This is a genomic window from Ensifer sp. BR816 (assembly GCF_000378985.1).
GTDB lineage: Bacteria > Pseudomonadota > Alphaproteobacteria > Rhizobiales > Rhizobiaceae > Sinorhizobium.
In genome coordinates this window covers 5,564,395-5,620,297 of the sequence record NZ_KB905370.1, presented here as the reverse complement: position 1 = coordinate 5,620,297, position 55,903 = coordinate 5,564,395, and the positions used below count along the sequence as shown (strand labels likewise).

At 62.4% G+C, this 55,903-nt stretch carries 48 protein-coding genes, 7 tRNA genes and 2 pseudogenes (2 of these 57 running past the window's edge); 22 read left to right on the top strand and 35 right to left on the bottom strand.

Annotation, left to right across the window (positions count from 1 at the left end; translation table 11 throughout):
* Both RHIBR816_RS0127085 and RHIBR816_RS0127080 read left to right on the top strand, forming a co-directional pair.
* On the top strand, positions 1-1,578 hold the 3' portion of the coding sequence (locus RHIBR816_RS0127085) for an extracellular solute-binding protein (RefSeq protein ID WP_018239719.1). It extends 210 nt beyond the left edge of the window; only the last 1,578 of its 1,788 coding nucleotides appear in the window; its start codon lies beyond the left edge, outside the window; its stop codon occupies positions 1,576-1,578.
* An 87-nt stretch (positions 1,579-1,665) separates the two neighbouring features.
* Positions 1,666-2,331 carry a DsbA family oxidoreductase gene (locus RHIBR816_RS0127080; RefSeq protein ID WP_026187473.1) on the top strand — a complete coding sequence of 222 codons (666 nt, stop codon included), beginning with the start codon at positions 1,666-1,668 and terminating at the stop codon, positions 2,329-2,331.
* Positions 2,332-2,370: 39 nt separating this feature from the next.
* Here the strand turns inward: RHIBR816_RS0127080 and mfd are convergent, their stop codons facing one another.
* Positions 2,371-5,898, bottom strand: coding sequence for a transcription-repair coupling factor (gene mfd, locus RHIBR816_RS0127075; RefSeq protein WP_018239717.1), 3,528 nt, complete (start codon positions 5,896-5,898; stop codon positions 2,371-2,373).
* The gene (locus RHIBR816_RS0127070; protein ID WP_018239716.1) at positions 5,895-6,200 is read right to left on the bottom strand and encodes a succinate dehydrogenase assembly factor 2; all 306 of its coding nucleotides are present in this window, start codon (positions 6,198-6,200) and stop codon (positions 5,895-5,897) included. Before RHIBR816_RS0127070 ends, mfd begins: the two co-directional genes overlap by 4 nt.
* A gap of 117 nt (positions 6,201-6,317) precedes the next feature.
* Between RHIBR816_RS0127070 and recG the strand changes: the two genes are divergently transcribed.
* Positions 6,318-8,423, top strand: coding sequence for an ATP-dependent DNA helicase RecG (recG, locus tag RHIBR816_RS0127065; protein ID WP_026187471.1), 2,106 nt, complete (start codon positions 6,318-6,320; stop codon positions 8,421-8,423).
* A 31-nt stretch (positions 8,424-8,454) separates the two neighbouring features.
* Here the strand turns inward: recG and RHIBR816_RS0127060 are convergent, their stop codons facing one another.
* The 5 genes from RHIBR816_RS0127060 to RHIBR816_RS0127040 all read right to left on the bottom strand — a co-directional run bounded on the left by RHIBR816_RS0127060 (position 8,455) and on the right by RHIBR816_RS0127040 (position 14,847).
* Entirely contained in the window at positions 8,455-9,144 is a 690-nt protein-coding gene (locus tag RHIBR816_RS0127060; protein ID WP_018239714.1) for a DUF502 domain-containing protein, read from the bottom strand.
* Between the two features lie 17 nt (positions 9,145-9,161).
* Positions 9,162-9,662 carry a GNAT family N-acetyltransferase gene (locus RHIBR816_RS0127055; RefSeq protein ID WP_018239713.1) on the bottom strand — a complete coding sequence of 167 codons (501 nt, stop codon included), beginning with the start codon at positions 9,660-9,662 and terminating at the stop codon, positions 9,162-9,164.
* Positions 9,659-11,485 (bottom strand): glutamine--fructose-6-phosphate transaminase (isomerizing), encoded by a 1,827-nt coding sequence (gene glmS, locus RHIBR816_RS0127050; protein WP_018239712.1) that lies wholly within the window; start codon positions 11,483-11,485, stop codon positions 9,659-9,661. Before glmS ends, RHIBR816_RS0127055 begins: the two co-directional genes overlap by 4 nt.
* 149 nt (positions 11,486-11,634) lie before the next feature.
* Complete coding sequence (gene glmU / locus RHIBR816_RS0127045) at positions 11,635-13,005, bottom strand: bifunctional UDP-N-acetylglucosamine diphosphorylase/glucosamine-1-phosphate N-acetyltransferase GlmU (RefSeq protein ID WP_018239711.1); 1,371 nt, start codon at positions 13,003-13,005, stop codon at positions 11,635-11,637.
* Between the two features lie 195 nt (positions 13,006-13,200).
* On the bottom strand, positions 13,201-14,847 hold the full coding sequence (locus RHIBR816_RS0127040) for a Na/Pi cotransporter family protein (protein WP_026187470.1): 1,647 nt from the start codon (positions 14,845-14,847) through the stop codon (positions 13,201-13,203).
* A gap of 370 nt (positions 14,848-15,217) precedes the next feature.
* On the opposite strand from RHIBR816_RS0127040, the gene RHIBR816_RS0127035 reads away from it, so the two are divergent.
* The 6 genes and pseudogenes from RHIBR816_RS0127035 to RHIBR816_RS34620 all read left to right on the top strand — a co-directional run bounded on the left by RHIBR816_RS0127035 (position 15,218) and on the right by RHIBR816_RS34620 (position 21,157).
* The gene (locus RHIBR816_RS0127035; protein ID WP_018239709.1) at positions 15,218-17,110 is read left to right on the top strand and encodes a peptidylprolyl isomerase; all 1,893 of its coding nucleotides are present in this window, start codon (positions 15,218-15,220) and stop codon (positions 17,108-17,110) included.
* A gap of 17 nt (positions 17,111-17,127) precedes the next feature.
* Positions 17,128-18,141, top strand: coding sequence for an anthranilate phosphoribosyltransferase (gene trpD, locus RHIBR816_RS0127030; RefSeq protein WP_018239708.1), 1,014 nt, complete (start codon positions 17,128-17,130; stop codon positions 18,139-18,141).
* A gap of 9 nt (positions 18,142-18,150) precedes the next feature.
* The gene (gene trpC / locus RHIBR816_RS0127025) at positions 18,151-18,966 is read left to right on the top strand and encodes an indole-3-glycerol phosphate synthase TrpC (protein ID WP_018239707.1); all 816 of its coding nucleotides are present in this window, start codon (positions 18,151-18,153) and stop codon (positions 18,964-18,966) included.
* Complete coding sequence (moaC, locus tag RHIBR816_RS0127020; protein WP_018239706.1) at positions 18,966-19,454, top strand: cyclic pyranopterin monophosphate synthase MoaC; 489 nt, start codon at positions 18,966-18,968, stop codon at positions 19,452-19,454. The genes trpC and moaC overlap by 1 nt, the downstream gene beginning before the upstream one ends.
* 5 nt (positions 19,455-19,459) lie before the next feature.
* Positions 19,460-20,680, top strand: coding sequence for a gephyrin-like molybdotransferase Glp (glp, locus tag RHIBR816_RS0127015; protein WP_018239705.1), 1,221 nt, complete (start codon positions 19,460-19,462; stop codon positions 20,678-20,680).
* A 14-nt stretch (positions 20,681-20,694) separates the two neighbouring features.
* Positions 20,695-21,157 (top strand): annotated as a pseudogene (locus RHIBR816_RS34620) (NUDIX pyrophosphatase).
* A gap of 84 nt (positions 21,158-21,241) precedes the next feature.
* Here the strand turns inward: RHIBR816_RS34620 and RHIBR816_RS0127005 are convergent.
* The 8 genes from RHIBR816_RS0127005 to pcsA form a co-directional block, all read right to left on the bottom strand.
* A complete protein-coding gene (locus tag RHIBR816_RS0127005; RefSeq protein ID WP_018239704.1) occupies positions 21,242-22,537 on the bottom strand; it encodes a hemolysin family protein in 1,296 nt (431 codons plus the stop codon).
* Positions 22,538-22,682: 145 nt separating this feature from the next.
* Positions 22,683-23,438, bottom strand: coding sequence for a FadR/GntR family transcriptional regulator (locus RHIBR816_RS0126995; protein WP_018239702.1), 756 nt, complete (start codon positions 23,436-23,438; stop codon positions 22,683-22,685).
* 254 nt (positions 23,439-23,692) lie between these two features.
* The gene (locus RHIBR816_RS0126990; protein WP_026187469.1) at positions 23,693-24,763 is read right to left on the bottom strand and encodes a BMP family ABC transporter substrate-binding protein; all 1,071 of its coding nucleotides are present in this window, start codon (positions 24,761-24,763) and stop codon (positions 23,693-23,695) included.
* A 41-nt stretch (positions 24,764-24,804) separates the two neighbouring features.
* Positions 24,805-25,725 carry an ABC transporter permease gene (locus RHIBR816_RS0126985; RefSeq protein ID WP_018239700.1) on the bottom strand — a complete coding sequence of 307 codons (921 nt, stop codon included), beginning with the start codon at positions 25,723-25,725 and terminating at the stop codon, positions 24,805-24,807.
* Positions 25,725-26,819 (bottom strand): ABC transporter permease, encoded by a 1,095-nt coding sequence (locus RHIBR816_RS0126980; protein ID WP_018239699.1) that lies wholly within the window; start codon positions 26,817-26,819, stop codon positions 25,725-25,727. The genes RHIBR816_RS0126985 and RHIBR816_RS0126980 overlap by 1 nt, the downstream gene beginning before the upstream one ends.
* Positions 26,809-28,383, bottom strand: a complete 1,575-nt coding sequence (locus RHIBR816_RS0126975; RefSeq protein WP_026187468.1) for an ABC transporter ATP-binding protein — start codon at positions 28,381-28,383, stop codon at positions 26,809-26,811. The genes RHIBR816_RS0126980 and RHIBR816_RS0126975 overlap by 11 nt, the downstream gene beginning before the upstream one ends.
* A gap of 50 nt (positions 28,384-28,433) precedes the next feature.
* On the bottom strand, positions 28,434-29,411 hold the full coding sequence (locus RHIBR816_RS0126970) for a quinone oxidoreductase (RefSeq protein ID WP_018239697.1): 978 nt from the start codon (positions 29,409-29,411) through the stop codon (positions 28,434-28,436).
* An 8-nt stretch (positions 29,412-29,419) separates the two neighbouring features.
* Entirely contained in the window at positions 29,420-30,145 is a 726-nt protein-coding gene (gene pcsA, locus RHIBR816_RS0126965; RefSeq protein WP_018239696.1) for a phosphatidylcholine synthase, read from the bottom strand.
* Between the two features lie 278 nt (positions 30,146-30,423).
* Here pcsA and RHIBR816_RS0126960 point away from each other — a divergent pair, with 278 nt between their 5' ends.
* On the top strand, positions 30,424-31,635 hold the full coding sequence (locus tag RHIBR816_RS0126960) for a UbiH/UbiF family hydroxylase (RefSeq protein WP_018239695.1): 1,212 nt from the start codon (positions 30,424-30,426) through the stop codon (positions 31,633-31,635).
* Here RHIBR816_RS0126960 and RHIBR816_RS0126955 read toward each other — a convergent pair.
* Positions 31,603-32,565: an AEC family transporter gene (locus tag RHIBR816_RS0126955; protein WP_018239694.1), complete on the bottom strand. Its 963-nt coding sequence runs from the start codon at positions 32,563-32,565 to the stop codon at positions 31,603-31,605. The two genes, RHIBR816_RS0126960 and RHIBR816_RS0126955, sit on opposite strands and share 33 nt — an antisense overlap.
* A 30-nt stretch (positions 32,566-32,595) precedes the next feature.
* Positions 32,596-33,342, bottom strand: coding sequence for a cytochrome c biogenesis CcdA family protein (locus RHIBR816_RS0126950; protein WP_018239693.1), 747 nt, complete (start codon positions 33,340-33,342; stop codon positions 32,596-32,598).
* A gap of 217 nt (positions 33,343-33,559) precedes the next feature.
* On the opposite strand from RHIBR816_RS0126950, the gene RHIBR816_RS0126940 reads away from it, so the two are divergent.
* Positions 33,560-33,635: transfer RNA gene (locus tag RHIBR816_RS0126940), tRNA-Lys, on the top strand.
* 44 nt (positions 33,636-33,679) lie between these two features.
* Here RHIBR816_RS0126940 and RHIBR816_RS39075 read toward each other — a convergent pair.
* Positions 33,680-33,841: pseudogene (locus RHIBR816_RS39075) on the bottom strand (IS481 family transposase); the annotation flags it as partial.
* A gap of 148 nt (positions 33,842-33,989) precedes the next feature.
* Here RHIBR816_RS39075 and RHIBR816_RS0126930 point away from each other — a divergent pair.
* Positions 33,990-34,313, top strand: coding sequence for a hypothetical protein (locus tag RHIBR816_RS0126930; RefSeq protein WP_018239690.1), 324 nt, complete (start codon positions 33,990-33,992; stop codon positions 34,311-34,313).
* A 578-nt stretch (positions 34,314-34,891) separates the two neighbouring features.
* Here RHIBR816_RS0126930 and RHIBR816_RS0126925 read toward each other — a convergent pair.
* Complete coding sequence (locus RHIBR816_RS0126925) at positions 34,892-35,110, bottom strand: hypothetical protein (protein ID WP_018239689.1); 219 nt, start codon at positions 35,108-35,110, stop codon at positions 34,892-34,894.
* 677 nt (positions 35,111-35,787) lie between these two features.
* Between RHIBR816_RS0126925 and RHIBR816_RS0126920 the strand changes: the two genes are divergently transcribed.
* Both RHIBR816_RS0126920 and RHIBR816_RS0126915 read left to right on the top strand, forming a co-directional pair.
* On the top strand, positions 35,788-36,195 hold the full coding sequence (locus tag RHIBR816_RS0126920; protein WP_018239688.1) for a DUF1236 domain-containing protein: 408 nt from the start codon (positions 35,788-35,790) through the stop codon (positions 36,193-36,195).
* A 229-nt stretch (positions 36,196-36,424) separates the two neighbouring features.
* The gene (locus RHIBR816_RS0126915; protein WP_018239687.1) at positions 36,425-36,730 is read left to right on the top strand and encodes a hypothetical protein; all 306 of its coding nucleotides are present in this window, start codon (positions 36,425-36,427) and stop codon (positions 36,728-36,730) included.
* Positions 36,731-36,734: 4 nt separating this feature from the next.
* On the opposite strand, the gene RHIBR816_RS0126910 is transcribed toward RHIBR816_RS0126915, so the two are convergent.
* Entirely contained in the window at positions 36,735-37,751 is a 1,017-nt protein-coding gene (locus tag RHIBR816_RS0126910; RefSeq protein WP_026187467.1) for a GlxA family transcriptional regulator, read from the bottom strand.
* Positions 37,752-38,002: 251 nt separating this feature from the next.
* Between RHIBR816_RS0126910 and RHIBR816_RS0126905 the strand changes: the two genes are divergently transcribed.
* From RHIBR816_RS0126905 to RHIBR816_RS35335, 3 genes are all read left to right on the top strand, one after another.
* Positions 38,003-38,653, top strand: coding sequence for an outer membrane protein (locus tag RHIBR816_RS0126905; RefSeq protein WP_018239685.1), 651 nt, complete (start codon positions 38,003-38,005; stop codon positions 38,651-38,653).
* Between the two features lie 232 nt (positions 38,654-38,885).
* Positions 38,886-39,161: a hypothetical protein gene (locus tag RHIBR816_RS0126900; RefSeq protein WP_018239684.1), complete on the top strand. Its 276-nt coding sequence runs from the start codon at positions 38,886-38,888 to the stop codon at positions 39,159-39,161.
* Between the two features lie 88 nt (positions 39,162-39,249).
* Positions 39,250-39,894, top strand: a complete 645-nt coding sequence (locus RHIBR816_RS35335; protein ID WP_157628233.1) for a bifunctional 2-polyprenyl-6-hydroxyphenol methylase/3-demethylubiquinol 3-O-methyltransferase UbiG — start codon at positions 39,250-39,252, stop codon at positions 39,892-39,894.
* A gap of 122 nt (positions 39,895-40,016) precedes the next feature.
* Here RHIBR816_RS35335 and RHIBR816_RS0126890 read toward each other — a convergent pair.
* The 5 genes from RHIBR816_RS0126890 to RHIBR816_RS0126870 form a co-directional block, all read right to left on the bottom strand.
* Positions 40,017-40,093 (bottom strand) — tRNA-Arg (locus RHIBR816_RS0126890).
* Positions 40,094-40,120: 27 nt separating this feature from the next.
* Entirely contained in the window at positions 40,121-40,426 is a 306-nt protein-coding gene (locus RHIBR816_RS0126885) for an ETC complex I subunit (RefSeq protein ID WP_018239682.1), read from the bottom strand.
* A gap of 314 nt (positions 40,427-40,740) precedes the next feature.
* Positions 40,741-40,817, bottom strand: a tRNA-Pro gene (locus RHIBR816_RS0126880).
* A gap of 77 nt (positions 40,818-40,894) precedes the next feature.
* Positions 40,895-41,380: a DUF192 domain-containing protein gene (locus RHIBR816_RS0126875; protein WP_018239681.1), complete on the bottom strand. Its 486-nt coding sequence runs from the start codon at positions 41,378-41,380 to the stop codon at positions 40,895-40,897.
* Positions 41,380-41,958 (bottom strand): cold-shock protein, encoded by a 579-nt coding sequence (locus tag RHIBR816_RS0126870; RefSeq protein ID WP_014328282.1) that lies wholly within the window; start codon positions 41,956-41,958, stop codon positions 41,380-41,382. The genes RHIBR816_RS0126875 and RHIBR816_RS0126870 overlap by 1 nt, the downstream gene beginning before the upstream one ends.
* A 193-nt stretch (positions 41,959-42,151) precedes the next feature.
* Between RHIBR816_RS0126870 and RHIBR816_RS0126865 the strand changes: the two genes are divergently transcribed.
* The 4 genes from RHIBR816_RS0126865 (at position 42,152) to RHIBR816_RS0126850 (ending at position 44,877) form a co-directional block, all read left to right on the top strand.
* Positions 42,152-42,592, top strand: coding sequence for a VOC family protein (locus RHIBR816_RS0126865; RefSeq protein WP_018239680.1), 441 nt, complete (start codon positions 42,152-42,154; stop codon positions 42,590-42,592).
* 406 nt (positions 42,593-42,998) lie between these two features.
* Complete coding sequence (locus RHIBR816_RS0126860; protein ID WP_018239679.1) at positions 42,999-44,315, top strand: D-Ala-D-Ala carboxypeptidase family metallohydrolase; 1,317 nt, start codon at positions 42,999-43,001, stop codon at positions 44,313-44,315.
* Between the two features lie 168 nt (positions 44,316-44,483).
* Positions 44,484-44,559: transfer RNA gene (locus RHIBR816_RS0126855), tRNA-Glu, on the top strand.
* 242 nt (positions 44,560-44,801) lie between these two features.
* Positions 44,802-44,877, top strand: a tRNA-Glu gene (locus RHIBR816_RS0126850).
* Between the two features lie 172 nt (positions 44,878-45,049).
* Here the strand turns inward: RHIBR816_RS0126850 and RHIBR816_RS0126845 are convergent.
* The 10 genes from RHIBR816_RS0126845 to RHIBR816_RS0126800 all read right to left on the bottom strand — a co-directional run bounded on the left by RHIBR816_RS0126845 (position 45,050) and on the right by RHIBR816_RS0126800 (position 54,117).
* The gene (locus RHIBR816_RS0126845; protein ID WP_018239678.1) at positions 45,050-45,409 is read right to left on the bottom strand and encodes a hypothetical protein; all 360 of its coding nucleotides are present in this window, start codon (positions 45,407-45,409) and stop codon (positions 45,050-45,052) included.
* Between the two features lie 327 nt (positions 45,410-45,736).
* Complete coding sequence (locus RHIBR816_RS0126840) at positions 45,737-46,435, bottom strand: hypothetical protein (RefSeq protein WP_018239677.1); 699 nt, start codon at positions 46,433-46,435, stop codon at positions 45,737-45,739.
* Positions 46,436-46,472: 37 nt separating this feature from the next.
* Complete coding sequence (locus RHIBR816_RS0126835) at positions 46,473-47,960, bottom strand: hypothetical protein (RefSeq protein WP_018239676.1); 1,488 nt, start codon at positions 47,958-47,960, stop codon at positions 46,473-46,475.
* Positions 47,961-48,151: 191 nt separating this feature from the next.
* Positions 48,152-48,421, bottom strand: coding sequence for a hypothetical protein (locus tag RHIBR816_RS0126830; protein ID WP_018239675.1), 270 nt, complete (start codon positions 48,419-48,421; stop codon positions 48,152-48,154).
* Between the two features lie 248 nt (positions 48,422-48,669).
* A tRNA-Glu gene (locus tag RHIBR816_RS0126825) sits at positions 48,670-48,745 on the bottom strand.
* A gap of 183 nt (positions 48,746-48,928) precedes the next feature.
* Positions 48,929-49,003, bottom strand: a tRNA-Glu gene (locus tag RHIBR816_RS0126820).
* Between the two features lie 147 nt (positions 49,004-49,150).
* On the bottom strand, positions 49,151-50,953 hold the full coding sequence (gene recJ / locus RHIBR816_RS0126815; RefSeq protein WP_018239674.1) for a single-stranded-DNA-specific exonuclease RecJ: 1,803 nt from the start codon (positions 50,951-50,953) through the stop codon (positions 49,151-49,153).
* Positions 50,954-51,075: 122 nt separating this feature from the next.
* Positions 51,076-52,398, bottom strand: coding sequence for a homoserine dehydrogenase (locus tag RHIBR816_RS0126810; protein ID WP_018239673.1), 1,323 nt, complete (start codon positions 52,396-52,398; stop codon positions 51,076-51,078).
* Between the two features lie 73 nt (positions 52,399-52,471).
* Positions 52,472-53,689 (bottom strand): LL-diaminopimelate aminotransferase, encoded by a 1,218-nt coding sequence (locus RHIBR816_RS0126805; RefSeq protein WP_012707954.1) that lies wholly within the window; start codon positions 53,687-53,689, stop codon positions 52,472-52,474.
* 122 nt (positions 53,690-53,811) lie between these two features.
* Complete coding sequence (locus RHIBR816_RS0126800) at positions 53,812-54,117, bottom strand: hypothetical protein (RefSeq protein WP_018239672.1); 306 nt, start codon at positions 54,115-54,117, stop codon at positions 53,812-53,814.
* Positions 54,118-54,226: 109 nt separating this feature from the next.
* Between RHIBR816_RS0126800 and phaC the strand changes: the two genes are divergently transcribed.
* Positions 54,227-55,903 carry the 5' portion of a poly(3-hydroxyalkanoate) polymerase subunit PhaC gene (gene phaC / locus RHIBR816_RS0126795; protein ID WP_018239671.1) on the top strand. Its footprint extends 168 nt past the window's final position, so the window shows 1,677 of its 1,845 coding nt (coding positions 1-1,677); it begins with the start codon at positions 54,227-54,229; its stop codon lies beyond the right edge, outside the window.

Here is a 55,903-nt window from a genome sequence, read left to right as displayed (position 1 = left end):
GCACGGGGGATGTGGGATCCAGGATTCGGAAACCTGGTCTACGAGTCGCTGATGCAGCGCTCCCAGGACGAGCCTTTCACCATGTACGGGCTGCTTGCGGAATCGGTCGAATGGGACGACGATCGCACCTTCATCCAGTTCAACCTCAATCCCAAGGCGCGCTGGGCCGACGGCCAGCCGGTGACCGTCGAGGACGTGATCTTCACCTTCGAATTGCTGCGCGACAAGGGACGCGCGCCCTTCAGTAACCGGCTGTCGAAGGTCGAGAAGATGGAGAAGGTCGGCGACCGCAGCGTGCGCTTCACCCTGAAGGAAGATGCCGACCGCGAGTTCCCGCTGCTGCTGGCGCTTTCGCCCGTGCTGCCGAAACACGCCATCAATGTCGACGGGTTCGACAGGACGACGCTCGAGCCGCCGCTCGGTTCCGGCCCCTACCGCGTCGCCGAGGTGAAGCCTGGCGAGCGGATCGTCTATCGCCGCAATCCCGATTATTGGGGCAAAGACCTGCCTTCGAAGATCGGCGTCGACAATTATGATGAGATCTCGGTCGAATATTTTCTCCAGGACAACACGCTGTTCGAAGCCTTCAAGAAGGGCGAGATCGACCTGTATCCCGAAGGCAGCGCGACCAAATGGGCCCGCGCCTACGATTTCCCGGCCGTCCGCAGTGGCGACGTCGTCAAGGAGAGCTTCAAGCCGAAAACGCCCTCCGGCATGCTCGGCTTCGTGTTCAACACTCGCAGGCCGATGTTCAACAACGTCAAGCTCCGGCAGGGCCTGGCCCTCGTCTTCGACTTCGAATGGGTCAACAAGAACCTGTTCGACGGCGCCTACACGCGGACCCAGAGCTACTGGCAGAATTCGTCGCTCTCCTTCCTGGGCGCTGGGGCCGACGACCGCGAGCTCGGTTTGCTGGGCGACGTCAGGGAGAAGATCAACCCGGCCATTCTCGACGGTACCTATCGCCTGCCGGTCACCGACGGTTCCGGCCGCGACCGCAATGTCTTGCGCGAAGCGGTGACGCTGCTTCGGGAGGCCGGCTATTCGATCAAGGACGGCAAGATGGTCGATGCCAAGGGCGCGCCGCTTGCTTTCGAGATCATGAGCCAGAATGCCGGCCAGGAGAAGATCGCGCTGGCCTATCAGCGCTTCCTTGCACCGCTCGGCATCGTGGCAACCGTCCGCACGGTCGACGATTCCCAATACCAGCTGCGCAGCCAATCCTTCGACTACGACGTGATCATCAAATCCTATCCCTCGTCTCTGTCTCCCGGATCTGAACAGATATCCTATTGGGGATCGGTCTCGCGAGAACGCCAAGGGAGTTCCAACTTCGCAGGGGTTGCCGACAAGGACGTCGACAAGATGATCAACAACATCCTGCAGGCCCGCACACCGGAGGATTTCACCGCCGCCGTCCGCGCGCATGACCGGCTGCTGGTCAACAATGCTTATCTCGTGCCGCTATACCATCTGGATGAACAATGGATTGCCCGCTGGAAGCACATCGGTCGCCCCTCGGCGCTGCCGCTTTATGGCTATCAACTGCCGACCTGGTGGGACGAGCGGGTGCAGTAGGTAGCCTGGTTCCCTTTTGGTAACGCATTGAAATAAGGGGGCGGTCGGCCTATGTCGCTGTTTCAGCGAAACAGAAAGGCCGCCGCCATGGAAATCGTCAATATCGATATCGTCTCGGACGTCGTCTGCCCGTGGTGCTATCTCGGCAAGAACCGCCTCGACCAGGCGATCGCCAACGTCGCAGGCGAAATCGATGTCGCGATCCAGTGGCGCCCCTATCAGCTCAACCCGGACCTGCCGCCGGAAGGCGTCGATCACAAGCGCCATCTTGCGGCAAAGCTCGGCGGTCAGGACGCCGTCGACCGGGCGCATCAGATGCTCGATGGTTTGGGGCGGGAAGCCGGAATCGCCTTTGACTTCGATGCCGTGAAGATCAGCCCCAACACGCTCGACGCCCATCGCCTCATCCGCTGGGCGTCCACCAGCGGCACCGTTGCCCAGACCGAGACCGTGCGGCTGCTTTTCAAGGCGAATTTCGAGGAAGGCAAGAATGTCGGCGATCACGCCGTTCTGCTCGACATCGCCGAACAGGCAGGCCTGGACCGGGCTGTCATTGCCGCACTTTTCGCCTCCGATGCCGACAAGGATGCGGTCAAGCAAGAGATCGACATGGCCCGGGAGATCGGCGTGACCGGTGTTCCGTGCTTCATCATCGAGCAGCAATATGCGGTGATGGGGGCACAATCCGTCGAAGTGCTGACGAATGCGCTCCGCGAAATCGCCCAGATGAAGGCGGCCAACCCGGCCAACTGATCCTCAATAGCGGCGCCGGCATCCGGCGCCAATTTCGTTTCACGCTGGCTTGGCGAGCGTCGCGAGCTGGGTCATCACCATGGCCGCGCCTGAGAGGCGCTTTTCCGGCGTGACGAGTTCGCGCTGGAAGAAGATACTCTGGTCGGGCCTGATCTTGGCGAGCGTTCCCTGCTTGGCGATATGCCCGACGAGGGCGGCCGGGTTGGGGAACTCCTTGTTGCGGAACTGGACGACGACGCCCTTCGGCCCCGCGTCGAGCTTTTCGACATTCGCCGTGCGGCAGAGCGCCTTGATATAGACGATCTTCAGGAGATGCTGAACCTCGATCGGCAGCGGTCCGAAGCGGTCGATCAGTTCGGCGCCGAAGCCGTCGATTTCCTTGAGGTCGGTCAGTTCGCCGAGGCGACGATAGAGCCCGAGCCTCAGATTGAGATCGGGCACGTACACTTCCGGAATCATTACCGGCGTACCGACCGATATCTGCGGCGACCAGCCGGAATCGTGGATTTCCTCCTCGCCCTTGAGCTCGGCGACCGCTTCTTCCAGCATTTGTTGGTAGAGCTCGAAACCGACCTCCTTGATGTGGCCGGATTGCTCCTCGCCGAGCAGGTTGCCGGCGCCGCGAATGTCGAGGTCGTGGCTGGCGAGCTGGAAGCCGGCGCCGAGCGTGTCGAGCGACTGCAGCACCTTGAGCCGCCGTTCCGCCGGGCCGGTCAGCGTCTTGTTGACCGGAAGCGTGAAGAGCGCGAAGGCACGCACCTTGGAGCGCCCGACACGCCCGCGGAGCTGGTAGAGCTGCGCAAGGCCGAACATATCGGCACGGTGCACGATCAGCGTGTTGGCCGTCGGCACGTCGAGCCCCGACTCGACGATCGTCGTCGACAGAAGCACGTCAAAGCGGCCTTCGTAGAAGGCGTTCATGATGTCTTCGAGTTCGGTTGCCGGCATCTGGCCGTGCGCGATCGCCACTTTCAATTCCGGCACGTCGGATTTCAAGAAGTCGTGAATCTCGGACAGATCGCTCAATCGCGGGCAGACATAGAAGCTCTGGCCGCCACGATAGTGCTCGCGCATCAGCGTCTCGCGGATCACCAGCGCATCGAAGGGCGAGATGAAGGTGCGCACCGCCATGCGGTCGACCGGCGGCGTTGTAATCAGAGACAATTCGCGAACACCGGTGAGCGCCAGCTGCAGCGTGCGCGGAATGGGCGTCGCCGAGAGCGTCAGGACATGGACGTCGCTCTTCAGCTCCTTCAAGCGTTCCTTGTGCTTGACGCCGAAGTGCTGCTCCTCGTCGATGATGAGTAGGCCAAGATTGGCAAACGTGATCGAGGACCCGAGGAGCGCGTGGGTGCCGACGACGATGTCCGTCTTGCCGTCGGCGACTTCCTTTTTCGTCAGCGCCAGATCCTTCGAGCCGACGAGGCGCGAGGCCTGCTGGATGCGGATCGGCAGTCCGCGGAAGCGATCGGAAAAGGTCTTGAAATGCTGCCGCGCCAGCAATGTCGTCGGCACGACGACGGCAACCTGCACGCCGTTCATCGCCGCTATGAAAGCGGCACGCAGCGCCACCTCGGTCTTTCCAAAGCCGACGTCGCCGCAGACGAGACGGTCCATGGGCCTGCCGCCGCCGAGATCGTCGCGCACCGCATCGATCGAGTTCAACTGGTCTTCGGTCTCGTCATAGGGGAAACGCGCGGCAAACTCGTCATAGACGCCATCCTGTGCAACGAGGACCGGCGCATGCCGCGTGTACCGTTCGGCGGCAATGCGGATCAGACCACCCGCCATGTCGAGCAGGCGCTTCTTGAGCTTCGCCTTGCGCGCCTGCCAGGCGACGCCGCCGAGCTTGTCGAGGATCGCATCGGTCCCCTCCGAGCCGTAGCGCGACAGGAGCTCGATGTTTTCCACCGGCAGGAACAGCTTCGCATCGTCGGCGTAGACGAGCTCCAGGCAATCATGCGGCGCGCCAGCAGCCTCGATCGTGCGCAAGCCGACGAAGCGGCCGATGCCGTGTTCGGCATGGACGACGTAGCTGCCCTCGTCGAGGCCCGTGACTTCGGCGATGAAATCGGCGCCGCGCTTGCGGCGCTTGGAGCGGCGCACCATCCGGTCGCCGAGAATGTCCTGCTCTCCGATCACCACGAGATCGCCGGTCTCGAAGCCGGATTCGAGACTCAAGACCGCGGATGCCGCCTCGCCCGGCTTCAGGGCGCGCAGATCGGCGAGCGCCTTCACCGGACGGATATTGGCCAGGCCGTGCTCGCCGAGCACCTGAAGCAGGCGGTCGAGCGAGCCCTCCGTCCACCCGGAAATGACGACCTTCGCGCCTTTCGCCCGCCGCTCGGCAATGTGTTTCACCGCCTGGTCGAAGACATTGGCGCGTGAGCCGTCGTTTTCACTGTCGGCCTCGCCGGCGGCCTTCGCCCAGCGCACCCCCTGTCGAGCCTCGACGGCGACGACATGACGGGCCTCGCCCTCATGTTCGGAAAACGGCGACAGGCGCACGGCATTGCGTTCGGCTAGCCCGTCGCTGAAGGCTTTCGCACCCAGATAAAGCAGATCCGGCGGCACGGGCTTGTAGGGTGTGCCCTGGGATATCTGGGACTTGCCGGGAGATGCGGAGGCGAGACGGGCGTCGTAGTAGTCGAGGATGAGCTTCGAACGCTCCGCCGCCGCTTCGCGCGCCAGATGATCGGTGACGATGCGAAAACCTTCGAGATAATCGAAGATCGTTTCCAGCCCATCGTAGAAGAGCGGCAGCCAATGCTCCATGCCGGCATAGCGGCGCCCTTCGGAGACCGCCTGATAAAGCGCGTCGTCGCGGGTCGCAGCCCCGAAGCGCGAAAGATATTGCCTGCGGAAATGGCTGATCGTCTCCGGCGTCAGCGACACTTCGCTCATCGGATTGAGATCGAGGGAACGCACCTGCCCGGTGGTGCGCTGGCTCGCCGGATCGAAGGAGCGGATCGTCTCAAGCGTATCACCGAAGAAATCGAGCCGCAGCGGCTCGCTGCTGCCCGGCACATAGACGTCGAGAATACCGCCGCGCACGGCAAACTCGCCGACTTCGCGCACGGTCGGCACGCGCTCGAAACCGTTTTGCTCCAGGCGCGCGGCGAGATCGTCCATGCGCACCTGGTTGCCGGGTCGCGCAGAGAAGGCGAGGCTCTCGATCACGTCCTGAGGCGAGATCTTCTGCAGCGCTGCATTGACGGTTACCAGAACGATCGCCGCGTGCGGCTTCTGCCGATGCGCGATCAAGGCGCTCAGCGTGGCCAGTCGTCGCGCCGACGTGTCGGCGCTTGGCGAAACGCGGTCGTAGGGCAGACAGTCCCAGCCGGGCAATGTCAAAACCGGAATGTCGGGCGCCACGAAACCAAGCACCTGCTCGAGATCGGCAATGCGCTGGCCGTCGGAAAGCATATAGGCGACCGGCGCTCCGGCGCGTGCAAGATCGGCGAGAATCAGCGCCTCGACGCCGGAGGGTACCGGCCCGATCGTCAGCTCTCGCGCGGCCGCAAGAATTCTCTTCGCGTCTAGACCAGGGATCATCGTCGAATTCATTCCGCCTCTTGCTGAACGGGGTCGAAATCCGGCCGATAGGCGGCTATGCGCGCAAACAGCTCCGTTGCGAAGCGCTCGGGCAGCGGCTGTTCCCCGGTGATCCAGCGAACGAGGTCGTTGTCTTCCTCGCGCATGATCGTCTCGAGCTCATCCAGTTCCTGTTCGGAAAGCGTGGCGAGCTCCGCCTCTGCGAACTGCCCGAGAATCAAGTCCATCTCGCGAATGCCGCGGTGCCAGGCGCGGAAGAGGATCCTGCGACGACGCGGATCAAGATCGGCGCTCGTGCGCGAAATTCCGGTCATGAAACGTCCTTCCTGCCACCCGCCGCAACGGCGGATCGCGTTCACGCGCTCTATAAACGCTGGAAAGCGGCTTGTCAGCCTTGCCAATGCCGGATTTCTTGTCGCAATTTCATGACCATGCGCCCTGCCCTGCTCGATCCGCTGTTTTCGCCGCTCGATAGCCTGCCCGGTATCGGCCCCAGGACCGGCGAGCTTTACGCCCGCCTGCTCGGACGCGAGTCGATCGACGACTGCCGCGTCATCGATCTCCTGTTTCACGCCCCCCATTCGCTCATCGACCGACGCCGGCAGCCCGGCATCGCCTATGCGCCGCAGGGATCGATCGTCACCATTACCGGCCGCGTCGACCGGCACCAGCCATCCCCGCGCGGCCGGCCAAACGTGCCCTATCGCGTCTTCCTGCACGACGACACCGGCGAACTGGCTCTCACCTTCTTCCGGGTCAAGGGGAATTGGCTGGAAAAAGCCCTGCCGATCGACGAGACCGTGATCGTCAGCGGCAAGGTGGACTGGTTCAACGGACGCGCTTCGATGGTGCACCCGGACTACATGGTCCGCGCCGCCGAAGCCGAAAGCTTGCCGCTCGTCGAACCGGTTTACGGATTGACCGCCGGCCTCACGCCGCGGCCGTTGCGAAAATCGATCGAAGCGGCGCTGGCGCGCGTTCCCGATCTTCCGGAATGGCTGGACGACACCTTGCTGCGCCAGCAAGGCTTTGCGAGCGCAAGGGATTGCTTCCATCGCCTGCACGAGCCGCGCGACGAAACCGACATCGCCCCGCAGGCACCGGCCCGCCGGAGGCTCGCCTATGACGAGTTTCTCGCCGGACAGCTGTCGCTCTCCTTGGTGCGCCAACGCTTACGCAAGGTTGCCGGAACACCGGTCCATGCGACAGGCAAACTGAGCGGACCGGTCATCGCCGCCCTGCCTTTCTCCTTGACGGCCAGCCAGTCGGCCGCCGTCGGCGACATCCTTGCCGACATGTCCGGAGCCGAGCGCATGCTGCGTCTGCTGCAGGGCGATGTCGGCTCCGGCAAGACCGCCGTCGCGCTGATGGCGATGCTCGCCGCTGTCGAGTCCGGCGGCCAGGCGGTGCTGATGGCCCCGACGGAAATCCTCGCCCGCCAGCACCATGCGACGCTCCAGAAGATGGCGGCGCCGGCGGGCATCACGATCGATGTCCTGACCGGCAGGACGAAGGGCAAGGAGCGTGACGCGATCCTCGAGCGCATCGCCTCCGGAGAGACGCAGATGGTTATCGGCACGCACGCGCTCTTCCAGGATGCCGTCAATTACCGACAGCTCGTGCTGGCCGTGGTCGACGAGCAACATCGCTTCGGCGTCCACCAGCGGCTGCGGCTCACCGCCAAGGGCATCTCCCCGCATATGCTGGTCATGACTGCGACTCCGATCCCGCGCACACTGGTGCTGGCGGCCTTCGGCGACATGGACGTCTCGAAGCTGACGGAGAAGCCGGCGGGACGAAAGCCGATCCAGACCGTCACCATTCCGACCGAACGCACCGACGAAATCGTCGAGCGGCTCGATTCGGCGCTTCGCCAGGGCAAGAAGGCCTACTGGATCTGCCCGCTGGTCGAGGAATCCGAAGAAACCGATACCATGTCCGCCGACGAGCGGTACCAAAGCCTTGTGCAGCGCTTCGGCAAGGACGTCGGCCTCGTCCATGGCCGCATGGCCGGGGCGGACAAGGACGCCGTCATGCTCGCCTTCAAGAACGGCGAGATTCGCGTGCTGGTAGCCACGACGGTGGTTGAGGTCGGCGTCGATGTTCCCGACGCGACGATCATGGTGATCGAACATGCGGAGCGCTTCGGGCTTGCGCAGCTGCACCAATTGCGCGGCCGCGTCGGGCGCGGCGACGAGGCTTCGACCTGCATTCTGCTTTACAAGGGACCGCTGAGCGAAGCGGGCCACGCCCGCCTGTCGATCCTGCGCGAGACCGAAGACGGGTTCGTGATCGCCGAAGAGGACCTGAAGCTGCGCGGCGAAGGGGAGTTGCTCGGAACACGGCAATCCGGCACGCCGGGATTTCGCATCGCCAGCCTCGAGGCGCATGCGGATCTTCTGGAGATTGCCCGGAAAGACGCCGCCTACCTCATTGAGCGCGACCCGGAACTGACGACGGAACGCGGTCAGGCGTTGAGGACGCTGCTCTACCTTCATCGCCGCGACGAAGCGATCCGGTTCCTGCGCGCGGGTTGACGCCTGGCCCTCGCTAAGACAGCGGCCGACGTTACGCCCTTTTCTGCTGCGTGATCGCGCGGGGTGCGTTGGCGAGCGGCTTGTGATCCGGTGTGACAAGGCCGCCGGAGATCAGCAGCTTGGCCGCATCCTCGGCACTCATCTGCAGCGGGACGATCTTGTCGCGCGGCACGAACAGGAGGAAGCCGGCGGTCGGCAGCGGCGTCGGCGGCAGGAACACCGCAACCATGTCCATGCCGCGCTCGTCGAACTTCGAGGCGATCTCGCCCTTCACGTCCGTTGCGATGAAGACCAGTGACCAAAGCCCCGGGCTCGGATATTCGATCAGCCCGGCCTTCTTGAAGGAGGTGGACTGATCCTGCAGCACCGTCTGGAAAATCTGCTTCAGCGACTTGTAGATCGTCCTGACGAGCGGCGTGCGGTCGAGCAGCGACTCACCGAAATTGATGATCGAGCGGCCCACGATACTCGCCGTCAGGAAACCCACGAAGGTGATGACGATTATCGCGACGAGAAGGCCGAAGCCCGGTATCGCGACCGGCGAATAGGTGTCCGGATTATAGAAGTTCGGCAGGTAAGGCTTTACCCAGCTATCCGCCCATTCGATGAAAGAGCGAACCAGCCAAACCGTGATAGCCACGGGTGCGCAGATGATCAGGCCCGTGAGAAAGTAATTGCGCAGCCGGGCTGCGATGATGCCGCTTTTGGAACCGTCCGTCATCGAAGTGCCATGGATCGTTACACCGGCCCGAAAAACGCCGGATGATAGGCGACCGTGCCGGAAACCCGCGCCTCCGACAAGGCCAGAACCAAGAAATATTGCGGCGCACAACCGGGAAAGACAAGAGCGGGATCGTTGCGAAAACCGAATCTTTGGTAGAAGGCCGGATTTCCGGCGAGGACACAGCCGGCGGCGCCGAGTGCGCGCAACTTATCAAGGCCCTCGCGGACGAGTGTGCTGCCGATGCCTTGACCCTGTTTGTCCGGACGCACGGACACGGGACCGAGGCCGTACCAACCCGTCGCCGGGGGCGTGATCGTCACAGGCGAGAAGGCGATGTGGCCCAGCACCTCGTCGCCTTCTGCGGCGACGAGAGAGAGCGTCAGGGCATCGGCGGCGCGCAGGCGATCGATGATCAGCGGCTCGCTCTGGTCGCTATAGGGCTGCCCCGCAAAGGCGGCCGCCGTTACCTCGTGGATAACGGCGCGATCGCGATCGCTTTCCGGCCGGATGATCATTCGACGGTGACCGATTTGGCAAGGTTGCGCGGCTGGTCGACATCGGTGCCCATGAAGACCGCCGTGTGATAGGCGAGCAGTTGGACCGGCAGCGAGAAGATCATCGGCGCGATGATCTCGTCGACATTCGGAAGCACGATCGTATGCATCGTGTCGAGCTTCGAAGCGGCAGCACCCCGGTCGTCGGTGATCAGGATGATCCTTCCGCCACGCGCCGCCACTTCCTGCATGTTGGAGACGGTCTTGTCGAAGAAGCGGTCGTGCGGCGCAATCACGATGACCGGCATGTTCTCGTCGATCAGTGCGATCGGACCGTGTTTCAGTTCGCCGGCGGCGTAGCCTTCCGCGTGGATGTAGGATATTTCCTTGAGCTTAAGGGCACCCTCCATGGCGAGCGGGAAGCTGGTGCCGCGGCCGAGATAAAGCACGTCACGGCACTTCGACAATTCGCGCGACAGGAACTCAATCTTCGGCTGGATGCTGTTGAGCACCTGCCCCATGAGGCGCGGCATCTCGGCAAGGTTCCTGACCAGCGCCTGTTCTTCCTCTTCACTGACGGTGCCGCGCGCTCTGCCCGCAGCGACCGCGAGGGCGGCGAGAACGGCAAGCTGGCAGGTGAAGGCCTTGGTCGACGCGACACCGATCTCAGGACCGGCGAGAATGGGGAAGACGGCATCGGACTCGCGCGCAATGGTCGATTCGCGCGTGTTGACGACCGCGCCGATCTTCAGGCCGTGCTCCTTGCAGTAACGCAGCGAGGCAAGCGTGTCGGCAGTCTCGCCCGATTGCGAGATGAAGAGGGCGGCCGATTGCGGCGACAGAGGGATCTCGCGATAACGGAATTCGGAGGCGACATCGATCTCGACCGGCAGGCGGGCATAGCGCTCGAACCAGTACTTGCCGATCAACCCGGCCAGATAGGCGGTGCCGCAGGCGGAGATCGCCAGGCTTGGCACCTTGGCGAAGTCGATGTTGTCCGAAACCGGCAGCACCCGATGGTCGATGAAGTTGATATAGTGGCTGAGCGCGTGGGAGATGACCTCCGGCTGCTCGTAGATTTCCTTCTCCATGAAATGACGATGGTTGCCCTTGTCGACCATATAGGCCGCGGCTGTGGACAGCTGTCGCGGCCGTGTGACGGGATTGCCGTCCAGGTCGAAGATATGGACGCCGGTCTTGCCGAGCACCGCCCAGTCGCCATCGATCAGATAGGTGATTTCATTGGTGAAAGGCGCGAGCGCGATGGCGTCGGAGCCAAGGAACATCTCGCCGTTACCATGGCCGATCGCCAGCGGCGGGCCGTTGCGGGCCGCCATGATCGTCGAAGGGTCGTCTTGGAAAAGAACGGCAAGGGCATAGGCTCCCCGCACCCGCTTCAGCATCGCGTGCATCGCCTCGCGGCGTCCCATGCCGTCGCGGCGAAGTCTTGCCAGCAGCTGCGCGACGACTTCCGTGTCGGTCTCGGTCTGGAATTCGGCACCCGTCTCGGACAGTTCGTCCTTCAACTCGGCAAAATTCTCGATGATGCCGTTGTGAACGACCGCAACGCCGTCGGTGAAATGCGGATGGGCGTTGCGTTCGGTCGGCGCGCCATGAGTTGCCCAGCGCGTATGGGCGATGCCGATGGTGCCGGCCAGAGGCTCCCCTTTCAGCCTTTCCTCGAGATTGACGAGCTTGCCCTCGGCCCGCCGCCGATCAAGCGCTCCACCGTCGATTGTGGCGACGCCGGCCGAATCGTAGCCGCGGTATTCCAGGCGTTTCAACGCATCGACCAGCCGCTCCGAGACCGGCTGATGCCCGACGATACCCACAATCCCGCACATATTACTCTCCGCGTTTCTTCGCACGCCGATCGTGGCGTGTCAGCTCAAATGCCGGCGACCCCGTCGCCAAATGCCGAAGCCTTGGTAGCGAATTTATCGCGCCAAACAATCCGCTTCGATTTCACTTTCAGTTTCAATGATTAACGCGCCTATTCAGCAGCCTTGACCTTTTTCCTGGCAGCTTTTTCCGCCTCGTAGCGCTCCCGCAATACCGGTGCCCGGCCAGGCTTGACCTCCTGCCGCGCCCGGCCGAAGGCAACCGCATCGGCCGGCACGTCCTCGGTAATCACGCTGCCGGAAGCGACGAGCGCTCCGTCGCCGACCGCCACAGGCGCGACGAGCGACGAATTCGAGCCGATGAAGGCATTTTCGCCGATCCGCGTGAGGTGCTTGTTCACGCCGTCATAGTTGCATGTGATGGTGCCCGCGCCGATGTTCGATCCGGCGCCGACGAAAGCATCGCCGATATAGGTCAGGTGGTTGACCTTGGCACCGGCACCGATCTCCGCCTTCTTCACTTCGCAGAAATTGCCGACTTTCGATTTCGGACCGAGATCGGCGCCCGGGCGAAGACGGGCGAAAGGGCCGACCGTCGCGCCCGCACGGACATGGGCGCCTTCGACGTGCGAGAAAGCGTGGATGACAGCGCCGCTCTCGACACACACTCCCGGCCCAAAGACCACGTTCGGCTCGACCAGGACATCCTGGGCGAGATCGGTGTCCCAGGCGAGGAACACCGTCTCCGGCGCGATCATCGACACGCCGGCAAGCATCAGTTCCTGGCGGCGGCGTTGCTGCCAAAGACGTTCGATATAGGCGAGTTCAGCCCGCGTATTGCACCCGGTAAGTTCTTCCTCCGGCGCCCTGACGGCGATTGCCCGGCCGCCGAGCGCTCGGACAATCTCGACGAGATCGGTCAGATAGTACTCGCCTTTGACGTTGGCATTGCCGATGCGGCCGAGGAAATCGAGCGCCTTGCGGCCGTTGATCGCCATCAGGCCGCCATTGCAATAGGTGATCCGACGCTCCTCTTCGGAGGCGTCCTTGTGCTCCCGGATCGCCAGCAGTTCGCCATCCTCGACGATCAGGCGGCCGTAGCCGGTCGGATCAGCCGTCTCGAAGCCGATGACGACCACGTCGTTGCCTTCGGCCAGCCGCTCGCGCGCCGCCCTGAGCGGTGCGGCGGTGATCAGCGGCGTATCGCCGAAGACGACCAGGAGGTCGTCAAAGCCCTTTTCGATCGCGTCACGCGCTGCGAGGACGGCATGCGCCGTCCCCAGCCGTTCCTTTTGCAAATAGGAGGACACCTTGACGGAATCCGTGCTCGCGGCAGCCGCAACAGCTTCCGCGTCACGGCCCACGACCAGGGCCGCGTCGGAAATGGAGGCACTTGCCAGAGCGTCGACGACATGGGCGATCATCGGCCTGCCTGCGACCGGATGCAGCACCTTCGACATGGCCGATTTCATCCGCGTGCTTTCGCCCGCCGCCAGGATGATCGCCAGGCAAGTCCGTTCCATACCTGATCTCCTTGGTATTTCTTCGGGTATTCGTATGCCGCCCGTCGCCCGATTCGACGGTGCTGTCAGCAAAATATTGCGAAAAGCATTTATCGCACAATCACGTACGGTTAACCCGGTTAAAAGGCAATGGTGGCGCGCCTATCTCGTGAAGGTCCGTCGCGCCTTCCGCCTGGCGTCCAGTAAAGGCCGACATCACGCCTGCGGACGTAGCCGGCTCTCCGTCAAAAGGCCGCTCTCTTCGACGATCGGGTAAGCGACCGACGCGACGTGAGCATTGATGCGCTTCAGGTCCCGCAACATGTCGAGGTGCAGCGAACTCGTCTGCAAGCTTTCAAGCAGGCCGTCGCGAAGACGCTCCAGATGCCTTTCGGCCGAGCGTTTCTCCATGTGGCGTACGTCGACTTTCACCTCGATGAGGTGTCTGGCGAGGTCGGCATTGCGAGACACGAAAATCGTCTGGGCGATACGCAAGTTGTCAAGGGTCAGGTCGAACAGGTTCTTCAGTTCCTGATAGCCTTCGTCGGAGAATTTCAGGCCGTTCGTCACCTTCTTGCGGATCTGCTCGCACAGGCCCTTCTCGATGATGTCGCCCATGTGCTCGAGATTGATCGCATAGTCGATGATCACGATCGAGCGACGCCCGTCTTCCTCGTTCACCCCGTCTCGGCCCAACCGCGACAGGAAGATCTTCACCTCCTGCTGCAAGAGATCGACCTGTTTTTCCATTTTTCCGATGTCGTGGAGTTCGCCGAGATCATTCCTGTTAAACGCCGCCGACGTGCGCATCAGCATGGCCTCAATCAGGTCTCCCACGCGCAGCACCTCGCGCGTTGCCCCGGAAAGCGCCATCACAGGCGTATCGAGCGCCGCTGAGTCGAGATAACGCGGCCCCGTATCGCTTACCTCTTCGTCCGGAACCAGACGGCTCATCATCCGCGACAGCAACCCCGCGAAGGGCCAGGCGACTAGCGCAACGACCAGATTGAAGAGAAGATGGACATCGACTGGCAGGTTCTGTCGTGGCAGCGGCAGGTTCTGCAGCATGTCCGCGTTGATACCGGCCAGCGGAAGCGCGATCAGGCAACCGACACCGCGCACGACGAGGTTGCCGATCGTCACCCGACGGGCGCCGGGCGCAGCACCGAGCGTGGCGATCACAGGCGGGATCGCCCCGCCCAGATTTGCGCCGAGCACCAGCGCGACGGTCAGCCCGGTCGAGAGCACGCCCGCGGACGACAAGGACAGCACCAGCATGACGATCGCAAGGCTCGACGACGAGGCGAAGGCGAGCCCCGCCGCAATGAGCATGGCGACCGGCCAGGCATTGTCGAGCATGCCCAGGAAGGCTGCCAAGGCCTCGGACTCGCGCATCGGCTCCGTCGCCGCGCCGAGCAGTTCGAGCGACAGAAGCATCAGGCCGATGCCGACCAGGGCAAAGCCGCCGCCTTGACGGGCGCTCGAATGGCTCAAGCGGTGCATCATGACGCCGGCGAGAATGAACAACGGCGCCAGCCAGCCGACGCCCAGCGCAACGATCCAGGCCGTCATGGCCGTGCCTATGTTGGCACCCAACAGGACGATCTGCGCCATCCGAGACTTCACCAAGCCCTTCTCCACGAAAGATGCCGTCATGAGGGCCGTGGCCGTGGAGCTCTGCAGCGCGAGCGTCGCGACCAGGCCAGTCGCGAAGGCGCTGAGCGGGCCGCTCGTCCCCCGCGCGAGACCGGCGCGCAGCCTCGACCCGAAAGCGCGCGTCACTCCTTCCTTCACCAGCGAAAGACCAAACAGGAGCAGTGCGACCGCGCCGAAGAGATTGACCATTACGATGGTGGATTGCATGGCATGGATATTTCCGTAACGGCCGCTGAGGGCTTCAGGTTGCTGACATATCGAAGACACGAATCGTTCTCGTTGGCCATAGAGAGGCCGGCCCGAAACGGACAATTTCGCAGATCAAATTCAATTGCCGGCTAACGAATCCGACATCCACTTTCTCGTTCGCGTCGATCCCGGATTTGTCGTTAGAGGGGTCAGTCTTAGAAGGTGCGCGACAGCACCGCGAAATGCGGTCGAGCGCACGTCTCCCGGCCCTGCCTTCCGCGGTGTCGCGATTTACGACGGATCGGCCTTCTATTCCCATTTGGTTTGTTCTAAGGAACGAAATCATTTCGGCGTAAGGCCGCTGCACTGCTACGAGGTTTCTGCCCCCATGCTCGACTCCCTGAGAAACGCCGCCCAGACGCGGATCGTCAAAGGCCTCCTGGCCATTCTCATCCTCTCCTTCATGGTGTGGGGCGGTCAGACCCTGATGGTTGCCGGCACCCCCGACGCTGTGGTGACGGTCGGCGAGGTGAAAGTGTCCAGCAGCGACTATCGCCTTGCCTATGAGCGTCAGATGAGCCTGCTTTCGCGGCAGCTCGGAACGCAGCTGACACGGCAGCAGGCCCGCGCTTTCGGCGTCGAGGCGCAGGTTTACTCGCAGCTCGTTGCGGGCGCCGCACTCGATCAGCTCGCTGAGGACATGAATCTGGGCCTCTCTGAAGACCGGCTCGCAAGACTGATCGGCGAAGATCCCGCCTTTCACGGTGCAAACGGCCAATTCGATCGGATGACCTTCTCGAGCGTGCTTCGCAACGCCGGGTTGACCGAGCAGGACTACATCAAGAACCGCAGCCAGGTGGCGGTTCGCTCGCAGATCGTCGATGCGCTCTCGGATGGATTTGTAGCTCCTTCCGTTCTTGTCGATGCGGTCGGCAAATACCGGCATGAGACTCGCACCGTCGACTACCTGCTGCTCTCGAACGCGAATATCGATCCGGTCAAGGCACCGGGCGACGACGTGCTTGCTCCCTGGTTCGACAGCCACAAGGCGAACTATCGCGCTCCGGAATACCGGAAGTTCAGTTACATCAAGCTGCAACCCGAGGATCTGATGGCGGCCGATACGGTCACCGAGGAAGAACTGCGCGCCGACTACGAGAAACGCAAGGAGAGCTTCCGTACGCCGGCGACGAGGACGATCGAGCAGCTCGCTTTCCCGTCTCGCGAAACGGCCGACGCTGCAGCCGCAAAGCTGACAGCCGGAACTTCCTTCGACGACCTCGTCAAGGCCGAAGGCAAGAGTGCTGCAGATGTTCTTCTCGGTGACTTCACCAAGGAGCGGATGCCCGACGCGAAGGTAGCGGATGCGGCCTTCGCCGTCGCCAACGACGGCGGCGTGACGCCGGTCGTCGACGGCGCCTTCGGCCCGGTGATCGTGCGCGTCAGCAATATTCGCCAGGAGGCGGTTCGCAGCTTCGATGACGTGAAAGAGGAATTGCGCACGGAGATCGCCCTTTCGGTGGCACGCGATCAACTCGTCGGCCTGCATGACAAGATCGAGGATGAAAGGGCTGCCGGTGCGACCGTGAAGGAGGTCGCCGACCAATTGAAGCTCAAGCTCGTCACCGTCGACGCGATCGACGCCACGGGCAAGGACCGGAATGGCGACGACGTGACCGGGCTGCCGGAGCAACGCACGCTCCTTCAGGAGGTGTTCAAGGCTGAGGTCGGGCTGGAAACGCTCTCCGTCAATATCGGCCGCGACGGCTCCGCCTGGTTCGACCTTGAAGAGGTGATCCCTGCCCGCGATCGCACGCTCGACGAGGTTCGCGATGAGGTGGCCGCCGATTGGACCGCCGACCAGCAGCGGGTGGCGCTGGCCGCCAAGGCGGCCGAATTGAAGGATCGGGTCAAGAAGGGCACGAAGCTCGCTGACATCGCGAGCGAGCTCGGTCTTGTCGTCGAAACGAAGACCGGTTTGAGCCGCTCCACCCAGGACGCCGCCCTGAGCCAGGCCGCCACGGCGGCCGCCTTCGGCGGGCCGAACGGACATGTCGCCAATGCGGCAGGCATGGGCGGTGAAGGCCAGATCCTCATGCAGGTGACGGCGGTCGACGACAGCGCCCCCGCCAACGCTCTCGACAACGACAGTCGCCAGATCGAGGCCATCGCCCGCGCCAGCGGCGACGACATACTCGATCAGATGGTCGCAACGCTGCAGTCAGTCTATGGCGTATCGATCAACCAGACGCTCGCCGAGCAGGCATTGGCACAGCGCTAACGAACGGGGAACAAAGCATGAGTGATTTGAAGCCGTTCGTCGCAAAAGTCGCAGCGCGCGAGGCCCTGAGCCGCGAAGACGCGCGGGCGGCCTTCGAGATCATCATGTCCGGAGCGGCCACCCCGTCACAGATCGGCGGCTTCCTCATGGCGCTCCGCGTGCGTGGCGAAACCGTCGACGAGATCGTCGGAGCTGTCGGCGCGATGCGGGCGCGCATGCTGACGGTCGAGGCGCCTGAGGACGCGATCGACATCGTCGGAACCGGCGGCGACGGGGCCGGCACCTACAATATCTCGACGCTGGCATCGCTGATCGTCGCCGGGGCCGGCGTGCCGGTCGCCAAGCACGGAAATCGAGCCCTGAGTTCAAAATCCGGGACGGCCGACGCGCTGTCATGCCTCGGCGTCAAGCTCGATATCGGACCGGACGCCATCGCCCGCTGCATCCGTGAGGCTGGCGTCGGCTTCATGTTCGCCCAGCAGCACCATTCGGCGATGCGCCATGTGGGCCCGACCCGCGTCGAGCTCGGCACGAGAACGATCTTCAATCTGCTCGGCCCCCTCTCCAATCCGGCCGGGGTCAAACGCCAGCTCGTCGGCGTCTACGCGCCACAGTGGATCGATCCGCTCGCGGAAGTCCTGCGCGACCTCGGCTCCGAAAGCGTCTGGGTCGTGCACGGCGAGGGGCTGGACGAAATCACCACGACGGGGATCACCAAGGTTGCCGAGCTGAAGGATGGCAAGATTCGCAGCTTCGAGCTGACGCCGAACGACTTCGGTCTCGCACGCACCACCCTCGACGCCTTGAAGGGCGGTGACGGAGCGCACAATGCGGCGGCCCTGCAGGCGGTGCTCGATGGCGAAGAGAATGCCTATCGGGACATTTCCCTTGCGAACGCCGCCGCTTCGTTGATGATAGCCGGGCGCGCCAAGGATCTCGCCGAAGGCATGGCGATCGCACGCCAAGCGCTTTCGAGCGGTGCGGCCAAGACCGCCCTGCAGCGGCTGATCACCGTCTCCAGCGCCGCTTGAGGAGAGGACATGACGGATATTCTGCGCAAGATCGAGGTCTACAAGCGCGAAGAGATCGCCGCCGCGAAATCGCGGGTGCCGCTCGACGAGCTGAGGGCGCGGATCGCCGACCAGTCGTCGCCGCGCGGCTTTCACGCCGCGCTTGCAGCGCGCCGCCAGAAAAGCGAATTCGGACTAATCGCCGAAATCAAGAAGGCCAGTCCGTCCAAGGGACTGATTCGTCCGGACTTCGATCCGCCGGCTCTGGCGAAAGCCTATGCTGCGGGCGGCGCTGCCTGCCTCTCGGTCCTGACGGATACGCCGAGTTTTCAGGGCGCCCCGGAATTTCTGACGGCGTCGCGGGCTGCCTGTTCGCTGCCGGCGCTGCGCAAGGACTTCATGTTCGACACCTACCAGGTCTTCGAGGCGCGCGCCTGGGGGGCGGACTGCATCCTCTTGATCATGGCATCGCTCACTGACGAGGACGCCCATCGTCTCGAAGACGCCGCAGCGGCGCTCGGCATGGACGTGCTCGTCGAAGTGCACGATGCCGAGGAAATGGAACGAGCGCTGCGTCTCTCGTCTCCCCTCATCGGCATCAACAATCGCAACTTGAGGACGTTCGAAGTCGATCTTGCCGTTTCCGAGCAGCTCGCACCGATGGTGCCTGCCGATCGGCTGCTGGTCGGCGAAAGCGGCATCTTCACGCATGAGGACTGCAAGCGCCTCGAAAAGAGCGGCATCACCACCTTCCTCGTCGGCGAAAGCCTGATGCGAAAAGAAGACGTGGGGGCAGCTACGCGCGGCCTGTTGACCGGCTCCGATCGCGCATTGGCCGCAGAGTGATGAGCGGCCCCCGCCTCACCCATATCGACAGCGCCGGCGAAGCCCATATGGTTGATGTCGGCGACAAGGCGGAGACGCTGCGTGTCGCCGTCGCCGAAGGCTTCGTCCGGATGCAAGCCGAGACGCTGGCGCTGATCCTCGAAGGCAACGCCAAGAAGGGCGACGTCATCGGCACGGCCCGGCTCGCCGGCATCATGGCCGCCAAGCAAACGTCCAACCTCATTCCGCTCTGCCACCCGCTGATGCTGACCAAGGTCTCCGTGGATATCGCGCCCGACGACGCCCTGCCCGGCTTGCGCATCGAGGCGATGGCGAAGCTCAAGGGGCGGACGGGCGTCGAGATGGAGGCGTTGACCGCAGTCAGCATTGCCTGCCTGACGATCTACGACATGGCAAAGGCTGCGGACCGCGAAATGGAGATCGGCGGCATTCGCCTCGTCAGCAAATCGGGCGGACGATCCGGCGACTATCGCCGAGCTGGAGACTAGGGCTGATGTCGCTCCTCCCGGTCGAAGAGGCGCTCAGAAGGGTTCTCGCCCAGGCCCAACCCCGGCCGGAGACCGAGCGGCTTGCGCTGCACGATTGCCTCGGCCGCGTGCTTGCCGAGGACACGGGCGCGCTGCTCACCCATCCCCCCTTCGACAATTCCGCCATGGACGGCTATGCCGTCCGCCACGAGGACATCGCCGAAGTCGGCGCCGAACTGACAATTATAGGGCAATCGGCGGCGGGACACCGGTTTCAGGGCCGGCTTGGGCGAGGCGAGGCAGTACGCATCTTCACCGGTGCGCCGCTCGCGGCCGGCGCCGATACCGTCATCTTGCAGGAGGATACCGAGAGACTCGAGGGCAATCGTATCCGCACCCTGTTCGCGCCGGCCAAGGGCCGCCATATCCGATTGGCGGGCCAGGACTTCGATAAGGGTGAAATCACACTCTTTGCCGGAAACGTGCTCGATGCCGGCCGGCTGACGCTCGCCGCGAGCATGAATCACGCAAGCCTGCTGGTCTTCCTGCGTCCGAAGATCGCAATTCTCGCCACGGGCGACGAATTGCTGCCGCCCGGCAGTTCGCCAGGCGCCGACCAGATCATCGCCTCGAACAGCTTTGGCGTCGCGGCGATCGCTCGCGAAAATGGCGCGGATATACTGGATCTCGGCATCGCCCGCGACGACCGGGCGGCGCTAGCCGCTGCCGTTGCGCAAGCGCAGGCGGCGCGAGCCGACGTACTCGTCACGCTCGGTGGCGCTTCGGTCGGCGATCATGATCTCGTCCAGTCGACGCTCCTATCCTGTGGCATGACGCTCGATTTTTGGCGCATCGCCATGCGGCCGGGAAAACCGCTGATGGTCGGAGACCTCGCCGGCATGCCGGTGCTCGGCCTGCCCGGCAATCCGGTCTCGAGCCTTGTCTGCGCCCTGCTCTTCCTGGAACCCCTGACGCGCAAGCTCGCCCATCTTCCCGACCGCTCACGGCTCATCTCGGCGAAACTCGGCGCACCGCTGCCCGCCAACGATCGCCGCCAGGACTACGTTCGGGCGCGTCTCTCCCGCGAGCTGGATGGGGCGCTGATCGCCCACCCCTTCGGACTCCAGGACTCGTCGATGACCAAGGTCTTTGCTCAGTCGGACGGGCTCGTCGTTCGCCCGCCACAAACGCCCGCCGCAGCACCAGGTGACTCCTGCATCGTTCTCAAGCTGCGGGATCCCGCCTGAAAACCCAAACACACATGGTTGACATTCCGATCCGCTGCTTTGCCGTATCCGTTGTCCTTTTGCGTGTTCTCGACGGTGAAGCCCAGGTTTTGCTGCTTCGCCGAAATCACACGCTGGTCGGAGAATGGTGCCAGATTGCCGGCGGCATCGAAGAAGGTGAAAAGGCCTGGGAAGCTGCGCTGCGCGAAGTGAAAGAGGAAACCGGCTTGACATGCGACCGCCTTTACTCGGCGGATATTTGTGAACAATTCTATGAGGCGGACCGAGACGCGATCAGCATGCTGCCGGTCTTCGTCGGCTTCGTGGACCACGGCGCGAATGTGGTCATCAATGACGAGCACAGCGAATATTGCTGGGTATCATTCGAAGCTGCGGTCAACATGGTGCCATTTGCCGGCCAGCGCCACGTCTTGAGGCATGTCGAAGCCGAATTTGCTCAACGGGAGGCCGGTTCGGCATTTATTGATAAAGGCGTGATTCCATCGTGCGAAACACGATCAAGCCTATGGCAGTAAGCCTTGCACTCTGTGGTCGTTGATCACCTCGCTCTTCGCCTGCCCATTACGTGGAATGTTCCTCGGCTTGACGGCTGACAAGGATCTTGTCGATGCGGCGGCCGTCCATGTCGAGCACCTCGAAGCGATAGCCGTGCGCCACTGCGATATCGCCTTCGTCCGGCGTCTTGCGCAATTGCTGCACCAGGAAGCCCGCTATGGTTTCGAAATCGCCGTCGCTGTCTATGCCTTCGATGCCGATCTGCAGGTGGATCTCGTCGATCGGCGTCCGCCCGTCGACAAGATAGCTGCCATCCTCGCGGGCCCGAATGTGGGCGTGCTCGATATCGTCGTAGTTGGACGGGATGACGCCGACGATCGCCTCCAGAATGTCGGCGGTCGTGATGATGCCTTCCGTGCTGCCGTATTCGTCAACAATCATCGCCATGTTGACGCTCGACGCCTTGAAGGCTTCGAGGGCTTTCAGGCACGAGGCTGTCTCCGGAAGCGTCAGAATCTCGCGAACGTAATTGCGGATATCGAACGGCGCAGCAACCGTGGCATTCAGTATCTCCTTTGCCAGCACTGCCCCGATCACGTCGCCCGCCGGACCATCGATCACGGGATAACGAGAATGACCAAACTGCCGAATCTTGCGGCCGATCGTCTCCATGCTGTCATTGACGTCGATGAAGCTCACCTCGGTGCGATGCGTCATGATCGATTTGACGTTCCTGTCGCCGAGCCGGATGATGCGCCGCAGCATCTCGTGTTCGCTCTTCTCGATCGCGCCGCTCTCCACGCCTTCGGCCATGATCGCATGCACTTCCTCTTCGGTGACGTGATCGGGATCCTCGGCCTTCATGCCCATCAGGCGCATCGCCAGGCGAGCGGCCGTTTCGAAGAGATAGACGACCGGGGCGGCTATCCGCGAAAGCAGGGTCATCGGCCGTGCGACGAAAATCGCCAGGCCTTCCGAATTCCTGAGTGCTAGCTGCTTCGGGATCAGTTCGCCGATCACCACCGACAGGAAGGTGATGAGCGTGACGACGAGGGCGACGGCAACGGTGTTGCCATAGGGGTGGATCCAGGCAATCTCGTCCAGAGTCGGTGCGAGCTTCGCCGCGATGGTCGCGCCGCCATAGGCGCCGGCCAGGATGCCGACGAGGGTAATCCCGACCTGGACGGTGGACAGAAACTTTCCGGGATCCTCGGCCAGCCGCAGGGCGGCCTCAGCGCCATGGTTTCCCTGCTTCACCATCTGCCGCAGCAAGGGCTTGCTTGCCGAAACGATTGCCATTTCCGAGAGCGCAAAGAAGGCATTGATCAGAAGCAGAAGAAGGATCACAAAAAGCTCGGACATAGGCTCCGTTCACCGCATAGGGTAGGTCGTCGGATTGAAGACGATTGTTCTCAGATAGGCCACGGCGACTGTGGGGGCAAGGTCAGTCTGGCCCTCCGCAGCGTCCGCGGACGCGCGGCCCTTGTGCAGCGGCGCACCGGTCATCTCAGATCTTGCCGCTCTCGTCCGGGTTGAAGGCCTTATGGATTCGATCGCGCCCGTATCTGATGACGTGTTCCATCGCCTGCCGGGCGCCAAGCTCGTCCCTTCGGCCGATTTCCTCGACGATGCGGATGTGGTTGCGAGCAACCTCGTCTATGCCGCCCTTCTCGTCCGTAGGCGAACTCAACTTGAACAAGCCGACAAGGGCCGCTTCGATCAGACCGCCGACCGTTCGCAGAAATGGATTTCCGGATGCTTCGAGAACGGAGAGGTGAAACTTCAAATCGGCCACGGCAAGGGTTTCCGCCGTGTGATTGGCCTCACCCATGGCAACCGCAAGCCGCATCATCGTCGCGATTTCAGCGTCTGACGCGTTCCGCGCAGCCAGGGCAGCGGCATGCGTCTCGAAAGCGAGTCGCACCTCGCTCAGGTGGTAAAGGAAATCCTCGTCCACCCCACAGGCAAAGTGCCAGGTGAGGATATCGGCGTCGAAAAGGTTCCACTCCTTCCTGGGCGTGACGCGCGTTCCAATGCGCGCACGGGGCACAACCATGCCCTTTGCCGCAAGCGTTTTCATCGCCTCGCGCAACACCGTGCGCGACACGCGGAAGCGGACGGCCAGTTCGGGGTCGCCGGGCAGAATGCTGCCAACCGGAAATTCTCCCGAGACAATCGCCTTGCCAAGTTGATCCACGACCTGCGCATGGCTCGTTCGCTTCGGTGTCCTCGAAATCACCGTATCAAGAAGGCTCTTGTTCAACCCGTCCCCCTCCAAGAGTGGCCCTCCTTGCCGCGGGCAGGCGCCATCTGCTCGTGCGGTCGTTGCTCCCCGCTACAAAAGCAGTTCGTACAACAGTAGATCGAATATACGATTCCCGGAAGTCCGACGAAGAGCCGCAGTCAGTCATCGGCGCCATCAAAATCAGATGCGGCAGATTCGATACCACGAAAAACAAACCCCACGCCTCCGCGTGGGGTTTGCAGGTGGCCGCAAGAAAGTTGGCCTGCCCGCGCTTATTGCGGCAGCTTGTCGTCGACGCCCTCGACATAGAAATTCATGCCGAGGAGCGTGGCGTCATCGGAACTTTCGCCGTCCTTGAGCCAGGCCGTACCGTCCTGCTTGTTGAGCGGACCGGTAAACGGCTTCAACTCGCCCGACTTGATCTTGGCCTCCGTTGCTTCCGCCATCGCCTTCACGTCATCGGGCATGTTCGTGTAGGGCGCCATCGTCAGGATGCCGTCCTTCAGGCCGTCCCAGCTTGAGGTCGTTTCCCACTTGCCGTCGAGGAAGGCCTGCGTGCGCTTGACGTAATAGGCGCCCCAGGTGTCGACGATCGCCGTCAACTGCGTCTGCGGGCCGGCGGCGATCATGTCGGAGGCCTGGCCGAAGGCCTTGATGCCGCGCTCGGCTGCAACCTGCATCGGAGCCGTGGTGTCGGTGTGCTGGGTCAGAATGTCGACGCCCTGGTCGATGAGCGCCTTGGCCGCATCGGCTTCCTTGCCCGGGTCGAACCAGGTGTTCGCCCACACGACCTTGATCTTGAAGTCCGGATTGACCGAGCGAGCGCCGATGACGAAGGCGTTGATGCCCATCACCACTTCCGGAATCGGGAAGGAGGCGATGTAGCCGGCAACGCCCTTCTGCGACATCTTGGCCGCGATCTGGCCCTGGATGTAGCGGCCTTCATAGAAACGGCTGTTGTAGGTCGCGACATTCGGCGCGGTCTTGTAGCCGGTCGCGTGCTCGAACTTCACGTCCGGGAACTTCTGGGCAATCTTGATCGTCGCGTCCATGAAGCCGAATGACGTGGTGTAGATCAGCCCGCAGCCGGACCGCGCCAGGCGCTCGATGGCGCGTTCCGCATCCGGACCTTCCGGCACGTTTTCGAGGAACTGCGTCTCGACCTTGTCTGCCAGTTCTTTTTCGACCTGCTGGCGGCCGATGTCATGCGCCTGCGTCCAGCCGCCATCGGTCTTCGAGCCCACGTAGACGAAGCAGATCTTGGCCTTTTCCTGGGCGCCTGCGGCTGAAGCGAAGCCGAGCACCGCAGTCGTGGTTGCGAGGGCGAGGAGTAGTTTTTTCATTTTTGACCTCTGTCGGTTTGAGAATTCCGTCTGGTTATTGTTCACCGGTCCGGCACAAACGGCTTGCCGAGCGATGCCGGCGTATTGATCAGGGTCATGCGCCGGTTGTGCGATATCAGGATGAGTACGACAATTGTCGCCACATAGGGAAGCGAGGAAAGAAACTGCGAGGGAATGCCGATCCCGAAGGCCTGGGCATGCAACTGGCTGATCGACACGGCGCCGAACAGATAGCCACCGGCAACCACCCGCCAGGGGCGCCAGGACGCGAAGACCACTAGCGCAAGCGCGATCCAGCCGCGACCCGCCGACATGTTCTCCACCCATTGCGGCGTATAGACCAGCGACAACTGTGCGCCGGCAAGCCCGGCGCAGGCGCCGCCGAAAAGCACCGCCAGATAGCGGGTCCGGATGACGTCGACTCCCAAGGCATGTGCCGAGGCATGACTATCGCCAACCGCCCGCAGCTTCAGCCCTGAACGGGTTCTGAAGAGAAACCAATGGATCCCCGCAACGATTGCGATCGACAGATAGAAGATCGCGTCCTGCCGGAAAAGGAGCGGCCCGATGAACGGCACCTGCGAAAGCAGCGGAACGGCGATCGGTTGCAGCTTGATGCCCTGCGTGCCGAGGAAACTCTCGCCCAGCATGCCGGAAACGCCAAGACCGAGCAGCGTCAAGGCGAGGCCGGTCGCCACCTGGTTGGCGACGAGCGTCAGCGTCAGGAAACCGAACAGCAAGGAGAACAACGCGCCAGCACCGACACCGGCGAGCACGCCGACATAGGGCGAACCGCTGAGCTGCGTCGCGGCAAAGGCGCAGACCGCGCCCATGATCATCATGCCCTCGACGCCGAGATTGAGCACGCCGGACCGCTCGGCAACGAGTTCGCCGGCCGCGGCAAGCACGAGCGGCGTCGCCGCGGTAATGACACTCAAGAGGATTGCTTCGACGATACCCATCAGTGCGCCTCATCCGTCTTGAGCGCCGCGAACCTCTCCCTGACGAGCCGGATGCGATAGTGAATGAGCGTGTCACAGGACAGCACGAAGAACAGTAACAGACCCTGGAAAACGCGCGTCACCTTGTCGGACACGCCGATTGATAGCTGTGCTGCCTCGCCACCGAGATAGGTCAGTGCCAGGACGAGGCCGGCGGCAATGATGCCGAGCGGATTGAGCCTTCCCAGGAAAGCGACGATGATCGCCGTGAAGCCGTAGCCGGGCGAAATCACCGGCCTGAGCTGCTGGATCGCGCCGCTTACTTCCGAAATGCCGGCGAGCCCGGCAAGGGCGCCGGAAAAGAGCATCGAGAACCAGATCATCCTGCGCGACGAAAACCCGGCGAAGCGCCCTGCCCGCTCGGACTGGCCGAGGACAGTGATCTCGAATCCACGCAGCGTGTAGCGCATCATGAACCAGACCGCGAGCGCCGCAATGATCGCGAAGGCAAAGCCCCAATGCGTACGGCCGGAAGCGAGCATTTCGGGAAGGATGGCCTCCGCCCCGAAGCTTCGGGTTTCCGGAAAGTTCATGCCCTGCGGGTTGCGCCAGGGCCCGCGCACCAGCCAGTCGAGGAAGAGCTGGGCGACATAGACCAGCATCAGGCTCGTCAGGATCTCGTTGGTGTTCATATGGGCCTTCAGAAAGGCCGGTATCGCCGCGAAAAGAGCGCCGCCGATCATACCGAGGACGAGCATCAGCGGCAGCACGAGGGGCGACTGCCAGTCGTAGAAGACAACCGGCAGGATCGAGCCGGCAACCGCGCCCATGATGAACTGGCCTTCCGCACCGATATTCCAGTTGTTGGAGCGGAAACAGACCGAGAGGCCGACGCCGATCAGGATCAATGGTGCCGCCTTGATCGCCAGTTCATGCAGCGACCAGACCTCGCTCAGCGGTTCAACGAAGAAGCTGTAGAGCGCAGCCACCGGGTTCTTGCCGAGCAGCGCGAACATGATGCCGCCGAAGACGATGGTCAGCGCAAAGGCGATGAAGGGCGACAGGACGGAGAACAGCGCCGAGACCTTGGGCCGCTTTTCGAGCTCAATGCGCATGTGCCGCTCCCGCGCCTTCCGTCTTGCCATGCATGCCGCCCATCAGGAGGCCGATCTTCTCGCGCGAGAGTTCGCGGGCCGGATAGGGGTCGGAAAGCCGTCCCTCGCTGATCACGGCGATCTCGGTTGCCACCTCGAATATCTCGTCGAGGTCCTGGCTGATCACGAGCACGGCGGAGCCCGCCTTGGCGAGGTCGACAAGCGCCTGGCGGATCCGGCTCGCCGCCCCCGCGTCGACGCCCCAAGTGGGCTGGTTGACGATGAGCACGGCCGGCTGCCGGTCGAGTTCGCGGCCGACGATGAATTTTTGCAGGTTGCCGCCCGAAAGCGAACCGGCCGTCGGGTCCTCGCCGCTCTTGCGCACGTCCATCGCCTCGGAAATGCGCTTGGCGGCGGCCTTGACCGCGCCCTGGCGGATGATCTTCAAGAAGCCGCCGCCTAGAAAAGCCCGTTTGTCCGATTGGCTGCGTGCCAGGACCAGATTGTCGGAAAGGGAGAGCGACGAGACAGCCGCATGCCCATGCCGCTCCTCCGGCACGAAGCCGGCGCCCATCAGGCGGCGCGCATTGATGTTCTTCGTTCCGACGGGTCTCTTGCGAATTTGCACGGCATTGTCGTCGGCCACCGGATACTCGCCCGAAAGCGCATCGAAAAGCTCGCTCTGACCATTGCCGGCAACGCCCGCAATCGCCAGAACCTCGCCAGACCGCACCTTGAGGCAGATATTCTTCAGCGAAACCGCGAAGGGCGTGCGCGCCGCGACGGAAAGATGGCGCGCCTCCAATTGCACGTCACCCTTGGTGTTCGTGCCCTCGGGCGTCACCACGGCCACATCGTTCCCGACCATCATGCGCGCCAGCGAGGCCGGCGTCTCGGCGCGCGGATCGCAGGCGCCCGTGACCTTGCCATGCCTCAGGACGGTGGCGCGGTCGCAAAGGCGCTGCACCTCCTCGAGGCGATGGCTGATATAGAGGACGGAGCGACCTTCCGCCTTCAGCTTCAACAGCGTTTCGAACAACCGGTCGGCCTCCTGAGGGGTCAGCACCGAGGTCGGCTCGTCGAGGATGATCAACTGCGGATTCTGCAGCAGCGCGCGCACGATCTCGATGCGCTGCCGTTCACCGACGGAAAGATCGGCGACATGTGCCTTCGGATCGAGCGGCAGCCCGTAAGCGTGCGATAGCCGCGAAGCTTCTTCGGCAACACGGGCAAGCGAAATGCTGCGATCCATCGACAGCGCAATGTTTTCGGCGACGGTCAGCGCCTCGAAGAGAGAGAAATGCTGGAACACCATGCCGATGCCGAGCTTGCGCGCGTCTCCGGGGCTCGCGATCCGGACATTGTCGCCCATCCACGAAATCTCACCGGCAGTCGGCGCAAGGACACCGAACAGCATCTTCACCAGGGTCGATTTCCCCGCCCCGTTCTCGCCGAGGAGCGCGTGAATTTCTCCGGGCTCTATGTGCAGATTGATCGCATTGCAGGCTGCGAAGGAGCCAAACAATTTCGTCAGGTCGCGCACGGCCAGCAACGGACCGCTCGCAATTTGTCCCTTTACAGGCACGCTGCCCTCTTTTCCCCTCTTTCGAGTCCCCTGCCGCCTGTTGGCGACGGTCAGGGAATCAACAACGTCGTTCCACTCGTTTTTCTTGTTTCGAGGTCCGTATGCGCCCGGCCGGCCTCGGCAAGCGGATACGTCTGATTGATATTGATACGCACTTTGTTGCTTCGCACAACATCAAACAGGGAATTTGCACACGCCTCCAGCGCCGGCCTCGTCGCGACATAGGTGAAAAGCGTCGGGCGGGTCGCGTAGAGCGCGCCCTTCTGCGCCAGGATGCCGATATTGAACGCATCCACCGGTCCGGAAGAATTGCCGAAACTGACCCACAGGCCGCGTGGCTTCAGGCAGTCGAGCGATGCGGGATAGGTGTCGCGGCCGACCGAATCATAAACGACATCGACGCCTCGCCCGCCCGTCAATTCTCTCACGCGCGAGACGAAATTCTCCGTTCCGTAGTTGATGACATGGTCATAGCCATGGGCGAGCGCCAGATCGATCTTCTCCTGCGATCCGGCCGTGCCGATCACGGTCGCGCCAAGCGCCTTCGCCCATTGTCCGGCAATCAGCCCGACGCCGCCCGCCGCCGCATGAAAGAGCAAGGTCGTCTCGGGCCCAACCTTGAAGGTCTGATTGAGCAGATATTGCGCGGTCATCCCTTTCAGCATCATCGCCGCCGCCGTCTCGAGGCTGATCCCGTCCGGAACCTTGACGAGCTGCGAGGCGTCGGCATTGCGCTCGCTTGCATACGCGCCGTCGGCGGAAGCATAGGCGACGCGGTCCCCGACGGAAAACATGCTCACCCCGTCACCGACCGCCGTCACGATGCCGGCACCTTCCTTGCCCGGAATGAAGGGCAGACCGGTTGCCGACTTGTAGAGACCGGTCCGGAAATAGACATCGATGAAATTGAGGCCGATGGCGACCTGCCGGATCTGCACTTCGCCCGGTCCGGGTGGCGCGAGCGTCACGCCCTCCATCTTCAGAACTTCCGGTCCGCCGAGTTCGCGAACGACGATCGCCTGTGGCATGGCAACTCCTAAGCGTGTCCGAGTTTGGGAAAAATCTGCAGCACGAAGCCGACGACGTAGAGGTAGATCCCGGTCGCCACCACGCCGAGAACCACCCAGGGCGGCGTCTCGAAATGCAGAAGCAAGGCGTACATGCCGAGCGCCGACCAGGCCAGGAAGACGCCGAGATTGAGGGCCCTCAACCGTTTCACGCGCACCGGATGCAGGAAGTTGATGGGCAGGAACGTCAACACGACAGAAAGGAAAACCACAATGGATGCAGTGATTTCGCTCGCCTGGATGACAAACAGCGTGAAGACGACCATGTTCCAGACGACCGGGAATCCGGAAAAGAAATACTCGTCCGTCTTCATGCCCATATCGGCGTAGTAGATGGCGCTAGACACCACGATGGCGCCAGCCGCCACGAAGGACCATGGTTCGCCGATCATGCCGCTCTGGTAAAGCGCGAAAGCAGGCAAGAGCACGTAGGTCACATAATCGATGACATTATCAAGGGTGTCGCCCGACCAGTTCGGCAGCACTTCCTTGACCTGTACCTTGCGCGCGATCGGGCCATCGATACCGTCGACGAGCAAAGCCAGTCCGAGCCACCAGAACATGTCGACGAAACGATGCTCGGCCGCCGCCACCACGCCGAGAAAGGCCAGAAACGAGCCGGACGCCGTGAGGATGTGCACGGAAAAGGCGCGGATTTCGGCGTAGGGAACCCGTCTGTAGTTGAAGAATTTCATCTGCGAATGCCGCCCTGTCCCTACGTTTCGTCTTTTTCGCGCCATCGCCAGACCGCCGCTGGCCCGCGATTGACGGCACTTCGGCGGCTAATATGCACCGTTTACGAGGCATCGCCAGCAAAATTCACCGTCTTGGACCTTCAAGCGGAATTGTCCTGTGGACACGCAGCAAACACGTCTGCGCCGATTCAACCCATTTATTTCAATGGGCTAAGCGGGTACAACAAACTAAAAGATTGACTTGGCGGCGGACAACCCGCCCGGGAAAGGCGGCGGCCATGCAACACTACGACATCGCCATCATCGGCGCGGGACTTGCCGGCTCGCTGGCGGCGATCGCGCTTGCCCGCGACGGCCATCGCGTCGCACTCATCGGGCCGAGGCCGCTCATCGCCGATGGACGGACCACGGCCCTCATGGACCAATCGATCGAGTACCTTAAGGCACTGTCCCTCTGGGACGAGGTCGAGCCGTTGACGGCGCCGCTCGTCGCCATTCACATCATCGATGGGACCAAGCGGCTTTTGCGCGCTCCGCCCGTCAACTTCCGCGCCGCAGAGGTCGGCCTCGACGCCTTCGGCTATAACATTCCGAATGCGCCTTTCCTCGAAATCCTGGACAAGCACGAAGCAGCGCTTACAACGTTCGAGCGTATAGCCGCCCCGGCGCTAACCTTCGACTTCGGCGACGCGGAGGTGCGGATCGGCCTGGAAGACGGGCGGACAATCTCGGCGGATTTTGTCGTCGGCGCCGACGGCCGACGCTCCGCCGTCCGCGAGGCGGCCGGGATCGACACCTTTACCTGGTCCTATCCGCAAACGGCGGTCGTGCTCAACTTCGGCCACGAACTTCCGCACCGGGAGGTCTCGACGGAGTTCCACACGGAGAGTGGACCGTTCACCCAAGTGCCACTGCCGGGCAACCGTTCGAGCCTCGTCTGGGTCCAAAAGCCGCGCGACGCGGAAGAGACGCTGAACCTTCCGACGGACGTCCTGTCGCGTACGATCGAGGACCGAATGCAATCGATTCTTGGGAAGGTTACGGCCGAGGGAACGCCGCAATCCTTCCCCCTCTCCGGCATGACCGCCCGTCGCTTCGGCAAGGGACGTGCCGCGCTCGTCGGCGAAGCGGCGCATGCTTTCCCGCCGATCGGCGCGCAAGGGCTCAATCTCAGCCTCCGCGATGTGATGACTCTCGTCGAACTCGTCGGCCGGCCAACCGGCGGGCAACTGGCTGCAGATATCGGCGATCGATTCGACAGCCGCCGCCGAATGGACATCGTCAGCCGAACCGCAAGCGTCGACCTGCTCAACAGGTCGCTGCTCTCTGATTTTTTGCCCGTCCAGGCGCTGCGGGCCCTGGGCCTGCAATTCATCTCTTCCGCCGGTCCGCTCCGCGGCCTCCTGATGCGTGAAGGCATCCATCCGGGTAGCGCGCTGCGGTCGCTCAAGGAAAGCCTACGGGAACAGATCGGCCGGAAGCGCGCCTGACCGCATGAGATAGAGCAATCCGGTCACCGTCGCGACAGAGAACAGCGTGGTGATCAGGATCGTCGCGGAGGCCCGTTCCTGCCAGACCTCGTATTGATGGCCGATCACGAAAACGTTCGTCGCCGTCGGCAAGGCGGCGAGCAGCACCGCCGTCTGCATCCAGACCGGATCGTAGGCGCCGGTGACGCTCAGCGCCAGATACATGAGCACCGGATGCAGCACCAGCTTTGCCGGAACGATATAGCCGATCTCCACCGGAATGCGTTTCAGCGGTCGAAGCGCCAGGGTCACGCCCATCGCAAACAGCGCGCAGGGAGCGGCCGCCTGAGCAAGGTAATCGATCAATCGCTGCAGCGGCGCCGGCGGCTCGAGCGCCAGGAAAGCGGCCGCCACCCCGGCGAAGGTCGACAGGATGAACGGGTGAAGCGCGATTCGACGGACAATGCCGAATACAAGGGATAGAGGCTTCTGCTTGCCTCCGCGGGCAACCGCCATCATCGCCGGGGCAACGGTGAAATGCGCGGCGTTCTCGAAGCAGAAGACCAGTGCCACCGGGACGGCGGCGGCTTCTCCGAAAGCGAGCAACGCCAGGCCCGGCCCCATATAGCCGATATTGCCATAGGCGCCGGCAAAACCCTGGATCGTCGCCTCGGCGATCGTGCTCCGGCGAAAGAACCGGCCGATCAAGAAGATCAGGGAAAAGACGATGTAGGTCGTCCCGACGCTGGTGAGAATGAAGTCGGCGCGCGTGAGCTCTTCGACAGGCGTGCGCGACACCAGTTTGAAAAAGAGGGCCGGCAGCGCCAGATAGATGATGAAAGTGTTGAGCCAACCCATCGCCTCGCCGGGGTGCTCGACGAAACGCGCCGTCAGATAGCCGAGAAAGATGAGCCCGAAGAACGGCAGCACCAGGCCGGCAATGTCCGTCATTCTTCCCCTCCGATCAGGCTCCGGGCTTGCTTAACCGATTTGCGACAGGATCGGGAAGGTCTGCTGGAACCAGATTGCCACCGAACTGATGAAGCCGAAGAGGAAGGCAAGGCCGGCGACGACGAGAAGCGCGCCCATCAGCTTTTCGACGAGGCCGAGATGACGGCGGAAGCGCAGCAGGAAGCGCATGAAGGCGCCGGAAAAGCCGGCGGCGATCCAGAAGGGCACGGCAAGGCCGAGCGAATAGATCGCAAGCAGCAGCGCCCCGTCGCCGACCGTTTCGCGCGCGGCGGCGACTCCGAGAATGGTGCCTAGCACCGGACCGATGCAAGGGGTCCAGCCGAAGGCGAAGGCAAGGCCCATGATATAGGCGCCCGAGAGCGTCGCCGGCTTGCCGCCGCCGTGAAACCGCGCCTCGCGGGCGAGCAGCCCGATGCGGAAGACGCCGAGGAAATGCAGCCCCATGACGATGATGATGATGCCGCCGATGCGCGACAGGAGATCGACATACTGCCGGAGCAGGAGGCCGATCGACGACGCCCCCGCCCCGAGCGCCACGAAGACGGTGGCGAAGCCGAGGGTAAAGAACAGCGCCGCCGCAAGCACCGCCCTTCGCGTGCTGCCGACGGTTGCGGCATCACCGCCGCGGAACTGATCGACCGAGACGCCGGCCATGTAGCAGAGATAGGGCGGGACGAGCGGCAGCACGCAGGGCGAAAGGAAGGACAGGGCGCCGGCAAGAACGGCAGTCCAGATGGAGACATCGGCAATCGACAAATTCGGAACTCCGGCACTCGGCTGGTGGCTTTCTTACCTTCATGTATACAGCGAGACCAATCACCTTTCGGCGATCATTTTGCCGCACCGCGTCGCCGGCGGCGTCGTCACTGGAACCGGGCCAGGATCCTGGCCCTCCGCAATTTTTCGGTTGACCCGCGTGAAGCTCGCGTGCATATGTCCGCCCACTTCCGCCGGGCTTACAAGCCGGGCCTGGGAGCGCGTAGCTCAGCCGGTAGAGCAACTGACTTTTAATCAGTAGGTCCAGGGTTCGAATCCCTGCGCGCTCACCAACAAACCACTTGTCCAGCCCGGAGACATAGGTAACAAGACGTACCTAAGAGATGGGTGACCATCTCGTGCCGAACGGATTGTCGATGGTTTGCAAGGTCCTCTGCTCCAGGTCGATGTATCCGAGATCATAGTGCATGAAGCTGAAGAGCCAAATGCCGTCTTCGACCTCTTTGATTCCGAGCCTCTGACCGGCCATGACGGTCGAATGGGGCGGCACGGCGCGTTCCCGCCGCCCGCGTAGGGTCTGCGCCCACGGATCGCGGCGCTCCTGAGTCGCCCACGCATCGACGCGACTAGTCGCCAAACGCTGCCGCTGTGCTATCCTAATAGGCCATTAAGGTCGGGGGGCAAGAATGAGCTTCCGACGTGGTGTCTTTCGGCTATGGCTGCTCGCCTCCTCACTTTGGGTGCTGGCGCTGGTCGTCTATGTAGAGGCGGAAGGCCGGAGGCGAAACGATGGCTCGTTCTTCCTCAATGGCTGGGTGCTGATCGCAGATGGCTGGGAGGCTGAAAGAGAGGTAGCCACGAGGGAGGCTGCATCTGTCGTGCCCGACGATACCAGGAGTCGGATCGCAATCGGCAAGGACGTGCAGAGGGTGGCTTTGATTTTCGCCGGAATGCTGTTTGGGCCACCGCTTTTGCTGCTCGTGTTTGGCGCCTGGGTGATCCGTGGCTAGGGGTCGTCGCGCCGCGAGCGATACCGAGCCTACACCCGAGGCCCGCGACCCTGGGCTTGGTGCGGTTTTTGGGGGCCATTTTAGGCGTTATTTTTCAAGTGTTCGCTCCGACGGGATTCGAATCCCTGCCCAACGAGATCGCCCCCATCAATGCCGCCGATGTGATCGGGACGTTGAAAAATTTTGCTTGATGGGCAGGCATGAACCAGGCTGAATCCCCTCGTTCGGCTCGTTCGCGCGCATGCATCATTATTGCGAACTCTGAACGTTCCACAACCGTTTGGCGAACGTTCGCTCTGCGTTCATTCAACGTTTAGAGAAAGCTAAATTTCGAATTGTCAAGGTGAACAAGTGTCAACCTCGTTTGCAATATTTTTGAAGAGGCGTACCGGAATCGCGGAATCAGACCTTCCTCTCTGATCAAACCGTAGATAGCGTCTCTGCGTGGCTCACATCTCTGGGCTACGTTTCCGCATCCGATGAAGGCAACTGGATGCGGATTTGCCCCGCCCTCGTGCGGGGCTTTTTCGTGGACGCGTAATTCACGAGGCGCGGGCCGGGCTGGTCCGCTCTCCCGGTCACTGCGCTCCCGAAATGCGCTGCCGTAGAAACGGCACGGTGAGGATTTTCAGGAGCAAGGGATCGCGGACGCCGAGGTCATAGGTGAAGATCAAACGTGTGAGGATGCCCTCTGCGGCAACGCTGCCGCGCGATGTTTGATAGTCCAGCAACAACTCCTCGAACACTGCACTGAGCATGTCGACATCGTGCAGGGCAATGTGCGAATCAATCGGCATTGCGCATCTCCTCCGTAGGCACGACAGGGCTAAGACGTCGGCCGCCCCCCGAATATTCCCGGGAGGCCACAGGTCGCATCCTTGCACGATGCGCCGCCTATTGAGCCGGAGCGTAAGCCACAGCAGTGAGCCACCACCTCACTCCAGGATATGCGGAGCATGCCAAGGGTCGTGTTCCAAAGGGGACTGTGCGGTCGAAGCATTTCTGGTTCGATATGCACTGTTCGTCAGATGCGAATGGTGGAAGCAAGATGGCTTACAATCCGGAAGTAAGAGGCGCGCGCTACCTACAAGTGCTCAAGTTCTTCGGGACGCTTGCTATGCCCGTCCTCATACTCGGTTCTGCGATCACCGTCGCCGAGTGGGCGGAAAGCCGAACCGCTACGATTGAACTTGCGCGAACGCCCGCACCTCCGCGATAGGATCGTCGACACTCGATCGCATCGATAGAATGCTTCAAAAGCCAGGCGCGGTAGTGTCTGGGCCTGCCGTGCGTTGGGCCCGTCATTTCGATTGTAAGGTTTCGATTATCGCGCGAATCATATTAGTATTCACAAGCTTTACAAAATGTAACATTGCGTTACTTTCAGTACAATATGTCAGCGATTAAAAACATACCCAGGAACAAATCAAATGAACTAGCGTTGTACTTCACGTATAGCAAGGGAGTACGACAAATGGGTTCTAAAATCTTCATTGCGTCCGCGATCGCGACGGCCATCTTCGCTGCGCCCGCTATTGCAGATGACAGAAATCAAGGCGCCGTAACCGGTGCTGCCGGCGGCGCAGTTACTGGTGCAATCATCGGCGGCCCGGTGGGTGCTGCAATCGGAGGCGCGGTTGGCCTGGTTGCCGGCGCGGTGATCGCCCCGCCGCCGCAACAGGTTACGACCTACGTGCAGCAGCAGCCGATCCCGGCCGACAGGGTGATAATCGAGGAACAGATCGCCGTCGGCCGACCGTTGCCGCGCAAGGTTGTCCTGACGCCCATTCCGGAGAATCCGGCCTATGCTTATGCTGTCGTCAACAACCAGCGCGTCATTGTCGATCCGAAGACCTATACGGTGGTCCAGGTCGTGCAATAAGGCTCGAGGGGCCTGCGCTCACCGCGGCGCGGGCCCCTTCCCGCTTGATCACGCCCGCGGCGGCATTCCGCGCCGCAGGGTAGACTGTGGCTTATACACATCGACCACTCAACAAAATTCAATTCGACGACAATTCCCCTTTCGTTCGGAGCCGATTCGCCCTCTATCAAGTGAGATCGAGGAAGCGAACCGGCCGTTTCCTTGTCGACCCATCCGGAGGCCTTCCGCCATGTTCACCGCCCTGCTGATCGCCTCGCTTGTGGCACCTTCCGGTGGCGCTTCCGCCACGGCGGGCGTGGATGACCTGCAGGCGGATTTCGAGACCGCCATCGCCTGCCGACAGATCGAAGGTCGCAAGGTGTGGAAGGGCGAAATCGCCTACTACATCCAGTCCTATGTCTACGAGGGCGAGGCGCCAACTGCGGAGGAAGTTGCCGACGCGGTGCTTCCGGAGGACAACGCGCCGGAAACCGTCAAGGAATTCGAAGAGGCGTGCGCGCTCGCCGAATCCGCCGGACCGCACGCGCGAAGGTAAACACTCACGCCGGTGAAGCGGATCCGCCCACGGGACGATTGGCGCTGCGCATCTTCAACGGGCTCGCCCCATATTCCCGCCGATAGGCGCGCGAGAAGGCGGACAGGCTGTCGAAGCCGCAGCGCAGCGCGATATCGCGCATCGGGACGCCGGAATCGCGGACGAGTCGATGGGCGACCTGTAATCTCAAACGCAAATAATAGGCGCCGGGACTGATCGACAGGCCCCTGGCAAAAAGCAATTCGAGCTTCCGCGATGAAATGGCCAGCCGCCGCGCCAGCGCCGCGACGGTCATCGGCCGCTCCAGCGTGCGCTCCATCAGCCTTATCGCCCCGGCAAGCTCGGGATCGCGCGCCTCGATACGCCCAAGCGATACGAAGGGCTGAACATCGGTCGGGCTGTGCATCTGGTCGTAGACGAAGATGCTCGCGACATCGAGCGCCAAAGCCGGCCCGAGCCGCTCCGTGATCAGATGCAACATCATGTCGAAGGTCGGCGACGCGCCGCCCGAGGTCCAGTATTTGCCGTCCATCACGAAGCGGTCACCGATCACCGTCAGCGCCGGAAAAGTCTGGCTGAAATCTTCCAGTTCCTCCCAATGGGCCGTCGCCTTGCGGCCGTTCAGCAATCCGGTTCGGCCAAGCAGCCAGCAGCCCGATTCGATACCGGCAACGATGTCGAAATGGCGGGCGCTTTCCTGCAGGGCCGCGAGAAACCGTTTGCCGATGTGCCGGTCCAGGTTGAAGCCACCAATGACCAGCAGGAGGTCACCGGCAAGCGGCAGCGAAAAGCGCCCATCGACCGGGATCGGGATGCCGCAGGTCAACATCACCGCCTGCCCATCGCCCGAGAGAAGGCGCCAGCGAAAGACCGGCCGGCCGGCGACGCGATTGGCGGCCCTCATCGGATCGAGCACCGAGGCGAGCGACATGATGGAAGATTCGGGCAAAACGACCACGATCACTTCTATTGCAGAGTTTCTTTCGGCATTCACGGTCATGCGTACAGCGTCAAATTTCATGCGCGATATGTCAACACGCAAAAGCCCATTCGGGCATTATTAACAGGCAATCGGTCTCTTGCGCGCGGCCTTGTGGCCCCGCGCAGAGACGTTCCCCTTTTTCCGATTTTTTCCGGGCGGGCCGGCTGGATCAAAATCCACCGGCCTGTTTTTTCGCCGCACAGCCAAGTGATCCCGAAAAGCGCCATTTTTCGCAGACTTGTTCCCGATTAGTTGCTACTCTCGTCGTCGGACAACAGGAGGCATCTGTGATGATCAGAAACGTGCTTGTTGCATTGTTCGGCGCCTCCTTGGCCGCCGCGCCGGTTTACGCGGCAGACATCACCGAAGCCCCGGAACCGGCTCCGACCACCATTGAGACGACGCCCACCTTCGTTTGGACCGGCGGCTATGTCGGTCTGCAGGGCGGCGGCGGCTGGCTGAACAGCGATCTTAGTGTCCCAGGTGCCAGTGCCTCGGACGATTTCAACGGCGGTCTATTCAGCGCCTTCGCCGGCTATAATTATCAGATGGGCGACTGGGTCGTCGGCGTCGAGGGAGATGTCAGCTACAACTGGAACGACAAGTCCTTCACGGTGTTCGGCGCGAGCACGGAGGTGGGGACGGATGTCTCCGGATCCGTCCGCGGCCGGGTCGGCTATACACTAAGCGAGAAGGCACTTCTTTACGGCACCGGCGGCTGGGCGGTTACCCGCGGCTTCGTCGACGTAGACGGGGCGCCGAAGGAGAAGGAGACGTTCAACGGCTGGACGATCGGAGGCGGTATAGACTACGCATTCACCAACAGCATGTTCGGCCGCGCCGAGTATCGCTACAATGATTTCGGCGACAAGGACGTCGGCGGCATCAATGTCGATCTCGACCAGCACCAGTTCACGGTGGGCGTCGGCGTAAAATTCTAAGTTCTCCCCTCGCGCCTCCCGGTCTCCCCTCTCCGGCGCGCGGCCGGGTTTTTCCTGAGAAGCGCGCAAGCGGTGGCGCGGCCAAACCCCTCAAATGAGTGCACACGTTCAATCGGCGCGGAGACCCGCCGCCGTAGCACTTTGAATTGTTGTCCGATTGAGGAATCATGCAGCGGATGTAGCATCAAGGGTGCAGCGAGTCGGACTGGGCAACGAGATAGGGGAGCCACGGATGGGAAAGTTTCTCGAATTCCTCGGCGGCGCGATCGTCATCGGCACACTTGTCGTGCTCGCCACGATGCTCCTGCCCTCGCCCGATGTCCGAACCTTGCTCGCCGTTCTACCCTGGGCCTTTGCGACGATTGCCGGCGGGCTGGTCCTGGTTGCCTTTGGCGGGATGCTCGACCACCTGGTAGCGATCCGTGCCGCGACCGAGCGGCAGGCCGACATTTTCCAGCAACTCCTCGAGCGGCGAACACCGACGAAGAAGGAGCAAGGCGACACGTAGTTCACCCTGTTGTTGGAGATTGACAGTGCGCCTGTCGTATCACTATGGCTTGTGGCAAACGAGGGTCGCGTAGATGTTCAAATCGAGAATGAAGAAGCTGGCAAAAAAGATCTCGCGCCGTCCGCTCAACGCTGCACTTGCTGACTTCGTAAGGACCATCCCGGAAGGAAGCAGAGTCCTGAACATCGGCTCCGGCGGCGAGGTGATGGATGTGATCCGCAAGAACCAGCGCTCCGGCGTGACCGTCTTGAGCACCGACATCGACCCGGAACGGAAGCCAGACTTCGTTGACGACATCACGGCCACGAAACTCGACGCCGAGGCCTTCGACCATGTTATCTGCGCTGAGGTGCTGGAGCACGTCCGCGAGCCGTTCAAAGCTTCAGAGAACATCCATAAAATCTTGAAGCCGGGTGGCAGGGTATTCGTGTCGACGCCGTTTCAGTTCCCGCTGCACGACGCGCCGCATGACTATTTCCGCTATACGGAATTCGGCCTTGCAAACATCTTCCAGAACTTCCGCTCAACCGAAGTGAAGCCGCGCGGATCGTGGGGAACCGCTATCCTTCTGCTTATCCTCCGCAGTCTATGGTTCAAGAACAAGCGGATCGATGCGGCTGTGCACCTGATGATGCTTTGGAATCTGCCGCTGTTTTTGATCCTGCGGCCGGTCCTCGGAGGCGTGAACACGCCTTATCTGTGCAGCGGATTCGTCTGCAGCCTGCAGAAATGACCCTAAAGCTGTCATACCAGAAAAGCCGGGAACACGATATAAAGCGGCTCGCGAATAAAATACTGGTCGCAGCCACAACGAAGACCCGGAATAATTTGTAACTAAATCAATTACTTGTAGGTTGGCGACCCCTGCAGGACTCGAACCTGCGACAACCTGCTTAGAAGGCAGGTGCTCTATCCAGCTGAGCTAAGGGGCCGTTGGGCCGGTCGCCCTGCCGCAGACCTCAATGGGTCCAGGGCTGCATCCGGTTGAAACGGAAATTGTCCGAATAGGACACATTCTTGCGCGTCGCGTCCTTGGGCGCGATCACGCGGTATTCGATGCCATTGCGTTCGGCATAGGCGATCGCCTGTTCGGCGGTTTCGAAGGTCAACCGCAACTGCTGCCGCATGTCGCCTGAACTCGTGTAGCCCATGATCGGGTCGATCGTGCGCGGCTTTTCCTGGTCGAACTCCAGCATCCACAGATGCGTCTTGGCCTTGCCGGACTGCATGGCTGTCTTCGCGGGACGATAGATCTTCGCGGACATGGCTTTCAAACGGCTCCCGTCTACCCATCTCAACGCCAACGTACGCCCAGGTGCACGAAGTCGCTGACGTGTCTCGGACATTGATCATGGTTTTGCCCCAGATGGGATCCAATCCCTGGGAAACCATGCTCCGCGAGGCAGATTCCGTCCCCGCTCCGTCTTCCCTTAGCGCAGAATGATTTAAAACGGAATGACTTCCGACAGGAAAATGCAGCTTTTTCAAGTGCGTGTCACGGGCAGTCATGATCACCCGCCGGCGGCCCATCTTCCGCCACGGCATCGCTTCAATCGCGCAAGAAATTCAAAGAGTTAAGTGGTCGGAGTGGAGAGATTCGAACTCCCGACCCTCTGGTCCCAAACCAGATGCGCTACCAGACTGCGCTACACTCCGAGCCGACGAAGGCGGAGATACACGCTTCGCCTTTCACCTGCAACAGCAAATTTGGCGGTACCGACCCATAGGCGGACTTATCGCGTGCCGGCAGGAATGCGTGCGCCGGCGATCCGGTCGCCCGCCTTTATGCCAAGCCGTTTCACCGTTCCGGCGTTGAGTTCCAGCACGAACGCCACCGGCTCTTCCGAATCGATGATGGCTTCGGACAGGGGAACGGCATTCTCATGGATGGTGCGGACGGTGCCGTCCGCGGCGATGAAGAGCATGTCGAGCGGCAGATAGGTGTTCCGCATCCACATCATCACCCGCCGCGTTTCGCCGAAATCGAACAGCATGCCGTGATCTTCAGCCATCTGGCGCCGGTACATCAAGCCCTGTTCGCGCTGCTCCGGTTCGATCGCCAGTTCGACGGTGAGGTCATGGCCACGCCCGCCACTGGTGAGAAGCCGGATCTTGTCCTTGCCGAAGGACGCATCCGCAGAAACCGACGAGACGAACACCGACAACAAAAAAAGCGCCGTAACGGCGCTTCTCGCAAGGAGGTTGTGCAGCATGCGCATCAGTGCGACCGGTTGGTCGGCGTCGGGCCGTCCGGATGGATCTCGGCAGCCATCAGACCCTTCTCTCCGTCACCGAAGCGGCACAGCACCACCTGGCCGGGGCGCAACTCCGTCAAGCCGAAGCGGCGCAGGGTTTCCATATGCACGAAGATATCCTCGGTGCCTTCGCCGCGCGTCAGGAAGCCGAAACCCTTGGTGCGGTTGAACCACTTGACGAGAACCCGTTCCAGCCCGCTTGTCGGCGTGACCTGGACATGGGTGCGTACCGGTGGGAGCTGCGACGGGTGAACCGCCGTCGACTGATCCATCGAAAGAATGCGGAAGGCCTGATAACCGCGCTCGCGCTTCTGGATAAGCGCAACGACACGCGCGCCTTCGAGCACGGTCTGGTAACCGTCGCGCCTCAGGCAGGTGACGTGCAGCAGGACGTCCTGCATGCCGTTGTCGGGAACGATGAAGCCGAAGCCCTTGGCGACGTCGAACCACTTGATGACACCGGTGATCTCGATGAGATCCAGAGCGTCATTGCCAAGGCCGTCATTTTCGATGACGCCTTTTGAAGATGTCCTGTCCGCCATTCTCCCAGCCCCTCGTTACGCGCAACTCTCGATACGGTTAACTGATTCTTATGGACCAGAATAACATCGTCCCGCTGCGCATGCGCAAGTCCCTCGACATAAATTGGCCGGGGTCATTTATGGGGCCGCAGGCTTGCCTCTGGCTTGCTCTCACTTAAGTATACGCCATCTTCTACAAAACAGGGACAATCCAATGCGCTATCTGCACACGATGGTTCGTGTAAAGGACCTCGACCAGGCTCTCCATTTCTACTCAACGCTGTTCGGGCTCCAGGAAATTCGCCGATACGAGAACGAGAAAGGCCGCTTCACGCTCGTCTTCCTCGCCGCACCTGGCGATCTCGACCGCGCCAAAGCGGAGGTGTCGCCCTGCCTGGAACTCACCTACAACTGGGACACCGAGGACTATACCGGCGGACGCAATTTTGGTCACCTCGCCTATGAGGTCGATGACATCTACGCCTTTTGCAAGCACCTTATGGATAACGGCGTGACGATCAATCGACCGCCCCGCGACGGTCACATGGCCTTCGTCCGCTCGCCCGACGGCATTTCGATCGAGATTTTGCAGAAGGGAGAGCACCTTTCGGCACAGGAGCCCTGGGCCTCCATGGGCAATACCGGCGCCTGGTAAGCCTCGCGCAACGCGCATCGCCCATGGTTTGGCGTGCGACGCTGTAGGCCGGCGCGGCACGACGCGCGGGACCGAACTCGAAGATCAGCAGCAGCGATTGACGATCGCGAGATTTTCAGGCCCGGCCAATGCCGGGCCTTCGCATCTGTATTGTGAAGTCGGAAAGGGTTAGCGCCAGTTTACAAATTGCGCGGTATCCACTAATTTCCGCGCCATAGTTGAAACGGGGTTATGCTTCGCAATCATTTGCGGTTTCATAACCCTCTACTTGGCCTGACCTTCCCGTGGCGGGGTAACTTCTCGCCGCGAGAGAAAAGTTGTCTGTTCCGGGCAATGTTTCGGAATTGAGACTTGCTGCATATCCACGGGCGAATCGCGGATATGCGCGGAGAGCGGGGATAAGACGTTGCAACAACTGGGTTCGAGACGCGCGCTCCTGTCGATCGGGCGCGCCGCGGCGTTCTCCGTATCGTTGATCACGCTCGCCGGCTGTGTCTCAGCGGTGGCCGAGAGCGAGGGCGCCAATCCGGTCGAATCGCAGCAACCAACAGCTTCGCCGAGTGCCGCGGCGGCGGCACGCGAGCCCCGGGATGGCCAACTCGCCGCATCCGGCGCGGATACACAACAGGCGGGAGAACCGTCTGCTGAAGCGGATACTGCGGCTTTGCAGCAGGGCCTGACAACGCAGAGCACCGGCCTTAACGCCACGTCGTCGAGCATCTACGGGCAATCGCCCGTCACCGGGACCGTGCCTGCGAACGCCGCCCAGCCATCCGGAACGCGAGCCGGCGCCGGTGGCCAGCCGGGCGTGAACGCGACCAGCAACAGCCTCTTCAGCGGCGCGCAGCCGGCGGTGCGGCCCGTCATATTGCCCCAGGAAGGCGCAAGCAACGCCACTTCGACCCCAACGGCCGTGACAGAAAGCACCACCAGCGCCGCAGACCTTCCTTCCGGGGTGCCGTTGCCCACCAGCGCACAGGCGTCTCGCTCCGGCGAGGCAGCTGCTCCATTGCAGACAATCGAAGTGGCGTCGACCGAGCAGACGGCGCCGCCTGCAGCGAATCCCGTTCAGCCCACCTCCCCTGGGGACGGTGAGAAGGATCCGCAGCGGACGAGCAAGAGCTGGACGTTCGCAAGTCTCTTTGCGGCCAAACGCAAACCGAAGCTCCGGAACAGCGAGGCAAGCGATACGCCCGCCACAGAGAAGCGGACCATCACGACCGGCAATGCACCTGAACCTCGGGTCGCCTCGCTCGCCTATACCGCGCTGCCGGGCGTCAAGTTGAATCCGCTGTTCAACATGGATCATGCCGACCATGCGGGTGAGGAGGACGACGCCCCGGTCGAGGTCGCCAATCTCTCGGGCCTCGCGCGTCTGGCGCCAAGCGGCCTCATCTTGCAGACGGAGAGCGTGGAAACCGGCTGCTTCAAGCCGGCGCTCCTCGACATGCTGAAGAGCGTGGAGCGGCACTACGGTCAGAAGGTGATGGTCACGTCCGGGCTTCGGCCGATCAAAGTCAGCCGGAAGCGCCAATCGCTTCATACGCGCTGCGAAGCGGCCGACATCCAGGTCAAGGGCGTCAGCAAGTGGGATCTGGCCGACTATCTCAGAAGCCTGCCCGGCCGTGGCGGTGTCGGCACCTATTGCCACACCGAATCCGTGCATATCGATATCGGCCGGCAGCGCGATTGGAACTGGCGCTGCCGCCGTCGCAACGGCTGAGGAATCGGCTGCGGCCGCGGCTGTAAATTTTCTGAGAAAATTTGAGAATTGCCGCTTGCGGGAATCCGAAGTGCTCTCTATAAGCCACTTCGTCTTGCAGCGCCGTGCTGGCGCACAAAGGTCGCTGCAACACTTTGAATTTCTGCACGGTTTACTAACCGTGCGGGGGCGCCCATCGTCTAGCGGTCTAGGACGCCGCCCTTTCACGGCGGAAACACGGGTTCGAGTCCCGTTGGGCGTGCCATTCTTCTTCTCGAATTCTTGCGAATACTTCGCTGGTGTCGCACGCGCCGAGCTTATGCTTACGCGCGAAAAGAGCCTGATGCGATCCTCTTAAATTCTTGCCGAAAAATCGAAAAATATTGTTCCAGGTGACTTGCGGGAATCCCAGGCGCTCTCTATAAGCCACCTCGTCTTGCAGCGCCGTGCTGGCGCATAAGGTCGCTGCAACACTCGAATGCTGCACGGTTTACCAACCGTGCGCAGGCGCCCATCGTCTAGCGGTCTAGGACGCCGCCCTTTCACGGCGGAAACACGGGTTCGATTCCCGTTGGGCGTGCCATTCTTTAAAAATTTCAGATAGATACAGGCAGTTCTTCGACCTTTCCTGAAGGCACGGGAAGGCATCGGTTGGCGCGTCTCTTCCAATGATCCGAGCGGCCAGCGGCCGAACAGCATCAACATAGACTACGCAGGAGCGGCAGAGAGGCTCGTCCTGCTGGCGGGATCCCGCCTTACCCTTCCTCGAGGACCGCAACACTGACCTCTCCGTCCGACGCCACCGTGCAGGCGATGGTCGCCGAGCGCGGGTCGGTGCCACCCTGGCGCTCATAGTCGATCTTGACGTTGAGCGTGGCGATCCGCTCGCCGGCCGCGCCTGCACGCACGGGCTCGGCCAGGCTGGTCTCGACGGCTGCCGGATTGTATGGCGCAGCCCATTGGGCGATCGCCTCGTTGCAGCTGTTGACGGTCGGCTGATCGGCCGGCGAAACGCCGTGGCTGACCGGCGTCACCGGTTCCGGCAGCAAGTCGGCCGCGAAGGCTGGACCAGTGAGAAAAAGCATCGCGGCGCTGAGCATTCTGATCGTCTGCATGGCGTGTCGTCCTCTCTGGAGCCAACTTCCTAGGAGAAAGGCATTCTAACTTGTCTCCCCATCAACATTGCAGTGCGACTTTTGATGGATGGGAGGAGGAGCTTTGGGGCCCGGGTCTCGACGCGTCGCGGATCTGTAGCTGTGTATGCCGGCCACGCTTTGTAGGTCCGGGGCCCGCGGCCAGACCATTTGATGCGCCGCTCGGACCGGTGTGGTCTCCTTGCCTCTTGACGGCGCGGCTCGCGTAGACAGAGGTCCCGCCGCGCCGGTGTTCCGCCTGCTGTGCCGATGCCCTACCTGAGCCTGCCGACGATCCTGTCGCGCGGTTCAAGTCACCGCGATGACCATGCCGTTCGAGTCGAGATGGCACCTGACTCGCGCCTGACGGACCTCGGCGCCGCCTTGTCGCGCATATTCTATGCGCACGGCAATTGGAGCCGTCAGCGCGCCACCGCGTTGCGCGACTAGAGGACCGGCGCTTGCGCCGCGTACCCGCACGGCGCCAAGGGGCAATGCGGCCGACGTGATCGCCTGGAGGCAGACGCGAACCACGGCGCCTGTGCCATCCGAAATCGCTCCCGTTGTCATTGGGTCGGTCACGCGATAGCCCAAAACGCCCTCCTCGTACTCGCCGCGCTCGCCGAGCCCAGACTTTAACGGCCAAAGGGTAGAAGGCAGGCGGACGGACGTCGATACGCCCGTTGCGGGAGCGACGCCGGCTCCCGCGGTGTTCGTTGACGATCCGCCAATTTTGCCACCCACCGCACCACTTCCGGTCGATGTGCCATGACTCTGGCCGCCGGCGTTGCCGCGAACCCCGCTGCTCGGTCCCGCTTTCGCACCGACCGCGGCTCCAGCCTTTTTTCCGCCTCCGGCGCTGGTCTTCGACTGGCCGCCGTTTTTGCCACCCGCGGCCGCGGCGCCGAGTCCCACACCACCGAACTGACCACCCAGGTCCAAAGCCGGGGCCAGCCCCATTGTAACTGCAATCAGGAAGGTCGCGGCCAAGTAGGCCCGCATCGCCATAGTCCTTATCTGCGCATGTCACTCCTGGACTTCCCCCTTACCAGAGGCCGGGCAACAGCCGCCTGGGGAGAAGCTCGTCGGGCAGCGGCTTCGGTGCGCGCTCCATGCCCGCCTCTCGGCGCTCCGTGCGGGTCTTGCGCGGGGCAATTTCCTTTCGCGTCGCCGCAGGCGCGCGGCCATCGGCCCGCTCGCGCGGCTCCTCCGACGCACGCTGCTGCGCCGCCGATATCCGGGTCAATTGCTTCTTCGCCGCATCGCGTTCCTGGAGAGCGGCGTCGAGCTCGCGCGCGAGTGACGCTGCCTTCTCGCGTTCCAATGCGAGCTGTTCGACAGCCCGACTTGCCGCAGCCTCGGCAATTTGGCGAGCCAGCATGACGGCGGCCTTCTCCGCCGCTACCAAATTGGCGTCGGGCTGCGGAACTGCGGTCAATTGGCGGGCCACGACGAGATCGCGGCCGTCCTGTATCGCCCACCGGTTTGCCGCGTCGCGTTCACGGCGGGCGGAGTCGAGCTCCCGCGCTAGCAAAGCTGCCCTCTCGCGTTCCGCCGCGAGCTCTTCGACAGCCCGCCTTGCCGCAGCCTCAGCAATTTGGCGCGCTACAGCGAGATCGCGCCCGTCCTGCGTCGCCCACCGTTTTGTCGCGTCGCGCTCACGGCGAACGGAGTCGAGTTCCCGTGCGAGCGACCTCGCCTTCCCGCGTTCCAGCGCGAGCTCTTCGACAGCCCGCCTTGCCGCAGCCTCGGCAATTTGACGGGCCTCCACGTCGGCGGCCTTCCCTGCCACTGTCAAACTGACGTCAGTCCGCGGGGCCGCAGTCGACTGACGAACTTCGTAAGTTGCCTGCTTTCGCCGCACCTCATCAAGTGCCCGTCTCTCATCGGCCAGGGCCGCTTCCGCGGCGTCTCGCGCCCGGAGCGCGGCAGCCTTTGCCCGCATTGCTCCAGCGGCTTTGGCCTCCACCTCTTCGACGACTTGCAGCATCATCGTCAGATCTCGCGCGAGTGCGTCTGCTCTTTGGCGCTGCTTCTCGGCGACACTCCGCATCGCCTCGAGGTCTCGTCTGGCCGCCGCCAGAGCGCGGCGCAGAATTTCCTCCAGCTTGCCCCCGGCCAACTGCATGCCACTCTTGGGCGCATCGGCCTCCTGGCTTGCCGCGAGAAGAATTTCCGCCGGCGCAGCGCTTCTGGCGCGTTCGCGCGGGGTCAGCGCAAATGCCTCGTCGATCCAGACTTCCGCGACCTCCCCGTCCGGCGCAGTCGTGTCCGCTTCTGGCTTGAGCTGGGCCTTCATCGCAGCGAGCTCGACCTGCCCAGTACCGAGCAGCCGTCCGATTCTCGGAAGGTCGGACATCCCCATTGCCTCGATCGCCGTATCGGGCAAGCCGCCAAGCAACGCATCCCATCCCGAAGCGCTGATTTCGAGCGTATCTTGCGGGGCAAGTCTGTCGCGATTTGCTGCCTGCCCTACTGCGGGAGAGCCAAGCAGCAGAACGAGGCAGAACGAGATGAGGCTGAGTGTTGCCATAGCTAAGTCCCGCCGGGGCGACTTGCCATGATACTGCCTTGGATCGTTCCTCGCTAGAGGGAATGCGGCGCCGGCGCATCTCACCTCGAACGTCCCGGATGAGATTGGCGACTGCGCACCAGAACACGGCTCCCCTCGTGCCGGCCTCGAAGTCTGGGCCTGCGCCTCGTTTACTTTGAGTGCGGCCGCATCTAGCGGAAATGGAAGCCCCCGGGTGCGCCGACCTGCGGCACGATCGTTGGATCGGAAAAGTTGCGGTAACCGATGAGCGGAACGTCGCATTTTAGATCGAACTGGCCGATGGGGGTCCTGCGGACGCAGTCATTCATCGACCGGTACGGATGACCTGCGATCTGGTGGGTGCCGGGCGTGGGCCCGATACTGCCCGTCACAGTTGTGCACGCGACGAGCGCCCCGCTGAAAAGGATGCAAGCTAGCGTAATCGAAGCGCGATCGTTCATCGATGCTTCCCCGTCTGGTTCCGGCCTGCCTGGACCGGCAGCCCGGGTCAGGGCCAAATCAGCCTCGCGTAGTTTCGCCGGCGTTGAGGCATTCCACCAAATGCCGACGGTAGCACTTGCTTATCTTCGTATTAGAAAATGCTGAAGGATAGGCCTGCGAGGGCGGGAACGCAAACGGCTTGAGACGCTCGACTGTTCCGGCAGCTCGTAGTCGAGAGACGATGCAACCATTTGATTTAATTGGTCAATGGCACGCCCAACGGGACTCGAACCCGTGTTTCCGCCGTGAAAGGGCGGCGTCCTAGACCGCTAGACGATGGGCGCCTGCGCACGGCTCGTAACCGTGCAGCGTTGCAGCGACCTTTGTGCACCGGCATGGCGCACGGCGCTGCAAGACGAGGTGGCTTATAGAGGGGCCTTCGGATTCCCGCAAGTGACCGAGCGCGACTAAGTTGGATTTTTCTTGGGAAAAATCGGGAAATTGGCTCGGCCGGATGGCAAGGAAATTGGTACGCCCAACGGGACTCGAACCCGTGTTACCGCCGTGAGAGGGCGGCGTCCTGACCGCTAGACGATGGGCGCCTGTGCCGAAGCATCAGCAACATACTATGAAAAAGGTGAAATAGGAAAGAGGAGGAATGGCACGTCCCACGGTACAGCCAATCGCTTTGTTATTGCTAGGAATTTTTGAAGCAGCTTCACGCATTTTAGCCAGCAGCAGGCAACGCCCTAACCGGCCTTCGCAGCGTCCGACACGCGCAGTTGCACCCGACGTGACCCTTGCCAGAGATCCGCCGACACGGACCCGGCGACATGAACCGTCGCGCCGCGATTGCCGAGCAGGAAATCGCCGAGCGGCGTTTCCGTCGCCCGGAAGGCGATACCGTCGATGCGGCTACCGTCATGGCCCTCGAGCGTGACCTTGACATGATTGGCGCCGACTTGACGGCTGTCGCGCAGCCGGTGCTGGGGAAAGGCGAAGACCGGCTGCGGATGAGCCGATCCATAGGGGCCCGCCTGGTCGAGAAGGTCGACGAGGTCGAGCGTTGCCCCGGCCGCTGCCAGCGCGCCGTCGAGCTTGAGGGTCTCTACGGCGACCAGATCGCGTACCGCAGTCTCGGCGCGCTCCTCGAAGAATTGGCGCAATCTCCCGAGTTTGGCCCGCTCGACCGTCAGGCCGGCCGCCATGGCATGTCCGCCGCCTTTGACGAGGAGGCCATCATCGACGGCCGCGCGAACGAGCCTGCCCATGTCAAAACCGGTGATCGAACGGCCGGAGCCCGTTCCGCGGCCGCTCGGGTCGAAGGCGATCGCAAAGGCCGGTCGGCGGAACTTCTCCTTGATGCGCGCCGCGATGAGGCCAACGATGCCAGGATGCCAGTTTTCCCGGGCGGTGACGATCACCGAGGCACCCTCGCCCGTGCCGTATTCCGCCAGCACTTCCGCCTCCGCCTCGGCGAGCATCGCCGCCTCCATCGCCTGCCGCTCGCGATTGAGCTCGTCGAGCTGGCTGGCGATCACCTCGGCCGCCGTAGCATCATCGAGGGTCAGGAGCCGGCTGCCGAGGGCTGCATCGCCGATCCGCCCGCCGGCATTGATGCGCGGCCCGATCAGAAAGCCGAGGTGATAGGGCGTCACCGGGCCGCCAATTGCGGCCTTGCGCAGCAGGGCTGCCAAGCCGTTATTGCCCATATGGCGCGCGGCGATCAGCCCCTTGACGACATAGGCGCGGTTCAGTCCCTTGAGCGGCACCACGTCGCAGACCGTTGCGAGCGCGACGAGGTCGAGCAGTGCCAGCAGATCGAACGACCCGACACGCGGCTCGCCCGCAAGGCGCAGCACCCGCAATGTGTTGACGAGCACCAGATAGACGACGCCGGCGGCGCATAGGTGCCCTTGCCCGGACAAATCGTCCTCGCGATTCGGATTGACGAGCGCGTGGCACGGCGGAAGCGTCGCACCGACCTGATGGTGATCGATGACGACCACGTCGATGCCGCGGTCGGCAGCGACGGCGAGCGACTCATGGCTCGTCGAGCCGCAGTCGACGGTGACGATCAGAGCGGCGCCGTTGCCGATCAACTGCTCGATCGCGTGCGGGTTCGGACCGTAGCCCTCGAAGATTCGATCGGGAATATAGATCTCGGCCGGGACGTCGAAATGGCGCAGGAACCGCAGCATCAGCGCCGAGGACGCCGCCCCGTCGACATCGTAATCGCCGAATATCGCGACTTTTTCGCCGCGGCGAATGGCGTGAGCGAGTCGCTCCGCGGCCCTTCGGCAATCGGTCAGCAGATCCGGATCGGGCATCAGCGCACGGAGCGTCGGGTCGAGAAATTGCGCCGCATCATCAAGGCCGACGCCGCGCCCTGCCAGCACCCTTGCGATGAGCTCCGAATAGCCGTGCACCTGGCTGATCGCCAAGGCGCGATTCTGCCCGGCCTGATCCAGGCGCGAGACCCAGCGCTGACCGCTGATCGAGCGTTCGACGCCGAGAAATGCCCGCTCTATCGGATCCGCCAATACGTCCATGCTGCCTGTCCGCCCGAAGTCCTCGCGTATTTAACGAAGATTTCTAGGCGGAAAAACCGTCAGGCCGGGCACCCCGGCCTGCAATCGGCCCGCCGGAGCGGTTTCTCAACAGTTTTAATGGATCACCAGTCCTTGGGCCGCTCGATACGGATCACCTGCGGTTCGCCGACGAGGTAACCCTCGCCCTTGATCGAAACGATCGCCTTGCGCACCGAGGCTTCGTGCGTGGCGTGCGTCACCAGGATAATGGTCTTCGGCTCGGCCGGATCCGCATAGTGCTTGGAATGCTGCATGATGGATTCGAGCGAGATGTCGTTCTCCGCCATGTGCCCGGCTATGTTGGCGAAGACGCCCGTGCGATCGACCACTTTCAGGCGGATGAAATATCCGCCCTCATGGCTCTGCATCCGCGCCTGCTTGTAGGGCAGCAGCGCAGTGGTCGGTCGCCCGAAAGCCGGGACGTGCTGGGCACCCGGGCGGCTCTTGGCGATATCGGCAATATCGCCCAATACGGCCGAGGCGGTCGCATTGCCGCCGGCGCCGGGGCCGACCATCAGCAATTCGCCCAGTATGTCGGATTCGATGGCGACTGCGTTCGTCACGCCGTCGACCTGTGCGATAACGGAATCATAGGGCACCATCGTCGGATGGACGCGCTGCTCGATACCGCTCTCGGTGCGCTGTGCCACACCGAGCAGCTTGATGCGATAGCCAAGGTCGGCGGCTGCCTGGATGTCCTCGATCGAGATATTGGTGATGCCTTCCAGGTAGATGTCGTCGGCGGCGATTGCCGTGCCGAAGGCGAGGCTCGTCAGGATCGAAAGCTTGTGGGCGGTGTCGTTGCCCTCGATATCGAAGGCCGGATCCGCTTCGGCATAGCCGAGACGCTGCGCTTCTTTCAGGCAGGCCTCGAAGGTCAGCCCCTCCTTCTCCATCTTTGTCAGGATATAGTTGCAGGTCCCGTTCATGATCCCGTAGACGCGCGAGACGGTATTGCCCGTCAGCGATTCGCGGAGCGCCTTGATGACCGGAATGCCGCCTGCGACCGCCGCCTCGTAGTTGAGCAGCGCGCCCTTTTCCTCGGCGATGCCGGCGAGCTCGATGCCGTGCCTGGCAAGTAGCGCCTTGTTGGCGGTAACCACATGGATACCGCGCTTAAGTGCGGCCTTGACCGAGGAATAGGCCGGATCCGCTGCCCCACCCATCAATTCGACGAAGACATCGATGTCCGCCTCGGAGGCGAGCGCCACCGAGTCGTCAAACCAGGCAGCCTTCGTCAGATCGACGCCGCGGTCCTTGCTGCGATCCCTTGCCGCCACGGCAACAAGCTCGATCGGCCTTCCGCACGTCGTTGCCAGCATCTCGTGACGTTCCTGGAGAATCCGCACGAGCGAGGCACCAACCGTCCCCAAGCCCGCAATGCCGATTTTGAGGGCATCTGCCATAGCAAGTTCCTAACATGTAGAAGGCGCCCCGCCGGACTGGCGGGGCCATATTGCGCGAAAGTCGGCGGTTTTCCTACCGATGGGCGTTCAGCGAGACGACATTGTGCATCGTCTCGTCCGCCGTCGACAGGAAGCGTTTAATGTTGCGCGCCGCCTGACGAATGCGGTGTTCGTTCTCGACCAGCGCCAGGCGAACATAGTCGTCGCCCTGCTCGCCGAAACCGATGCCGGGGGCCACCGCCACATCCGCCTTCTCGACGAGCAGCTTGGAGAACTCCAGCGAACCCAGATGGCGGAACTTTTCGGGGATCTTCGCCCAGGCGAACATCGTCGCCGGCGGCGGCGGCACCTCGAAGCCGGCCTTGCCGAAACTGTCGACCATGACGTCGCGGCGGCGCTTGTAGATGTTGCGCACCTCCGCGATGTCGCTGCCGTCGCCGTTCAGCGCCTGCGTCGCGGCCACCTGGATCGGCGTGAAGGCGCCGTAGTCGAGGTAGGACTTCACCCGCGTCAGCGCCGCGATCAGCCGCTCGTTGCCGACCGCGAAGCCCATCCGCCAGCCGGGCATCGAGAAGGTCTTCGACATCGAGGTGAATTCCACCGTCACGTCGATTGCGCCCGGCACTTCCAGAACGGAGGGCGGCGGCACGTCATCGAAATAGATTTCCGAATAGGCGAGGTCCGACAGCACGATGATGTCATGCTTCTTCGCGAAGGCGATGACGTCCTTGTAGAAATCGAGTGTCGCGACCTGAGCCGTCGGGTTGGACGGATAATTGAGGATCAGCGCCAGAGGCTTCGGGATCGAGTGCTTCACGGCCCGCTCGAGCGGCGGGAAGAAGCTCTCGTCCGGCTCGACGGAGATCGAGCGGATGACACCGCCGGCCATCAGGAAGCCGAAAGCGTGGATCGGATAGGTCGGGTTCGGACACAGGACCACGTCGCCCGGCGCGGTGATCGCCTGCGCCATGTTGGCGAAGCCTTCCTTCGAGCCGAGAGTGGCGACCACTTGCGTCTCGGGATTGAGCTTGACGCCGAAGCGGCGGGCATAATAGGCGGCCTGGGCGCGGCGCAGCCCCGGAATGCCCTTCGACGACGAATAACGATGGGTGCGCGGGTCCTGGACGACCTCGCAGAGCTTGTCGACGATCGACTGCGGAGTGGGAAGATCCGGGTTGCCCATGCCGAGGTCGATGATGTCAGCACCGGCGGCTCGCGCGCTTGCTTTCAAACGGTTGACCTGTTCGAAAACATAGGGCGGCAAACGCCGGACTTTATGAAACTCTTCCATCTCCAGACCTCATTTGGCGCAGGTTTTTGGGCCTCTTCGGCAATCGCTCAACATGCGCGGGGTGAATGGCCGTCATTGCGGCCATTCAACGCTTTGCGGCCAAATCACGAGAAAGGCAAGTGCTAATTCTCGATCTGTTTCAGCGCTTCGGCCCCATGCTGTTCGGCAAGCAACTGCAATTCCTTCAGACGGCGCTGATACTCCGCTTCGGAGATGGCGCCGGATTTACGCTGGGCGGAAAGCGCCGTCAGCCGCCCCTGCATGTTGACCGCCTCTTCGTTGGTCATCTGCTGCATGGCGGCAGGCTTCTGTCCATAGACCGAGGGGTAGGTGGCGAGATCGGCCGTCGAACTGCATCCGGCAAGCATGCCTGCGAGAATCAAACCGGTAATCCGGGAAAGCGAACGCTGGTTTGCGGCGACGAGCATGCTGGCGATGACCTCTGCTTTTAAGGGGCGACGATGCGCTAGCCCTTGTAATCATTTTCGGGCAGAATGTAAAAATACAAAACAAACAACGTGCTGTGGAGGACGCCGGGTGACATCAGACAAGGCCGAGGACACCACGGGCAAGGGCGGCTTCTCAGGCTTCGATCCGAAATCGGTCGAGCCTTACATCGTCAAGGATCCCCATAATCTGGCCATCAACCTGGCCCGCGCCGTCGAACAGATGGGAAAAGCGGCGTCGGCGTGGTTGGCGCCGCGGGAGACCGGCGAGAAGAAAGACGCCTACGCCGAGCCTGTCTCCGACATGGTCAGGACACTCTCCAGAGTCTCCGAATACTGGCTATCCGATCCGCGCCGGACGCTGGAAGCGCAGACGCATCTGATGGGAAGCTTCTTCGACATCTGGTCGAGGACAATGCAACGCATGGCCGGCGACGATGTCGCCGAATCGGAGAGCCTCCAACGCAACGACAAGCGATTTTCGGACGAAGACTGGGTGAAGAATCCCTTTTTCGACTTCATCCGCCGGGCCTATTTCGTGACCTCCGACTGGGCGGAGCGCATGGTCGAGGATGCCGAAGGGTTGGACGACCACACCCGTCACAAGGCGGCCTTCTATATCCGGCAGATATCGAGCGCGCTCTCCCCGACCAATTTCATCACCACCAATCCGCAACTCTACCGGGAGACCGTGGCATCCAGCGGCGCAAATCTCGTCAAGGGCATGCAGATGCTCGCCGAGGACATCGCCGCCGGGCGCGGCGACCTCAGGCTCAGGCAGACGGATACCAGCAAGTTCGCCATCGGCGAGAACATTGCGATCACCCCCGGCAAGGTGATCGCGCAATCCGAAATCTGCCAGGTCATCCAGTACGAAGCGACCACGGAAACGGTGCTGAAACGGCCGTTGCTGATTTGCCCGCCGTGGATCAACAAATACTACGTGCTCGACCTCAACCCGCAGAAGTCCTTCATAAAATGGGCCGTCGACCAGGGCCATACGGTCTTCGTCATTTCCTGGGTCAATCCGGATGAACGCCACGCGCGAAAGGACTGGGAAGCCTATGCGCGCGAAGGCGTCGGTTTCGCGCTCGACACGATCGAACAGGCAACGGGCGAGCGCGAGGTCAATGCGATCGGCTACTGCGTCGGCGGCACCTTGCTCGCTGCGACGCTGGCGCTTCATGCCGCCGAGGGCGACAAGCGGATCCACTCGGCAACGCTCTTCACGACGCAGGTGGATTTCACCTATGCGGGCGACCTCAAGGTCTTCGTCGACGACGACCAGATAGAGCAGATGGAAGCCAATATGAGCGCGACCGGCTATCTCGAAGGCTCGAAGATGGCGACCGCGTTCAACATGCTTCGCGCATCCGAGCTGATCTGGCCTTACTTCGTCAACAACTATCTCAAGGGCCAGGACCCCCTGCCCTTCGACCTGCTCTACTGGAACTCCGATTCGACGAGAATGCCGGCCGCCAACCACTCCTTCTATCTGCGCAATTGCTATCTCGAGAACAAGCTGGCCAAGGGTGAGATGGTGCTCGGCGGCCGCAAAGTATCGCTCGGCGACGTGACGATCCCAATCTACAACCTTGCCACCAAGGAAGATCACATCGCGCCCGCGAAGTCCGTCTTCCTTGGAAGCGGGTTCTTCGGCGGCAAGGTCACCTTCGTTCTGTCCGGCTCCGGCCACATTGCCGGCGTCGTCAACCCGCCGGACAAGGGCAAATACCAGTTCTGGACGGGCGCCCCCCCGAAGGGCGAG

What these genes read in the sequence shown, in the direction of transcription:
- RHIBR816_RS0127080 (WP_026187473.1), top strand. Translation starts at nt 1,666, where the DNA reads ATGGAAATCGTCAATATCGATATCGTCTCGGACGTCGTCTGCCCGTGG.
- mfd (WP_018239717.1), bottom strand. Translation starts at nt 5,898, where the DNA reads ATGAATTCGACGATGATCCCTGGTCTAGACGCGAAGAGAATTCTTGCG.
- RHIBR816_RS0127070 (WP_018239716.1), bottom strand. Translation starts at nt 6,200, where the DNA reads ATGACCGGAATTTCGCGCACGAGCGCCGATCTTGATCCGCGTCGTCGC.
- recG (WP_026187471.1), top strand. Translation starts at nt 6,318, where the DNA reads ATGCGCCCTGCCCTGCTCGATCCGCTGTTTTCGCCGCTCGATAGCCTG.
- RHIBR816_RS0127060 (WP_018239714.1), bottom strand. Translation starts at nt 9,144, where the DNA reads ATGACGGACGGTTCCAAAAGCGGCATCATCGCAGCCCGGCTGCGCAAT.
- RHIBR816_RS0127055 (WP_018239713.1), bottom strand. Translation starts at nt 9,662, where the DNA reads ATGATCATCCGGCCGGAAAGCGATCGCGATCGCGCCGTTATCCACGAG.
- glmS (WP_018239712.1), bottom strand. Translation starts at nt 11,485, where the DNA reads ATGTGCGGGATTGTGGGTATCGTCGGGCATCAGCCGGTCTCGGAGCGG.
- glmU (WP_018239711.1), bottom strand. Translation starts at nt 13,005, where the DNA reads ATGGAACGGACTTGCCTGGCGATCATCCTGGCGGCGGGCGAAAGCACG.
- RHIBR816_RS0127040 (WP_026187470.1), bottom strand. Translation starts at nt 14,847, where the DNA reads ATGCAATCCACCATCGTAATGGTCAATCTCTTCGGCGCGGTCGCACTG.
- RHIBR816_RS0127035 (WP_018239709.1), top strand. Translation starts at nt 15,218, where the DNA reads ATGCTCGACTCCCTGAGAAACGCCGCCCAGACGCGGATCGTCAAAGGC.
- trpD (WP_018239708.1), top strand. Translation starts at nt 17,128, where the DNA reads ATGAGTGATTTGAAGCCGTTCGTCGCAAAAGTCGCAGCGCGCGAGGCC.
- trpC (WP_018239707.1), top strand. Translation starts at nt 18,151, where the DNA reads ATGACGGATATTCTGCGCAAGATCGAGGTCTACAAGCGCGAAGAGATC.
- moaC (WP_018239706.1), top strand. Translation starts at nt 18,966, where the DNA reads ATGAGCGGCCCCCGCCTCACCCATATCGACAGCGCCGGCGAAGCCCAT.
- glp (WP_018239705.1), top strand. Translation starts at nt 19,460, where the DNA reads ATGTCGCTCCTCCCGGTCGAAGAGGCGCTCAGAAGGGTTCTCGCCCAG.
- RHIBR816_RS0127005 (WP_018239704.1), bottom strand. Translation starts at nt 22,537, where the DNA reads ATGTCCGAGCTTTTTGTGATCCTTCTTCTGCTTCTGATCAATGCCTTC.
- RHIBR816_RS0126990 (WP_026187469.1), bottom strand. Translation starts at nt 24,763, where the DNA reads ATGAAAAAACTACTCCTCGCCCTCGCAACCACGACTGCGGTGCTCGGC.
- RHIBR816_RS0126985 (WP_018239700.1), bottom strand. Translation starts at nt 25,725, where the DNA reads ATGGGTATCGTCGAAGCAATCCTCTTGAGTGTCATTACCGCGGCGACG.
- RHIBR816_RS0126980 (WP_018239699.1), bottom strand. Translation starts at nt 26,819, where the DNA reads ATGCGCATTGAGCTCGAAAAGCGGCCCAAGGTCTCGGCGCTGTTCTCC.
- RHIBR816_RS0126970 (WP_018239697.1), bottom strand. Translation starts at nt 29,411, where the DNA reads ATGCCACAGGCGATCGTCGTTCGCGAACTCGGCGGACCGGAAGTTCTG.
- pcsA (WP_018239696.1), bottom strand. Translation starts at nt 30,145, where the DNA reads ATGAAATTCTTCAACTACAGACGGGTTCCCTACGCCGAAATCCGCGCC.
- RHIBR816_RS0126960 (WP_018239695.1), top strand. Translation starts at nt 30,424, where the DNA reads ATGCAACACTACGACATCGCCATCATCGGCGCGGGACTTGCCGGCTCG.
- RHIBR816_RS0126955 (WP_018239694.1), bottom strand. Translation starts at nt 32,565, where the DNA reads ATGACGGACATTGCCGGCCTGGTGCTGCCGTTCTTCGGGCTCATCTTT.
- RHIBR816_RS0126930 (WP_018239690.1), top strand. Translation starts at nt 33,990, where the DNA reads ATGAGCTTCCGACGTGGTGTCTTTCGGCTATGGCTGCTCGCCTCCTCA.
- RHIBR816_RS0126925 (WP_018239689.1), bottom strand. Translation starts at nt 35,110, where the DNA reads ATGCCGATTGATTCGCACATTGCCCTGCACGATGTCGACATGCTCAGT.
- RHIBR816_RS0126920 (WP_018239688.1), top strand. Translation starts at nt 35,788, where the DNA reads ATGGGTTCTAAAATCTTCATTGCGTCCGCGATCGCGACGGCCATCTTC.
- RHIBR816_RS0126915 (WP_018239687.1), top strand. Translation starts at nt 36,425, where the DNA reads ATGTTCACCGCCCTGCTGATCGCCTCGCTTGTGGCACCTTCCGGTGGC.
- RHIBR816_RS0126910 (WP_026187467.1), bottom strand. Translation starts at nt 37,751, where the DNA reads ATGAAATTTGACGCTGTACGCATGACCGTGAATGCCGAAAGAAACTCT.
- RHIBR816_RS0126905 (WP_018239685.1), top strand. Translation starts at nt 38,003, where the DNA reads ATGATCAGAAACGTGCTTGTTGCATTGTTCGGCGCCTCCTTGGCCGCC.
- RHIBR816_RS0126900 (WP_018239684.1), top strand. Translation starts at nt 38,886, where the DNA reads ATGGGAAAGTTTCTCGAATTCCTCGGCGGCGCGATCGTCATCGGCACA.
- RHIBR816_RS35335 (WP_157628233.1), top strand. Translation starts at nt 39,250, where the DNA reads ATGAAGAAGCTGGCAAAAAAGATCTCGCGCCGTCCGCTCAACGCTGCA.
- RHIBR816_RS0126885 (WP_018239682.1), bottom strand. Translation starts at nt 40,426, where the DNA reads ATGTCCGCGAAGATCTATCGTCCCGCGAAGACAGCCATGCAGTCCGGC.
- RHIBR816_RS0126875 (WP_018239681.1), bottom strand. Translation starts at nt 41,380, where the DNA reads ATGCGCATGCTGCACAACCTCCTTGCGAGAAGCGCCGTTACGGCGCTT.
- RHIBR816_RS0126870 (WP_014328282.1), bottom strand. Translation starts at nt 41,958, where the DNA reads ATGGCGGACAGGACATCTTCAAAAGGCGTCATCGAAAATGACGGCCTT.
- RHIBR816_RS0126865 (WP_018239680.1), top strand. Translation starts at nt 42,152, where the DNA reads ATGCGCTATCTGCACACGATGGTTCGTGTAAAGGACCTCGACCAGGCT.
- RHIBR816_RS0126845 (WP_018239678.1), bottom strand. Translation starts at nt 45,409, where the DNA reads ATGCAGACGATCAGAATGCTCAGCGCCGCGATGCTTTTTCTCACTGGT.
- RHIBR816_RS0126840 (WP_018239677.1), bottom strand. Translation starts at nt 46,435, where the DNA reads ATGGCGATGCGGGCCTACTTGGCCGCGACCTTCCTGATTGCAGTTACA.
- RHIBR816_RS0126835 (WP_018239676.1), bottom strand. Translation starts at nt 47,960, where the DNA reads ATGGCAACACTCAGCCTCATCTCGTTCTGCCTCGTTCTGCTGCTTGGC.
- RHIBR816_RS0126830 (WP_018239675.1), bottom strand. Translation starts at nt 48,421, where the DNA reads ATGAACGATCGCGCTTCGATTACGCTAGCTTGCATCCTTTTCAGCGGG.
- recJ (WP_018239674.1), bottom strand. Translation starts at nt 50,953, where the DNA reads ATGGACGTATTGGCGGATCCGATAGAGCGGGCATTTCTCGGCGTCGAA.
- RHIBR816_RS0126810 (WP_018239673.1), bottom strand. Translation starts at nt 52,398, where the DNA reads ATGGCAGATGCCCTCAAAATCGGCATTGCGGGCTTGGGGACGGTTGGT.
- RHIBR816_RS0126805 (WP_012707954.1), bottom strand. Translation starts at nt 53,689, where the DNA reads ATGGAAGAGTTTCATAAAGTCCGGCGTTTGCCGCCCTATGTTTTCGAA.
- RHIBR816_RS0126800 (WP_018239672.1), bottom strand. Translation starts at nt 54,117, where the DNA reads ATGCTCGTCGCCGCAAACCAGCGTTCGCTTTCCCGGATTACCGGTTTG.